This is a genomic window from Vibrio sp. PNB23_22_6 (assembly GCF_052877535.1).
The window spans coordinates 230,687-288,357 of record NZ_JBNFXP010000002.1 but is presented as its reverse complement, the minus strand read 5'-3'; the positions used below and the strand labels follow the sequence as shown (position 1 = coordinate 288,357).

52 protein-coding genes and 5 pseudogenes (1 of these 57 cut by a window edge) are annotated in these 57,671 nt (G+C 44.8%); 35 read left to right on the top strand and 22 right to left on the bottom strand.

Going from position 1 to position 57,671, the window contains the following annotated elements; translation table 11 throughout:
* From ACVA54_RS03040 to ACVA54_RS03025, 4 genes are all read left to right on the top strand, one after another.
* Positions 1 to 362, top strand: partial view of a BCCT family transporter gene (locus tag ACVA54_RS03040; protein ID WP_182852653.1) — the 3' portion only. The gene continues 1,222 nt to the left of window position 1, outside the view; only the last 362 of its 1,584 coding nucleotides appear in the window; the start codon falls outside the window, past its left edge; the stop codon is at positions 360 to 362.
* 320 nt (positions 363 to 682) lie between these two features.
* Entirely contained in the window at positions 683 to 1,339 is a 657-nt protein-coding gene (locus ACVA54_RS03035) for a TetR/AcrR family transcriptional regulator (protein ID WP_099079674.1), read from the top strand.
* Positions 1,326 to 2,654: an efflux RND transporter periplasmic adaptor subunit gene (locus ACVA54_RS03030; protein WP_446649393.1), complete on the top strand. Its 1,329-nt coding sequence runs from the start codon at positions 1,326 to 1,328 to the stop codon at positions 2,652 to 2,654. The genes ACVA54_RS03035 and ACVA54_RS03030 overlap by 14 nt, the downstream gene beginning before the upstream one ends.
* Positions 2,651 to 5,752 carry an efflux RND transporter permease subunit gene (locus tag ACVA54_RS03025; protein ID WP_099079672.1) on the top strand — a complete coding sequence of 1,034 codons (3,102 nt, stop codon included), beginning with the start codon at positions 2,651 to 2,653 and terminating at the stop codon, positions 5,750 to 5,752. The genes ACVA54_RS03030 and ACVA54_RS03025 overlap by 4 nt, the downstream gene beginning before the upstream one ends.
* A gap of 445 nt (positions 5,753 to 6,197) precedes the next feature.
* Here ACVA54_RS03025 and ACVA54_RS03020 read toward each other — a convergent pair whose 3' ends face one another.
* The 3 genes from ACVA54_RS03020 to ACVA54_RS03010 all read right to left on the bottom strand — a co-directional run bounded on the left by ACVA54_RS03020 (position 6,198) and on the right by ACVA54_RS03010 (position 11,088).
* Complete coding sequence (locus ACVA54_RS03020) at positions 6,198 to 6,464, bottom strand: hypothetical protein (protein ID WP_099079671.1); 267 nt, start codon at positions 6,462 to 6,464, stop codon at positions 6,198 to 6,200.
* Between the two features lie 294 nt (positions 6,465 to 6,758).
* On the bottom strand, positions 6,759 to 9,917 hold the full coding sequence (locus ACVA54_RS03015; protein WP_446649392.1) for an efflux RND transporter permease subunit: 3,159 nt from the start codon (positions 9,915 to 9,917) through the stop codon (positions 6,759 to 6,761).
* A gap of 13 nt (positions 9,918 to 9,930) precedes the next feature.
* Entirely contained in the window at positions 9,931 to 11,088 is a 1,158-nt protein-coding gene (locus ACVA54_RS03010) for an efflux RND transporter periplasmic adaptor subunit (protein WP_099079669.1), read from the bottom strand.
* Positions 11,089 to 11,696: 608 nt separating this feature from the next.
* On the opposite strand from ACVA54_RS03010, the gene ACVA54_RS03005 reads away from it, so the two are divergent.
* The 4 genes from ACVA54_RS03005 (at position 11,697) to ACVA54_RS02990 (ending at position 15,428) form a co-directional block, all read left to right on the top strand.
* Positions 11,697 to 13,214, top strand: coding sequence for a phospholipase D-like domain-containing protein (locus tag ACVA54_RS03005; protein ID WP_446619120.1), 1,518 nt, complete (start codon positions 11,697 to 11,699; stop codon positions 13,212 to 13,214).
* Between the two features lie 113 nt (positions 13,215 to 13,327).
* Positions 13,328 to 13,915, top strand: coding sequence for a class I SAM-dependent methyltransferase (locus ACVA54_RS03000; protein WP_099079667.1), 588 nt, complete (start codon positions 13,328 to 13,330; stop codon positions 13,913 to 13,915).
* 256 nt (positions 13,916 to 14,171) lie between these two features.
* On the top strand, positions 14,172 to 15,023 hold the full coding sequence (locus ACVA54_RS02995; RefSeq protein WP_446619119.1) for a tetratricopeptide repeat protein: 852 nt from the start codon (positions 14,172 to 14,174) through the stop codon (positions 15,021 to 15,023).
* A 9-nt stretch (positions 15,024 to 15,032) separates the two neighbouring features.
* A complete protein-coding gene (locus ACVA54_RS02990) occupies positions 15,033 to 15,428 on the top strand; it encodes a DUF2391 family protein (RefSeq protein WP_099079665.1) in 396 nt (131 codons plus the stop codon).
* 5 nt (positions 15,429 to 15,433) lie between these two features.
* On the opposite strand, the gene soxR is transcribed toward ACVA54_RS02990, so the two are convergent.
* Positions 15,434 to 15,862 carry a redox-sensitive transcriptional activator SoxR gene (gene soxR, locus ACVA54_RS02985; protein ID WP_099079664.1) on the bottom strand — a complete coding sequence of 143 codons (429 nt, stop codon included), beginning with the start codon at positions 15,860 to 15,862 and terminating at the stop codon, positions 15,434 to 15,436.
* 550 nt (positions 15,863 to 16,412) lie between these two features.
* Here soxR and fusA point away from each other — a divergent pair.
* Positions 16,413 to 18,437 (top strand): elongation factor G, encoded by a 2,025-nt coding sequence (fusA, locus tag ACVA54_RS02980; protein ID WP_099079663.1) that lies wholly within the window; start codon positions 16,413 to 16,415, stop codon positions 18,435 to 18,437.
* An 83-nt stretch (positions 18,438 to 18,520) separates the two neighbouring features.
* Here fusA and ACVA54_RS02975 read toward each other — a convergent pair whose 3' ends face one another.
* A complete protein-coding gene (locus tag ACVA54_RS02975) occupies positions 18,521 to 18,715 on the bottom strand; it encodes a hypothetical protein (RefSeq protein ID WP_099079662.1) in 195 nt (64 codons plus the stop codon).
* A gap of 422 nt (positions 18,716 to 19,137) precedes the next feature.
* Here ACVA54_RS02975 and ACVA54_RS02970 point away from each other — a divergent pair, with 422 nt between their 5' ends.
* From ACVA54_RS02970 to ACVA54_RS02950, 5 genes are all read left to right on the top strand, one after another.
* Positions 19,138 to 20,127, top strand: a complete 990-nt coding sequence (locus ACVA54_RS02970; protein ID WP_099079661.1) for an ABC transporter substrate-binding protein — start codon at positions 19,138 to 19,140, stop codon at positions 20,125 to 20,127.
* Positions 20,128 to 20,215: 88 nt separating this feature from the next.
* The gene (locus ACVA54_RS02965; protein ID WP_099079660.1) at positions 20,216 to 21,115 is read left to right on the top strand and encodes an ABC transporter permease; all 900 of its coding nucleotides are present in this window, start codon (positions 20,216 to 20,218) and stop codon (positions 21,113 to 21,115) included.
* Positions 21,108 to 22,349, top strand: a complete 1,242-nt coding sequence (locus ACVA54_RS02960; protein WP_099079659.1) for a quaternary amine ABC transporter ATP-binding protein — start codon at positions 21,108 to 21,110, stop codon at positions 22,347 to 22,349. The genes ACVA54_RS02965 and ACVA54_RS02960 overlap by 8 nt, the downstream gene beginning before the upstream one ends.
* Before the next feature lie 211 nt (positions 22,350 to 22,560).
* Positions 22,561 to 23,070, top strand: coding sequence for a copper resistance protein NlpE (locus ACVA54_RS02955; RefSeq protein WP_446649391.1), 510 nt, complete (start codon positions 22,561 to 22,563; stop codon positions 23,068 to 23,070).
* Between the two features lie 182 nt (positions 23,071 to 23,252).
* A complete protein-coding gene (locus ACVA54_RS02950; protein WP_446649390.1) occupies positions 23,253 to 24,071 on the top strand; it encodes a 5'-methylthioadenosine/S-adenosylhomocysteine nucleosidase in 819 nt (272 codons plus the stop codon).
* A 62-nt stretch (positions 24,072 to 24,133) separates the two neighbouring features.
* Here ACVA54_RS02950 and ACVA54_RS02945 read toward each other — a convergent pair whose 3' ends face one another.
* Together ACVA54_RS02945 and ACVA54_RS02940 are read right to left on the bottom strand one after the other, a co-directional pair.
* Entirely contained in the window at positions 24,134 to 24,520 is a 387-nt protein-coding gene (locus ACVA54_RS02945) for a universal stress protein (RefSeq protein ID WP_446579236.1), read from the bottom strand.
* Between the two features lie 73 nt (positions 24,521 to 24,593).
* Positions 24,594 to 25,478, bottom strand: a complete 885-nt coding sequence (locus ACVA54_RS02940; protein WP_446596843.1) for a LysR family transcriptional regulator — start codon at positions 25,476 to 25,478, stop codon at positions 24,594 to 24,596.
* A gap of 94 nt (positions 25,479 to 25,572) precedes the next feature.
* Between ACVA54_RS02940 and ACVA54_RS02935 the strand changes: the two genes are divergently transcribed.
* Both ACVA54_RS02935 and ACVA54_RS02930 read left to right on the top strand, forming a co-directional pair.
* On the top strand, positions 25,573 to 26,475 hold the full coding sequence (locus tag ACVA54_RS02935; RefSeq protein ID WP_446596844.1) for a DMT family transporter: 903 nt from the start codon (positions 25,573 to 25,575) through the stop codon (positions 26,473 to 26,475).
* Positions 26,476 to 26,669: 194 nt separating this feature from the next.
* Positions 26,670 to 27,761: a transporter substrate-binding domain-containing protein gene (locus tag ACVA54_RS02930; RefSeq protein WP_099079683.1), complete on the top strand. Its 1,092-nt coding sequence runs from the start codon at positions 26,670 to 26,672 to the stop codon at positions 27,759 to 27,761.
* Positions 27,762 to 27,829: 68 nt separating this feature from the next.
* Here ACVA54_RS02930 and ACVA54_RS02925 read toward each other — a convergent pair whose 3' ends face one another.
* The 4 genes from ACVA54_RS02925 to pncB form a co-directional block, all read right to left on the bottom strand.
* A complete protein-coding gene (locus tag ACVA54_RS02925) occupies positions 27,830 to 28,348 on the bottom strand; it encodes a glycine zipper 2TM domain-containing protein (RefSeq protein ID WP_446579233.1) in 519 nt (172 codons plus the stop codon).
* Positions 28,349 to 28,571: 223 nt separating this feature from the next.
* A complete protein-coding gene (locus ACVA54_RS02920; protein ID WP_099079682.1) occupies positions 28,572 to 28,919 on the bottom strand; it encodes a GlpM family protein in 348 nt (115 codons plus the stop codon).
* A 4-nt stretch (positions 28,920 to 28,923) separates the two neighbouring features.
* A complete protein-coding gene (locus tag ACVA54_RS02915; RefSeq protein WP_446579248.1) occupies positions 28,924 to 29,283 on the bottom strand; it encodes an acyl-CoA synthetase in 360 nt (119 codons plus the stop codon).
* A gap of 123 nt (positions 29,284 to 29,406) precedes the next feature.
* Complete coding sequence (pncB, locus tag ACVA54_RS02910; RefSeq protein ID WP_446649389.1) at positions 29,407 to 30,717, bottom strand: nicotinate phosphoribosyltransferase; 1,311 nt, start codon at positions 30,715 to 30,717, stop codon at positions 29,407 to 29,409.
* Positions 30,718 to 31,107: 390 nt separating this feature from the next.
* Between pncB and ACVA54_RS02905 the strand changes: the two genes are divergently transcribed.
* A complete protein-coding gene (locus ACVA54_RS02905) occupies positions 31,108 to 31,833 on the top strand; it encodes an NUDIX domain-containing protein (protein ID WP_099079650.1) in 726 nt (241 codons plus the stop codon).
* Between the two features lie 31 nt (positions 31,834 to 31,864).
* The gene (locus tag ACVA54_RS02900; RefSeq protein WP_099079649.1) at positions 31,865 to 32,518 is read left to right on the top strand and encodes a nicotinamidase; all 654 of its coding nucleotides are present in this window, start codon (positions 31,865 to 31,867) and stop codon (positions 32,516 to 32,518) included.
* A 90-nt stretch (positions 32,519 to 32,608) separates the two neighbouring features.
* Here the strand turns inward: ACVA54_RS02900 and sodC are convergent, their stop codons facing one another.
* The 3 genes and pseudogenes from sodC to ACVA54_RS02885 all read right to left on the bottom strand — a co-directional run bounded on the left by sodC (position 32,609) and on the right by ACVA54_RS02885 (position 33,843).
* Positions 32,609 to 33,121, bottom strand: coding sequence for a superoxide dismutase [Cu-Zn] SodC (gene sodC, locus ACVA54_RS02895; RefSeq protein WP_446649388.1), 513 nt, complete (start codon positions 33,119 to 33,121; stop codon positions 32,609 to 32,611).
* Between the two features lie 158 nt (positions 33,122 to 33,279).
* Positions 33,280 to 33,467 (bottom strand): annotated as a pseudogene (locus ACVA54_RS02890) (DNA-binding transcriptional regulator YciT); the annotation flags it as partial.
* Positions 33,463 to 33,843 (bottom strand): VOC family protein, encoded by a 381-nt coding sequence (locus ACVA54_RS02885; protein ID WP_446596846.1) that lies wholly within the window; start codon positions 33,841 to 33,843, stop codon positions 33,463 to 33,465. The gene ACVA54_RS02885 and the pseudogene ACVA54_RS02890, both read right to left, overlap by 5 nt.
* Before the next feature lie 193 nt (positions 33,844 to 34,036).
* Between ACVA54_RS02885 and ACVA54_RS02880 the strand changes: the two genes are divergently transcribed.
* From ACVA54_RS02880 to ACVA54_RS02850, 7 genes and pseudogenes are all read left to right on the top strand, one after another.
* Complete coding sequence (locus ACVA54_RS02880) at positions 34,037 to 34,516, top strand: peptide-methionine (S)-S-oxide reductase (protein ID WP_099079646.1); 480 nt, start codon at positions 34,037 to 34,039, stop codon at positions 34,514 to 34,516.
* Between the two features lie 338 nt (positions 34,517 to 34,854).
* Positions 34,855 to 35,082, top strand: a pseudogene (locus ACVA54_RS02875) (PTS fructose transporter subunit IIB); the annotation flags it as partial.
* 130 nt (positions 35,083 to 35,212) lie between these two features.
* A complete protein-coding gene (locus ACVA54_RS02870; protein WP_172438127.1) occupies positions 35,213 to 35,374 on the top strand; it encodes a hypothetical protein in 162 nt (53 codons plus the stop codon).
* 68 nt (positions 35,375 to 35,442) lie between these two features.
* Positions 35,443 to 35,793, top strand: a complete 351-nt coding sequence (locus ACVA54_RS02865) for a rhodanese-like domain-containing protein (protein WP_099079645.1) — start codon at positions 35,443 to 35,445, stop codon at positions 35,791 to 35,793.
* A 673-nt stretch (positions 35,794 to 36,466) separates the two neighbouring features.
* Positions 36,467 to 37,525 carry a hypothetical protein gene (locus tag ACVA54_RS02860; protein ID WP_446649387.1) on the top strand — a complete coding sequence of 353 codons (1,059 nt, stop codon included), beginning with the start codon at positions 36,467 to 36,469 and terminating at the stop codon, positions 37,523 to 37,525.
* A gap of 419 nt (positions 37,526 to 37,944) precedes the next feature.
* Complete coding sequence (locus ACVA54_RS02855; protein WP_119464105.1) at positions 37,945 to 39,549, top strand: ABC-F family ATPase; 1,605 nt, start codon at positions 37,945 to 37,947, stop codon at positions 39,547 to 39,549.
* A 177-nt stretch (positions 39,550 to 39,726) separates the two neighbouring features.
* Positions 39,727 to 40,155 carry a VF530 family protein gene (locus tag ACVA54_RS02850; RefSeq protein ID WP_119464197.1) on the top strand — a complete coding sequence of 143 codons (429 nt, stop codon included), beginning with the start codon at positions 39,727 to 39,729 and terminating at the stop codon, positions 40,153 to 40,155.
* Positions 40,156 to 40,295: 140 nt separating this feature from the next.
* Here ACVA54_RS02850 and ACVA54_RS02845 read toward each other — a convergent pair whose 3' ends face one another.
* Positions 40,296 to 40,754, bottom strand: coding sequence for a GNAT family N-acetyltransferase (locus ACVA54_RS02845; RefSeq protein WP_099079642.1), 459 nt, complete (start codon positions 40,752 to 40,754; stop codon positions 40,296 to 40,298).
* Positions 40,755 to 41,317: 563 nt separating this feature from the next.
* On the opposite strand from ACVA54_RS02845, the gene ACVA54_RS02840 reads away from it, so the two are divergent.
* From ACVA54_RS02840 to ACVA54_RS02810, 7 genes are all read left to right on the top strand, one after another.
* Complete coding sequence (locus tag ACVA54_RS02840; protein ID WP_446649386.1) at positions 41,318 to 43,483, top strand: FUSC family protein; 2,166 nt, start codon at positions 41,318 to 41,320, stop codon at positions 43,481 to 43,483.
* A 13-nt stretch (positions 43,484 to 43,496) separates the two neighbouring features.
* A complete protein-coding gene (locus tag ACVA54_RS02835) occupies positions 43,497 to 45,146 on the top strand; it encodes a TolC family protein (RefSeq protein WP_446641698.1) in 1,650 nt (549 codons plus the stop codon).
* On the top strand, positions 45,146 to 45,349 hold the full coding sequence (locus ACVA54_RS02830) for a DUF1656 domain-containing protein (RefSeq protein WP_119464108.1): 204 nt from the start codon (positions 45,146 to 45,148) through the stop codon (positions 45,347 to 45,349). Before ACVA54_RS02835 ends, ACVA54_RS02830 begins: the two co-directional genes overlap by 1 nt.
* A gap of 12 nt (positions 45,350 to 45,361) precedes the next feature.
* The gene (locus tag ACVA54_RS02825; RefSeq protein ID WP_446641699.1) at positions 45,362 to 46,249 is read left to right on the top strand and encodes an HlyD family secretion protein; all 888 of its coding nucleotides are present in this window, start codon (positions 45,362 to 45,364) and stop codon (positions 46,247 to 46,249) included.
* Between the two features lie 19 nt (positions 46,250 to 46,268).
* Positions 46,269 to 46,955: a potassium channel family protein gene (locus tag ACVA54_RS02820; RefSeq protein WP_119464110.1), complete on the top strand. Its 687-nt coding sequence runs from the start codon at positions 46,269 to 46,271 to the stop codon at positions 46,953 to 46,955.
* The gene (locus ACVA54_RS02815; protein ID WP_099079636.1) at positions 46,948 to 48,096 is read left to right on the top strand and encodes an AI-2E family transporter; all 1,149 of its coding nucleotides are present in this window, start codon (positions 46,948 to 46,950) and stop codon (positions 48,094 to 48,096) included. The genes ACVA54_RS02820 and ACVA54_RS02815 overlap by 8 nt, the downstream gene beginning before the upstream one ends.
* A 198-nt stretch (positions 48,097 to 48,294) precedes the next feature.
* Positions 48,295 to 48,945 (top strand): DUF2057 domain-containing protein, encoded by a 651-nt coding sequence (locus tag ACVA54_RS02810; protein ID WP_119464111.1) that lies wholly within the window; start codon positions 48,295 to 48,297, stop codon positions 48,943 to 48,945.
* 63 nt (positions 48,946 to 49,008) lie between these two features.
* Here the strand turns inward: ACVA54_RS02810 and ACVA54_RS02805 are convergent, their stop codons facing one another.
* Together ACVA54_RS02805 and ACVA54_RS02800 are read right to left on the bottom strand one after the other, a co-directional pair.
* On the bottom strand, positions 49,009 to 49,845 hold the full coding sequence (locus ACVA54_RS02805; RefSeq protein WP_446643582.1) for a DUF481 domain-containing protein: 837 nt from the start codon (positions 49,843 to 49,845) through the stop codon (positions 49,009 to 49,011).
* 163 nt (positions 49,846 to 50,008) lie between these two features.
* Positions 50,009 to 50,773 (bottom strand): ferredoxin--NADP reductase, encoded by a 765-nt coding sequence (locus ACVA54_RS02800; RefSeq protein ID WP_099079633.1) that lies wholly within the window; start codon positions 50,771 to 50,773, stop codon positions 50,009 to 50,011.
* 197 nt (positions 50,774 to 50,970) lie between these two features.
* Between ACVA54_RS02800 and ACVA54_RS02795 the strand changes: the two genes are divergently transcribed.
* Complete coding sequence (locus tag ACVA54_RS02795; RefSeq protein ID WP_119464113.1) at positions 50,971 to 51,420, top strand: acyl-CoA thioesterase; 450 nt, start codon at positions 50,971 to 50,973, stop codon at positions 51,418 to 51,420.
* Between the two features lie 51 nt (positions 51,421 to 51,471).
* On the opposite strand, the gene ACVA54_RS02790 is transcribed toward ACVA54_RS02795, so the two are convergent.
* Positions 51,472 to 51,690, bottom strand: coding sequence for a VF530 family protein (locus ACVA54_RS02790; RefSeq protein WP_099079631.1), 219 nt, complete (start codon positions 51,688 to 51,690; stop codon positions 51,472 to 51,474).
* A 129-nt stretch (positions 51,691 to 51,819) separates the two neighbouring features.
* Between ACVA54_RS02790 and ACVA54_RS02785 the strand changes: the two are divergent.
* Positions 51,820 to 52,735, top strand: a pseudogene (locus tag ACVA54_RS02785) (LysR substrate-binding domain-containing protein).
* 65 nt (positions 52,736 to 52,800) lie between these two features.
* On the opposite strand, the gene ACVA54_RS02780 reads toward ACVA54_RS02785, so the two are convergent.
* A complete protein-coding gene (locus ACVA54_RS02780; RefSeq protein ID WP_099079630.1) occupies positions 52,801 to 53,958 on the bottom strand; it encodes a D-alanyl-D-alanine carboxypeptidase family protein in 1,158 nt (385 codons plus the stop codon).
* 325 nt (positions 53,959 to 54,283) lie between these two features.
* Here ACVA54_RS02780 and ACVA54_RS02775 point away from each other — a divergent pair, with 325 nt between their 5' ends.
* Positions 54,284 to 55,579: an alpha/beta fold hydrolase gene (locus ACVA54_RS02775; protein WP_099079629.1), complete on the top strand. Its 1,296-nt coding sequence runs from the start codon at positions 54,284 to 54,286 to the stop codon at positions 55,577 to 55,579.
* An 80-nt stretch (positions 55,580 to 55,659) separates the two neighbouring features.
* Here the strand turns inward: ACVA54_RS02775 and ACVA54_RS02770 are convergent.
* The 3 genes and pseudogenes from ACVA54_RS02770 to ACVA54_RS02760 form a co-directional block, all read right to left on the bottom strand.
* Positions 55,660 to 55,827 (bottom strand): annotated as a pseudogene (locus tag ACVA54_RS02770) (GNAT family N-acetyltransferase); the annotation flags it as partial.
* Positions 55,828 to 55,876: 49 nt separating this feature from the next.
* Positions 55,877 to 56,765 (bottom strand): annotated as a pseudogene (locus tag ACVA54_RS02765) (patatin-like phospholipase family protein).
* Between the two features lie 180 nt (positions 56,766 to 56,945).
* Positions 56,946 to 57,587, bottom strand: coding sequence for a MarC family protein (locus ACVA54_RS02760; RefSeq protein WP_119464115.1), 642 nt, complete (start codon positions 57,585 to 57,587; stop codon positions 56,946 to 56,948).
* Between the last annotated feature and the right edge of the window lie 84 nt (positions 57,588 to 57,671).

Here is a 57,671-nt window from a genome sequence, read left to right as displayed (position 1 = left end):
GCTTTAACCTACCTGCGGTTCTGCTCGCCATTACCTCTGAGCTACCATTCCCAATGATCATCTCTATCTTGTTCTTGGTCCTAACCACCACGTTCATCGTCACCACCGGTGACTCAATGACCTACACTATCAGTGTGGTGATGACGGGTTCAACAGAGCCAGATGCGGTGATTCGCTCCTTCTGGGGAATCATGATGGGGGTTGTCGCTATTGCTCTGATTTCAATGGGTTCTGGCGGTATATCTGCGTTGCAATCTTTCATCGTGATTACCGCAGTTCCGGTGTCTTTCATTTTGCTGCCTAGCATCTGGAAAGCGCCGAGCATCGCAAATCACATGGCGAAAGAGCAAGGTTTGATTTAACCCACTCAAACGAACAAGAGCCCTTGATTGGGCTCTTGTTATATCCCCTCAAACATCCCCAAAATGCCTATTTGAACGATCTCTGACACTATTGGTACCATTCGTGGTCACGACGAAAGCGTGCGATCGGGAATCTTTGGTTACTCCAACCAAAGTGGGTTACAACGCATAAATTCAAAATAAAGTGCGTGACTTCACTACGCTTTTCATTGGTGTCACAAAATTAATCACTTGATTAAATAATGATTAATTTTTCGCATGTCGTATAGAAAATCAGCGTCTTATAATTAATCATACGTTTAATATCTTGAGGATCAGCAGTGACACAAGCGTATCGGCGGGCAGGTAGACCCACCAACCAAATCGATGCACGTGAGAAGCTCATTTATCACGCCAGGGAACTGTTCACTATCATGGCTTATGATAAGGTCTCCACGCGACTTGTCGCGAAAAAAGCCGGAGTCAATGTCGCTATGATTCGATATTACTTTGGCAACAAAGAAGGGCTGTTCGAAACCATGTTGCGTGAGACGCTATCGCCGATGCAAAAGCAAATGCAGGCTTTGGTATCCGATAGCAGCGAAAAAAACTTCCTCGACTTGATGCGCACCTACTATCGCGAAATGATCAAGGTGCCACAGTTCCCACGCTTGATTTCTCAAGTCATGCATATGCCTCCTTCAGACACTCAACGTAAGCTATTAGAGAAAGTGTTTGCTGACATTAGCCAGCCGATGCAAGGGATCCTGTTCGACAAATTGGTTGATAGTGGCGTACTGCGTAAAGACGCCGATCCAAAACTCTGTCGTGTCTCTTACATTAGCTTAATGGTGTTCCCATTTATGGCACCACCCGCACTGCTTGCTATCCACGGTATTGAACTTAACGAGGACTTTCTCAACCGATTGTTTGAGCACAACATACAACTGATGAAACACGGATTTCTAGACTCGGGCGACCGCTATGAAAATGAATAAAAAGCTGCTGTTCTTTCCTGCTCTTGGGGTCGGGATCATCATTCTGTTTCTCGCTATTAACCTCAAGCCAGATCTGCCAGTAAAACCTACTAGAGACAGAGCAAGGTTGGTGGAAACCATTCCGTTGGAACTCCAAGCCATTGCCCCCGTTGCGATCGGATTTGGCAAAGTAGCACCAAAAGTCGAATGGAAAGCCATCGCGGAAGTCACGGGAAAAGTGGTTTACCGTCACCCACGCTTAGAAAAAGGTCAAGTACTGCAATCTGGTACTGAAATCCTTCGTATCGACCCTCTTGATTACGAACTCAAGCTAGTTCAAGCGCAAGCCGATCTCAAATCGGCGCAAACCTCCCTCGCAAAGTTGAATCAGGAAGAAGCCAACCTTAAAGCAACATTAAAGATTGAAGCTAATCGACTCAAAATCGCAAATAAGGAACTCGAGCGTAAGCAGAATTTACGTAAGAAAGGGCTAACATCTCAATCGGATGTCGATCAACAACAGCAAAACGCACTATCACAACGCAAGTTGGTTTTGGATATTGAGAATCAAATTGGCCTAATGCCAGATGAGAAAAAAGTCGCCCAAGCCCTCGTAAAAGTAAACGCATCCAAAGTCGATGAAGCAAAGCGCTCGTTGGATAAAACCCTCATTCAGTTGCCATACGATTTGCGTATCGCAGAAGTCGATATCGAGCAAAATCAAGTTGTTAATTTACAACAGATTATGGTGATAGCTCATGGCATCGATATCATGGAAGTGGAAGCACAGCTTTCGATCCATGATATGCAAACTCTGGCCGCTAGCATTGGCGAGTTTACCCGTGATGAATCAGGCATACCACAACCGGATACCGAATCTATCCATGCGTTTATTGAACTCAACAGCGGTAATCTCTCCGCTCACTGGCCAGCCAAAGTGGCACGAATCAGTGAAACCGTCGATCCCAGTCAAGCCACTGCAGGCGTCATCTTAGAAATCCAGCAAGATTATCGATCGCTGACCCCGACTTCTGCACCGCCTCTCGTCAATGGCATGTTTGTTCAAGCGCGTATTGAAGGTCAGGAAAACCCAAGTTGGGTGATCCCAGAGCGTGCGCTTCATGGTGATAAGATTTATCTCATGGGCGAAGATAACCGACTGCAAGTCGTTACCGTTGAAGTACTTTATCGTCGTGACAACCAAGTCGTGATTGATGGTGAACTAGAGCAAGGGCAAAAGTTGATCATTAATGACTTATTGCCTGCGATCAACGGCATGTTATTGAAAGAAGCGCCACAGCAGCCTGAAACGGTTATCGAGGAGTCTGATTTATGATTCGATTCTTCGTCAAACACCCTACTGCCGCAAACTTGTTGATGTTGACGCTGCTGGTTTTGGGTATCTCTTCTCTCTCTACCATCAAGCGAGAAACCTTTCCGGAATTTGATCCACCTTATATCATGGCTGGCGTGGTCTACCCTGGCGCATCCCCGCAAGAAGTAGAAGAAAGTATCTGTGTGCGCATGGAAGATGCCGTCGACGGGTTGGCCAATATTGAAGAAACGCAATGTGAGGCCATTGAAGGCTCCGCTCGTTTGATCTTAAAGTTAAATGAGAAAGCCGATATCGGACGCATGCTGGTCGATGTGCAAACTCAAATCAATTCAATTAATGACTTTCCTCAGGAGATTGAATCCCCCATGGTGCAGGAGTTGGATTGGAATGAGCCTGTCGTTGATGTCGCGATTACCGCAAATACCACTTGGCCGGAGCTGAAAGACTACGCCGAGCAGCTTAAACGGACGTTAAAGCGTGATTATGACGTTTCCCTTGTTGACGTTGCAGGCTTTTCCGATCACCAATATCGCATAGAACTGGATACACAAGCCATTCGTCAACTAGGGCTAAGTGTGGGTGATATTGCGACGCAAATTGGGCGTCAAAACGTCAAACTCCCTAGTGGTAATGTTGAAACGCCGGACAAGAACTTTCTGATCCGTTTTGATGAACGGCGTATTACCCCCGAAGCACTGGAAACGATTGTCGTCGGCTCTGGGCCAAATGGTTCCATCATTCGCCTACGAGATATCGCAACCATTACTGACCGTTTTGAGTTAGATGAACAAAAGATCCTCTTTGATGGTCATCCTTCCGCACTACTTAAAGTGAGTAAAAACAAAGAAGATGACGCGCTTAGAATCAAAGCGCGCGTGGTTCAATTTGTCGAGGAACAACAAGCCATTGCCCCTGATGGTGTTACGCTACAACTCACCAACGATCTCTCTTCCGTTCTTTGGGATCGCCTAACCATGATGGTGAAGAATGGTTGGCAGGGTATTGTATTAGTGTTTGCCACTATGTGGCTATTCTTCAGCTTTCGCTATTCCTTCTGGGTTGCCGCAGGATTACCCGTTGCCTTTTTGGGAGGCTTATTCTTAATGGCGCAGCTAGGACTATCCATTAATATTATGTCCTTGGTCGGTCTTCTTATGGCGATCGGTATTATGATGGATGACGCCATTGTGATAGCGGAATCCATTGCCTCCCACCTTGACCGTGGGGATGACATAGACAATGCGGTCATTAACGGGGTGAAAAAGGTACTCCCCGGTGTAATGTCCTCTTTTTTAACCACGGTATGTATCTTTGGCAGTTTACTGTTCTTAGACGGCGAGATGGGCGCCGTACTCAAGGCTGTGCCGCAAGTGTTGATATTGGTATTAACGCTTAGCTTGATTGAAGCGTTTTTGATTCTGCCAAATCACCTTTCACACTCACTACACAAACAAAAGCAAGACAAATCGACCGCTAAATTTAAGCAAAAACTGCTGGAACGTTTTGAGAACTTCCGTAATACAACCTTAGTAAATGCTGTCGACAAAGTAATTGTATATCGCTATGGCTTTATGGGCGGTGTCATCACTTTATTATTGATTTCAGCCTCAACGTTAATTGGTGGCATGCTCAAGTTCCAACCGTTTCCTGAGCTTGATGGTGATATCGCAGAGGCGCGTATTATTCTTCCCCCGGGCTCCTCACTATCTCAAACCGAGGCTGTGGTAGATAAGATAGTCGCATCCGCGCAAAAACTGGACAAAGAGTGGACGCAGAACGTCGAAAATGGCACTCCACTGGTTTTACACATTACCCGTCAGTTTAACACCAATGCCGACGCCAATGAGTCAGGCCCACACATTGCGACAGTACGCCTCGACTTGTTAGGAGCAGAAAGCCGTAACACTCTCATCGATGATTTCATTACGGCATGGCGCGAAGACATCGGTGAACTTGCCGATCCTATTTCTCTGGTATTCAAGCAACCCACAATGGGGCCTGGAGGAAGAGCAATAGAGATCCGCGCGAAACATGATGATCTAGAATCGCTGAAAGCCGCGTCCATTGATATTCAACAATACCTGAATGAGTTTGAAGGTGTGCACGGCATTTTGGATGACATGCGTATGGGTAAAGAAGAAGTATTAGTTAAATTACGCCCGGGAGCAGAAACATATGGGATCAATGGCCAATTGATTGCCAACCAACTTCGGGCAGCGTTCTTTGGCCAAACCGCAGATGAAATACAAGTTGGGGTCGAAAATATATCAATCGAGGTCCGTCTTGATAAGATTCAAGCCGGCGATTTACAGCAATTGGCAAACTTCCCCATTTTCTTATCAGATGGGAGCCAGATTCCATTAGCGACCATCGCCACGCTAGATTTCCAGCGTAATTATGTTCGTATTCAACGCATTGATGGCCTTCGTACCATCAGCGTTTTTGGGGATACCGACAATACTAAAGTCAACTCTACCGCCATCATTCGCCAATTCCAGCAACAAGAAGCACCGAAGTTAATGCAAAAATACCCTGGGTTACGTTTTGATTTCGAGGGTGAAGCAAAAGATACTGCAGAAACTGGGACCTCGATGGGTAAAGGTTTTTTGCTCGGTTTGTTTGGTGTCTTCGCGATACTAAGTTATCAGTTCCGTAGCTACCTCGAACCTTTTGTTGTCATGCTTGCGATCCCATTGGCTTTCATTGGCGTGGTGTGGGGGCACATACTACTCGGACACTCGCTCAGTATGCCAAGCATGATGGGCTTTGTCTCCCTAGCAGGTATTGTGGTTAATGATTCTATTCTGTTGGTGCAGTACATTCGGCACCACATAGATGAAGGCGATAGCGTTCATGACTCCGTAGTAAAAGCGAGCCGTGAACGTTTTAGAGCCGTATTTCTAACCTCAATGACAACGGCGGCAGGCTTGTTACCTCTGCTGACGGAAACTAGCTTACAAGCACAAGTGATCCAGCCCCTAGTTATATCGATCGTATTTGGTATTTTTGCATCAACACTACTTGTATTATTTATGATCCCGGCCGCTTACGCCATCCTGGCGGATTTTGGATTAGTTCATAAGCACGAAGAAATCTAGCCGTAGCACAAGCGCCCTTATCTAAACAGCGTCGTTTCCGTCGCTCTATGTTGTTTAGAGTTAAGGTTAAACACGATTAATTAACCATTAGGCAAGGGCAGTGTTGGCCTATACAGAAATATGAAAAATGCAGGTGTTAAAAGTTATATAACCAATGCATTTATGCCAACAGAATCATTAGCGATTGCATTATAAAAATAAGAACGAACACCACCAAAAATGAATAGACACCGGATATGGTGCCCTTTTTCGCCCGTGAAGGTTGTGCTTCACGGGCTTTTTCTGGCTACACCCCAAGTGGCGCACAAAAAAGCCAGCCCCAATTCGGCTGGCAAACAGAGCAACAAGGTCAACGTTTACTGCTATCTAAAGTTGAACTCGTATCGGATACGTCCTCATTGGTCACTCTTCCTTGCAACCAAATCAGAAACGCATTCTTCAGAGGTTACGACTTACTCGCCTCTGCCTCTTGGCACTTGATCTTTGCCAATTGTGCTTGCTGTTCTTTAATATGCTTAACAATACGCTCGTCACGCTCATCGATAGCATCCATGTTCATTTGTTGAATGTCCGCAACGGCCTCATGCTTCATCGTTTTGAATTCTTGACGCAAATCTGCACTCCACTCATCTCTGTCTAGAGTGTTAGCAGTAGCGATTGGTGATGACATTACAGCAATAAGACCTAGAGTAGAAAGAAATACGCTTTGCATAGTAAGCTCCTTAAGGGTTAGCAGTTCATTGGGTTGCACTTTATACTTTGCACATAGAGTGCCAACTTTTTATCCCTTAAATATCAATAATTTAACTTTATCAGTGATTTTTACCAACATCCTTGATGGCGAATTTCACACTATAGGCGTTAAATTAACCAGCGAAATTCATGAATAACTATCCATTCATACCGCTTATAGTATAGACCGTCTTTACTGACTCGCTTACCACCCATAAAAAAGCAGCCTAAAGGCTGCTTTGGAAAACTGGGTAACTCTGTAAGGAGCTAGCGGCTAGTTTTGTATGCTTTCTTTGCCAATAGCATCCGATTCTTCTTTCCCAAGCTTTTTGATAATTCGCGAAAAGAAGCGCTTGGTCGCGCGGAAAATATTTTTTATGTCTTCCAACATCAAATACAAACACGGTACCAAAATCAAAGTAAGTACGGTTGCAAACAACACCGCGAAGCCTAGTGCAACCGCCATCGGGATAACAAAGCGAGCTTGCAAACTGGTTTCGAACATAATAGGCAATACACCAGCAAAAGTGGTAATAGACGTTAGTGTGATCGCACGAAAACGCGCACAGCCCGCTTCTACGACTGCTTGTTTGATGCTCATGCCCTTTTCTCGAACTTGATTGACGTAATCAGTCATGACCAATGAATCATTAATAACAACGCCTGCGGCGGCTATCAGGCCAAAAGTCGACATCATACTGATATCCATGTCCAACCAGAAGTGCCCCCAAATCGCACCCGTTAAACTAAATGGAATGACGGACATGACAATCAACGGTTGGGTGTAACTCTTCAATGGTACCGCTAACAAGATGTACACAATGATCATGCCGGCGATAAAGAATATGATCTGTTCATTACGCTGGGCGGCCTGCTCTTCAATATCACCACCTAATTCCGTTTTTACGTTTGGGTACACTTTCTGAAGGTCTGGCAAGATATTCTTATCGATGATCTTAACCACTTCTTGCGGTTCAACCAACGCTTCATCAATCGAGCCATAAACATAAACTGTCTGATAACCGCCTTCACGACGAATGGTACTCACACCGGGTTGTTCACTGATGTTAACCACATCACCAAGCATTACTTTCTTGCCTGCGGGTGTGGTGATCACCGCATAACGCAACGATGAATATGCTTCTCGAGTCAGTTGTGGATAACGAACCATCACTTTGACCTCTTCGCCGTCACGAATAATTCGCTGCGCTTCGCCACCATAGAAGCTCCCACCTACTTGCTCTGCAATTATTGTGAGATCCAAACCAAGATCGTACGCGACGGGCGCAAGGGAAAGTAGAACTTCTTTGCTGCCAGAATCAATAGAAGAGGAGACATCGTACAGACCTTCTTCTTGCTGTAAGCGATCAATCAAATAGCGACCCGCTTCGTTGAGCTCACTAATATCTGAGCCAAACAACAAGTAACCAAATTCATCACGATCACCGCCACCACCACTTTGCTCACGGATTTTGAAGCTCTTCATCCCCGGGATCACTGGCATTGCTTCTCGCCAGCGCCTTGCAAGTTCAAAGGTATTGAATGGACGCAGTTCCTCATCGACTAACGGGACAAGAATTCGACCTTCAGTGCGACTACGATTGTAAGAAAGCACATCCCGAATCATCCCCTGGCCGTGTTCATTGATGGTCTGAGCCTCAATATCTTGCATCACTCCCTCAATGGTTTTTAGCGCACTGATGGTCTGTTCACTTGATACCGTATCGTTCATTTCGATCGTTATCGCCGGGAAATCCGTTGGTACTTTTGGATTTGGGATAACACGAACATGGTTAGAATTTACCAACGCGGCACTGACGAGCAACAAACCACAAAAGACCGCAAATACCGTCCAACGCCAGTGCGTACAAAGCGTCACAAAACGACGATAAGGACCATTGACGAAACCAAAGAAACGCTGGTTGAAGCGCTCACGCCAACTGCCAGGTTGAATGGGTTGAAAGTTGGTATGTGCTAGGTGGGCAGGCAGAATCAATTTCGATTCAATTAAGCTGAAGATCAAACACAGAATCACGACGCCAGCGATGCCGTAAAAGAAGGCGCCATCAATGCCGCTTGAAAGCAAAAATGGTGCGAATACCGCAATAGTGGTTAAAACACCAAACGTCGCCGGGGTTGCCACTCGTTTAACGCCGCGAACCACATTATCAACACCACCACCTTTTTCCTCAATTTCACTGTAAGCACTTTCACCAGTAACGATCGCATCATCAACGACAATGCCAAGCACCATAATAAAAGCAAACAACGAAATGATGTTCACCGTAATTCCGAGCGTAGGCATCAGCATAACCGCACCAAGGAAACACACAGGGAGACCGACCATGACCCACATCGCCAAACGGAAACGCAAGAAGATAGACAGCATGATCGCTACCAATGCCGCACCTTGCAATAGGTTCTTCAACATCATGTCGAGGCGACCATTAAGGTAATAGGTCATATCAACAAGAATTTTGAGCTGCATGTCATCTGGGAGTGTTTTATTCTTCGCCTCAATATAGTGATGAACCGATTCCGCCACTGGGATAATATTTTGATCTCGGGTCGCTTTCACTGCCATGTAAACCGCGTTTTGCCCGGAATACTCAAAGTAACGCTGCTCTTCAGTAAAACCGTCCTTGATCGTTGCAATATCTTGCAGCAACACCTTCGCACCATTCGCGCCTAACTTAACGGGAATGTTACGGAACTCATCGCCACGGTAGTACTGGTTTTCAATACGAACCGCGATCATACCTGAATTCGTTTTTACCTCACCCGCAGAAAAGTTAGCCGAATAGCGACGAATCGCATTACTGATGTCATTTAGCGTGAGGTCATACTTACGTAAGATCAAAGGATCGACCTCAATAGCAATCTCTTCTTCCGGTGCGCTTAACTCCACTAGCATGACGTTGTTCAGTTGCAATAGCTCATCTTCAACTTGCTTAGCGATCGGCTTGAGTTCTTCAAGTGGTCTATCTCCCACCAAACTCATTTCTATCACTTCCTGACGCCATTCCGCTTGGTAGACGTTCATCGGTTCCATGCCTGCTGGCAAGTTAGAAATGGTGTCGATACGTTGTTTTATGTCATCAAGAACGTCTTTAATGTCTGCATTCACGTCAACTTCAATCGACACATGAGCACTACCTCGAGAAGCACGCGCAACGGTCTTTTTGATACCCGTAACATCTTTAATCGACTCCTCGACTTTAACCAAAATGCTCTCTTCGATCTCTTGAGGAGAAGCCCCCGGATAAGCCGCACGCACGTTGATGTAGTTAATTTCGATATTCGGAAACATCTGGCGCTGGATGAATATGAAACTCACAATGCCCATAATGATAATGAACATCATCAACAAGTTCGCTGCCACAGAGTTATTGGCAAAGTAGGCAATGATGCCCTTTTGTTTAGTCTCTTCCATGATTGACTCCTACTTACTGCACGACGGTTTCGGAGTCGTTATTCTTTTTTGCGACTTGGACAACCATACCTTTCTGTGGGTACTCTGGCAGTGTCAGAACCAACTTATCAGATTGCTCTAAACCTTCACCAACGAGCAGAAACTCCCCTTCAGCACGAAGTACATTGACCACACGAGGCTGAAGCTCATTTTCACCGTTAACCACCCACACCGTGCGGTTTTTCACCAACTCTTGAGGAAGGCGATAGATATGTTTGAGCTCTTTACCCGTAAACCTAACCTCGACGTAAGAGCCAAATTTAATCGGTGCTTGGCTGTTATTCAAACCGTAAGGATCTTGAACTTGAATCACCATATTGATCATACGCGTTGCGCTGTCGATCATGCCCAAATCACGAACAACTTTACCTTCACGTGTCGTGGATAAAATCCCTTGCTGAGTAACCGTAGCATCAAGATCATCGATGGCTTCTGGCAGAAAGGCGCTATCGAAACCCGCAATCGGCACATGAATTTCCGCCACTTCGATATTATTCAGCGTTGCGACGCGCGTTCCTGAAGACACATATTGACCAACACCAATTTCACGCTCTACGACTAACGCATCGTATGGAGCGATCACTTCACAATTGTCTAAGTCACGATTAGCACGCTTAAGTGCTGCTTGTGCTGATTTGACCTGAGCTTGTGCACTCAGCACTTGGGGCTCACGTAAATAAAGGTCCGTCACCTGTTTGTCGCTGAGTTTTTTTGCTTGTCGCTTAGCAACTTCAGCTTTCGCTTGCTCTTCAATTAACTTCGCACGAGCACTTGCTAACCCGGCTTCAGCTTGTAATACCGCAGCCTCATAATTGTCACTTTCTATCGTGAACAACACTTCGCCGCGTTTAACGATTCCGCCCGTGACAAAGTTGGGGTGCCAACTGACCACCTCACCGCTGACTTGCGCTGCAAGGTGCGTTTTTTCGAAAGGAACCATCTCGCCGTGACTCGTGATGACAACCTTATGGTCAGTTGGGAAAAGAGAAGAAGTTTGCACCATTGGCTCAGTGACTGGGGTTTTCATCGACTCTTTTTCTGGGGCCGTCGCCGCGATCGCCGCGTAACCCGCATAAGAGCCACCAACGACGACGAGGGGTAAAAGCCAACGTAATACTGGTTTTGTTAACATCAAAAATCCTTTTTTATTGTTGTATTCACCTACCTGTCCCTCATTGTGATTAAGCGTTCAACCTTGTCAAAGAGCGTTCCGCTCAAAAACTTGACCACTCATCCCCGTGAACAATCGGTGAGATAGCTGCATCTGAAATAGACAATTTTATAAGAGAGCCGCACTGACACTTAGTTTGTGAACTTCAATCACAAAACGATGAACAGTAGATAACCTGTAAAATTAACAAATAATTAACCAACTACGCAAGTAACTCTCAATTACACTCCGACTTTATAGGCAAGGGGCATGCCAATAGCTTATTTATTTAAATTCAGCGACTTAGAACGACAACTGAATTTATTGCAGTTCACTATTAGTAATTACCGCCAATTATTAGTGATATTGACCACTCCTATGTGATACATAACTAAAAAAAATGATATTGTCCGTCTGAAAATAAACCAATACTCGATCCAAAGACCACTTTTGGGCTCTTGCTCACTCACGTCAAAACTCCAATTCAGTCACACCTCCGCTTATTACCAAAATGACATCTTGATATCTCACCAAGTGACTTTAAGTATATAATCAAAAGGTAAGACTGCATTTAAACAAGGAATTGTGCATTGCTACGTTCTCTCTCGAAAGCGCTATTTGGTTCTATGCTGATACTGATCTCCGCTTGCTCATCCATTCAACCGAGAGATCCAAGTGAAAAATCCACCAGCTTTCAATACGGCTATCAAGAAGACTCATCTCTCGCTAAGTTTTTCGGAAGCGACAATAGAGAACCAAAGACAGATACGGGATTTTACCCACTCAATCAAGGTCATGATGCCTTACTTGCTCGAATTGCATTAATTGAATCCGCCGGGAAAAGTTTGGATTTGCAGTACTACATCTACCGCAATGACGAAACGAGCCAACTGATCACATGGCGCCTGTACGAAGCCGCCCAACGTGGCGTACGTATTCGCCTTTTATTAGATGATATGCAAAAACGCAATGATGCTGGTATGGCCGAACTTAACGCGCACCCAAATATAGAAATCAGGCTGTTCAACCCGCACCAATATCGTGACGCTCGTCTGTTTGCCTTTGCCAATGACTTCGAACGCTTAAACCGCCGGATGCACAATAAGGCTCTGATTGCCGACAGCGTGTCAGCCATCGTTGGAGGCAGAAACATTGGTAATGAGTACTTTTCTTTTGAGTCCAACGTTGAATTTGGTGACTTTGATTTAATGCTTTATGGAGAGACCGTTCAGCAAACAGCTGATCAGTTCGATTTATACTGGAACAGCCTCTATGCCATACCAATGGAGTGGATTGTCCCTGGGTCAGAAAAAGTCAGCGATGAAATAATCCAAGCACAAGTAAAAAAACTGCAATTAAAAGAAAAGTTCTCAACCGGTACCTATAACTTTAAAGAATTAACGCTCTACCAAAAATTGCAACAAGGCACACTAAAGCTGTACTGGGGACGTGGCCGAGTCTGGTTTGATCTACCAGATAAAATCGCAACCCAAGAGAGCCAATTGGTGGACAATCTCAGCGAGCTTTTGGCAAGCATTGAGCACTCCTTTGTGCTGATTTCCCCTTACTTTGTCCCGACCGAATCCGGCACTAAAGCGCTAGCTGAAGCCGCGAAACGAGGTGTCAATATCACGATTATAACCAACAGCCTCGCTTCGAATGATGTTTTTGCGGTGCATGGGTGGTACGCAAAATACCGTAAAGATTTGGTTGAAGCTGGTATTCAGCTGTGGGAAGTCAAAGCCAGCGCAAGCATAAAAAACAAATGGAGTCTTACAGGCAGTAGCCGATCAAGTTTGCACGCCAAAGCCATGCTCATCGATGAGCATACCTTGTTTGTCGGTTCAATGAACTGGGATCCCCGCTCAGCAGAACTGAACACCGAAATGGCCGTAGTGATTGAACAACCTGAGTACGTGCAAGAGTCATTACATCAACTGCCACAGCAACTTAGAGCAAACGCTTATCAGATAATACTTAGGGATGGTGACATTGCTTGGCTAGATGTCACAACGGGTGAAACACTTCATTCCGAGCCTGAAGCGAGTGTTTGGCGAAAAATGGGCGCATGGTTTTCTGGCATATTACCCATTGAGGATCAGCTTTAACTCGGTCACATTGTGATTAAAACACCAGACATTCAAATCCAAAATTGTTTAGGCTAACGACAAACAGCGACTCACACATCCGTCGTACTCGCCGTAACAAGAAAGGAAACGCAATGTCCGCCGAATGGAATGAATACTACAAAAAAATCGCGACCCAACCACACCGACCGCAAGTTGAGCAAGCTCTAAAGCATCATTCACTATCGGACAAAATCGCCATTGACGCAGGCTGTGGCATTGGCAGAGATTCCCATTTTTTACTTAGCCAAGGTTTCGATGTCTTCGCCTTCGATCCCCACCCGAATGCCGTTGAAGCTTGCTTAAAACGCTTCGAAGGCATAAGGAAATACACGTTTAAGCAGGTGGAGTTTGCTGAATTTGACTACCCATCCTGCACGCTATTTATCGCCAGTGCGAGCCTATTCTTCTGCCCACAAGAACACTTCACACAGGTCTGGAAAAAAATAGACGCCTCATTACAACCCGGAGGGGTATTTTGTGGTGATTTTCTTGGCATCAAAGACTCTTGGGTCGATTCACAGCAGCATCCCAATTTAACGGCCCTGAGTAGACAACAAATCGAAACCTTGTTTGAGAACTATGACGTTGCCACGTTTCATGAACGAGATGAAGACGGCACCACTGCCGTAGGAAGCAACAAGCATTGGCATGTCTTTAGCGTTACTGCTGTCAAACGCTGATTATCGACCTCAGTAAAGGCATTGGGTATCCATGATACCGATGCTTTTATACCCTGAACTCCGGGTAAGGAAGTCTATGCTCGCTGAACCATGCATCTTGAGGTAAATAGAGCATATTCACATAACTAAGAACAAGGCATGGATAAGTCACAATACTTTATAACACAATAATTTTTGAGAGATTTTTGCTAAACCACATCTCGATTTGCTATGGTTTCAAGGATTCATCCTCAAATCCGACGCAAAAGGACGTTTTATGCGTACAGCTATCGCCATTTTTTTCGCCGCCCTCCTATCTTTCCAAACTTTCGCGTCAGAAGAGAAATATTCCGAGTCTGAATTATTAGACCGACCGCTTATGGAGCGTTACATACTCGATGAACTCAAATCGTTGCGTCAGGAGCAACAAGATTTAGAGCGGAGAATGATTGTCGAAATCACTGACCGCGAGTTAACCGTCGCCGACAAGTCATTAAACTATGCGAATGTGACCGTGACGTATTTCTTTTACATCATTGCCGGTGTCGCCTCTTTAATTGCGTTTGTCGGTTGGCAATCGCTCCGTGAATTCAAAAACAATACCACTGAAATGGCCGATAAGCGCTTAGAAAAGATCGCCCAAGAATACGAGAAAAAATTCTTGGCACTTGAACGTGATTTAAAACGTAAGACTCGTATCATCAGTGAAAATAATAAAGAGATTGAAAAAATTAATGAAATCCACAACTTATGGCTACGAGCACAAAGCTCTCAAACTCCAGAGCAGCGCATTGATATTTACGATGATATCTTACTGATTCGCCCTGGCGATTTAGAAGCGCTAACCTATAAAGCCGATGCTGCGATGGAAATTAAAGAATACCGCTGGGCATTAAGCTTATGTAACCGAGTTCTTGAAGTGGACAACACCAATGGGCCAGCGCTTTACCAACGAGCCTGTGCGTATTCCCGTCTCGGTATTGAAGAGCAGGCAATAGAAGATCTGGAACGTGCGATAGAAGCGAGCCCATCAATCCGAGATCTATTACCTGATGAACAAGATCTTGAACTACTTCACGGTAATGATCGCTTCGACCAGCTATTAAATAACAATCTACCCGAGCAGTGAAAATCCAGCATGAGTAGCCATTTCAATCTAGAAGACGCCAGCCAAGTACTTGTTGGTGCTTTTACTCTCGCCGTACCAATCTCATTCTCAGAAGAAGCATGGCGACTGGGCGAAAACCTGCCGATGTTTAACCTACTCATGCTGTTTAGCCTTTCGGTGCTATTTCTAGGATTTTTTGCCTACCAAAGTGTATTTCAAAGTAACATCAGAACTCGCATTTCAGTATTCATTTTCCGTGTCGTCATCGCTTATGTCATCGCAGCGGTCGTCGTCGCACTAGTGCTATTTTGCATCAACAAATTGCCGTTTATCACTGATCCATTCACTGCATTTAAACGTGTGATAGTCATCACTATGCCCGCATCGATGGGGGCAATAGTGGTCGATAGTTTTGATAAAGAGTAACGACCTCAGGTTAAATTGAGACTCGACCCAGACTGCTCGTTCCCCAGTACATCTTCCGGATTTCGTAACGCGCAAGTCTCCAGTGACAAGCAACCGCATCCAATGCAACTGCCCAAATCATTTTGTAACGCCTTCAACTTTTGAATTTTTTGTTCCAGTTGAGCGTGCCATTGGCTTGCCATGGTTTCCCATTGCGCCTTGTTCGGAGCTTGGTGCTTAGGTAGTTCTTCCAACGCTTGCTTGATCTCTTCCAACGACAAGCCTACTTGTTGCGCCGCTTTGATCACCGCCACGCGCCGTAACACACTGCGATGATAACGACGCTGGTTACCTTGATTGCGCCAACTTGAAATCAGCCCTCTTTGCTCATAAAAGTGCAGTGCCGATACCTTCACTCCTGATCGCTTAGCTACCTCGCCCACACTGATGTCCATCGCTCACTCCTTGCTTATTAGACAAATACCCTCAAATTGCCTTAAGGGTGAAAGAAAAATCAACTTAACATATTTTCGTACAATAAAAATTCGCTAATCCGTTCAAAGGAAAGCTTCATCGAAAGTTGCAATACTTAGCAACGAAAATAAGATCAGGGTGCGCAGCCTGTTCATGCAGAGTCACTTTGGCTTACACGCCTTCTAATCGATTGATGATAAAATCAATCTCCCTTCTTCCACGTTCAAGACTCTTTCGATAGCTCAAAGGCACAAATCGACGTGACATCAACAATTTCATGACCTAGATTAAAAAACGATCGCTTTCAGCATGAAATAAATCACACAATTTCTGTGGTTATTGCGACATACTAATAGTCAAGAAACCTCTCAATGCTATTTTCAGCAAGGTGGTGGTATGCACAGAGTCATTCGCAAAATGACGTGGAAGACGAACAGGCGGTAAACCCGCCTACTCCAATGCAGTTCGTGACCTGCTCACAGGTTAATCTTTGAATCGCTCGGTTCTGTACGTTATTTGCAAGGAGGCTCTATGCCTATCAATAAAATCCGCAACATCGCCTTTGTCGGTCAAACCGGTACCGGTAAAACGACACTGATCGAAAAACTACTCTATACCTGTCAAGCCACCAATCACCTCGGGAGCGTGGAAAACGGCGACACAGTCACCGACTTCGACCCACAGTCTATCCAATATCAACACAGTATCGAAGCCACTCCCGTCAGCCTAAGTTGGAATAAACACCGTCTCAATATTATCGATACTCCAGGACAGAGTGAATTACTTGGACGAACGATCAGTATTTACCCGGCCGTTGAAACCTCCGCATTGATCATCGATCCACAAGCGCCTATCAACCAAACCTCTGACCGTTTATTTGCTTTCGCCAAAGAGCAGAAAAAGTGTCAAATGATCATCATCAACAAGCTTGATAATCATGGCAACCAACTTGAAGCCCTGATGGATAGTATCCTTGGCCATTTTGGTGATAATTGCCTACCAATTAACTTACCTTCCGCTGATGGCCAGTCCGTCGTCGATTGCTACTTTGAACCAGAAGTTGAACGTGAAACGCTGCTTGCGAGTGTGGCAGACACGCACGAGACGTTGATAGACCAAGTTATCGAAGTCGATGAAGAATTGATGGAATTGTACCTTGAGCAAGGATCCGAACTCACGCCAGAACAGCTACACGATCCCTTTGAAGAAGCACTCAGAACGGGACACGTAGTACCGATTTGTTTTGTATCGGCTGAGACAGGCGCAGGCGTAGAGCTTTTGTTAAGAACCTTAGCCGAAATCATGCCAATGCCAAATGAAGGTAACCCGCCACTATTAGAAAAAAATGGTCAGAAGGTCAAGGTAAACTGCGACACTCTCGAGCATAGCGTGGCACACGTCTACAAGATCACCGTTGACCCATACATGGGTAAACTCGCCTATCTGCGCGTTTACCAAGGGGAGATTAATACAGGCAGCCAACTGTACATAGGTGAAAACAACAAAGCGTTTAAAGTTGGCCATTTGTACCAATTGCAAGGCAAAGACCGTACAGAAATTCCTAGGGCTCTCGCGGGGGACTTTTGCGTACTCGCAAAAGTGGATGAACTTGAGTTCGATGCCATTGTACATGACTCCCATGAAGAAGACGGTGTCAAGCTTAAGACATTAAATTTCCCAGATTCGATGTACTCATTGTGCCTTAAACCGGTGAAACGTGGTGATGAACAGAAACTCGGTGACGTGCTGAATAAAATCGCCAGTGAAGACCCATCATTGCGTATCGAACATCGTGCACGTACTAATGAAACCATCATCAGTGGACAAGGTGAATTCCACCTCAAAGTAGCGCTTGAGAAAATGTCCAGCGTCTATAAGTTGGAAGTCGAAACCAGTCAGCCAAGCGTAGAATACTTCGAAACCATCACCAAGCCCGCTGAAGGCCATTACCGACACAAGAAACAGAGTGGCGGCGCTGGTCAGTTTGGTGAGGTTCAATTACGAGTTCGTCCGTTAGAGCGTGGGGCAGGCTTTCAGTTCATCAATAAAGTCGTTGGAGGGTCGATTCCAACCTCTCTGATCCCTGCGGTTGAAAAAGGCATTGTCCAAGCTCTAGAAGAGGGAGCGATCTCAGGAAATCCTATCAAAGATGTAGAGGTCACCGTTTATGATGGTAAGTACCATTCCGTTGACTCCAAAGAGATTGCATTTGTCATCGCAGGCAAAAAAGCGTTTTTAGATGCCATCAATAATGCCGCTCCTATCGTGCTTGAGCCTATTGTTCAGATGGAACTGCATATTCCAACCTCCAATGTTGGTGACGTATCCGGTGACCTATCTGGCAATCGAGGACTCATTGAAGGAACAGAGCCGATTGATAATAACTTCACCATGTTAAGGGCTAAATCTCCGGCCAATGAGCTTCAAGATTACGCTCGCCGCTTGCGTTCGATTACTGGTGGGGAAGGCAGTTTCAATATGATACTGAGTCATTACGAACCGGCTCCTCCGGCAATACAAAAGCAAGTTTGTCAGGGAACCACTCAACAAAACTAGAACGTCTTGATAAACCTAAAAAATGCGCCCTCGACATGAGGGCGTTTGGTTTCTACTGAGTCCAAAAGACATCATATTGAGTGTTACTTATCTAGCGATAATCCAATCTGACTGACCTTATTTTCAAATGCTTCAATACTATCCGCTTGGTAAGTCGGTGAACCATTAAAGTAACGCGGCTTTTCAGGTAGCATCGCATTCTTTAGCTCAATTTCTTGCTCTGCATTATCATGATAAACCGTTACTCGATTTGGGATGTCCTGTTTCAATACAGCCATTTTGGCTCTCCTTTGCTAAAACGAATTTAAAGCGTAGAAGTCGTCCAAGAATATGCAAAACGTTGTTATTCATAATTAGAGATTATCGACAGTTTTCATCTCACTTGAGCTCTCACGTCGAATAGCACATACACATCTTTCTATCTGAGTCTCATGCCAATAACTTAGCTTGCAAAAAAAGCGAACCAACCACACATTGATTAGACTTCAAACCATGCCAACCACACTAACATCAAATTGCCATGCTATGAGTCAAAACAAAAACATGAGAAATTCCATTTTCATTAGTAATTAATGTCGCAATTTTACACTACTGTTCATATTACCTAACAAAATCAGATCTCTTACGTAGAGGTTATTAATTTGAACACTAATAATTAATTCGTTAATATTATTAAGACAATTAGAGAAGGAAACTCAAAATGAATTACAAAACACCCTTACTATTAGCGGTTGGTGCACTGGCGACCAACGCAAATGCAAGCGAGTGTGGAACGGTCACAATTGCAGATATGAACTGGAACTCGGCAACTCTGATTGCCAATGTAGACCGCTTTATTCTAGAACACGGCTACGGCTGTGATGCTGAACTTATCCCAGGCGACACCATGCCAACCGGCACTTCAATGATTGAAAAGGGTCAGCCCGATGTCGCTCCAGAACTGTGGAGTAATAGTCTCAAAGACGCGCTCGACAAAGGTGTTGCAGAAAAACGCCTTCGCTACGCTGGTAAAGCGTTGGTTGATGGCGGCGAAGAAGGTTTTTGGGTACCAGCCTATCTAGTAAAACAATACCCAGAAATCAAAACCATTGAGGGCGTAAAAAAACACGCGAAACTATTTTCTCATCCAGAAGACAAAGACAAATCTGCGTTTTACAGCTGCCCTGCTGGTTGGAACTGTCAAATCAGTGCAGGCAACCTATTCAAAGCAATGGATCTGGAAAAATCGGGCTTTGACATCATTGATCCAGGCTCAAGTGCGGGGCTTTCTGGTTCGATAGCGAAAGCTTACGAGCGTGAGCAAGCTTGGTTTGGTTACTACTGGGCACCGACAGCGGTTCTCGGCAAATACAACATGGTGAAAGTCGACTTTGGTAGCGGTGTTAACTTAGATGAGTTCGTAAACTGCACCACTCAAGCGGAATGTGACTCCCCAAAACCAACCATGTACCCACCTTCACCAGTTCATACGATCACAACTGAAGAGTTTGCTTCACGCTCTCCAGCTGCTTACAACTACTTCACTAAACGAGGTTTCACTAACGCGGACATGAACGAGCTATTGGCTTGGATGGAAGACAATCAAGCAGACGGTGAAGAAACCATGTTCCATTTCCTAGAAAATTACCCACAAATCTGGACGGCATGGGTACCACAAGATGTCGCGAAACAAGTGCAAAGCGCACTGTAAGACTTAGACGTTACGTAAACGGTACTGGAATACCGTATTTGTTGTATACCGAGGTTCAGGTGAACCTCGGTAAGAAAAGGAAGTAAACATGTCTGACTCGAATTGGCTTAGCGAATTTCCAGAAATGGAACGCTCAGATCTCAGAGCCATCCGTAAAACTTTAGATGGTGCCTACCGCGATTTTTCTCGCGAATACGGCGACCTAATTGAATCACTCTTCGACCCTCTTCTCTCATTTCTTGTTTGGTTCGAAAAACTCCTGATTTCCACACCATGGGTTATCACTCTTGGCGTCTGCGTAGCGTTAGTGTATGCCGCAAGTCGTTCTTGGAAGCTCGCTGTCGCCTGTTTTGGTTCATTACTACTGATTGGCTATTTCGGCATGTGGGAAGACACCATGCGAACCCTTAGTATCATTACCGTCTGTACCATGCTCGCCATTGTACTCGGAATACCGATCGGCATCGCGATGGCACGCTCGAATCGAATTCAATCTATTGTCACGCCGCTATTGGACGTAATGCAAACCATGCCTGCTTTCGTATACCTGATTCCTGTGGTTATGCTGCTAGGCATCGGGAAAATTCCAGGCTTGATTGCTGTGGTTATTTATGCAATTCCACCCGTAATTCGATTAACCAATCTAGGTATTCGCCTAGTTGATAAAGAAGTACTCGAAGCCGCGACCGCTTTTGGTGCAAGTAAAAAGCAGCGCCTTATGGGCGTACAACTCCCATTGGCAATGCCAACCATCATGGCCGGTATCAACCAGACTATCATGATGGCGCTTTCTATGGTTGTGATTGCATCTATGATCGGTGTAAAAGGCTTAGGGCAACCAGTATTGAAGTCCATCACTAATCAGTACTTCACTCTCGGTCTACTTAACGGTTTGGCCATCGTAGCATTGGCGATCTTGTTTGATCGCGCCTCTCAAGCCTATGCTAAAAGAACTCAAGCTCACTTAGGAGATCTCAAACATGACTAAGCCACTTATTGAAATCAGCGGCCTGTACAAGATCTTCGGTCCAAAACCAAACTCTGTCGTGGAGAGAGTAAAATCTGGTCAAAGTAAAGATCAAATATTAGCAGAAACAGGGCACACCGTTGGCTTAAAAGACATCAATCTGAAAATCAACAAAGGCGAAATTTTCGTCATTATGGGATTATCAGGTTCTGGAAAATCCACCATGATTCGTCACTTCAACCGTCTGATTGACCCGACTATGGGGCAAATTTTAGTTGAAGGCGTCGATGTAATGCAGCTTTCCACCGCTGAGCTTGAAGAGTTCCGCCGCAATAAAATGTCGATGGTATTTCAGCGTTTTGGGCTGCTTCCGCATCGTACCGTCATTGATAACGTTGCCTACGGTCTTGAAATTCAAGGTTTTAAAAAGGAAGAGCGCTTAGCAAAAGCCAATGAATGGCTAGAAACGGTTGGTTTGACGGGTTACGGAAATCAATACCCTGCACAGCTTTCTGGTGGTCAACAGCAACGTGTGGGCTTAGCTCGAGCACTGGCAACTGATGCTGAAATTCTGTTAATGGATGAAGCGTTCTCAGCGCTCGATCCGTTAATCCGTAGTGAAATGCAAGATCAATTGATTGAACTCCAGGAAAAGCTGCACAAAACCATCATCTTCATTACGCATGACCTTGATGAAGCACTGCGTCTAGGCGACCAAATCGCCATCCTGAAAGATGGTGAGCTTGTTCAGCAAGGCTCTCCTGATGAGATTCTGCTCCATCCTGCTGACGAGTACGTAGAGGCATTCGTTAAAGATGTAAACCGCGCCCGTGCTCTTACTGTTGAGACCGTCATGCAGCCTCCTGCCTACCGCATTACTGCAACAACGATTGAAGAAGCGTTAGTCGAAATGAAGCGTGTGAAGCAAGATTATGCTTACCATGTCACTGACGATGGCTATCAAGGTGTTGTGACCAAAGAGAGCTTATTGGACGCTGCGAAGGACAGCACAACTCAAGAAATTGATAAAGAGATTTACGAACACGTACCCGTGATCTCACCGGACTCCGTTATAGAGCACGTGTTACCAGAGACCATGTCTTGTGACTACTCACTGCCTGTGGTCGATAATGAGGGTAACCTACAAGGTGAGCTAGAACGAAGTGCCGTCGCGGAAATCTTTACTGATGACGTAAGTCAACATGCACAGAAAAAAGAAGCAAAAAAGCCACCAAGAATGGATAAAGCATCCTAACCCCTGACGAAAGGCTCATCATTGATGAGCCTTTTTCGATTGACTTACACGTTCTCATCATCCACCAGCGGCCTCATCTATTTTGTTGCATTTTTACGACTGATGCTCTGCTTTGACATAATTGGATCAATAGCTTGCGTAATTCTGACGCAGGTTTCTTATACCGTTCTATTATTAAAATCATGCCCTAATTGATTCATAGAGGATTAAAATGAAAAAGACATTGTTAGCATTAAGCTGTGCGGTATTTATTTTGGCCGGTTGTCAGGACGAAAAACCAGCAGACACCACTACCGTTGATGTCCCTCAAGCAACAGAAACTGAAACCACCCTTAACGCAACACCGATCGAAGAAGAGCAAGTGATCGCCGAAGAAACATTGGTAGATTCGGCACACAATGCACAAAACGCCTTAGATTGGGATGGCACTTACCAAGGAATACTGCCTTGTGCCGATTGCGAAGGCATTGAAACGACCTTGACCCTAAATCCAGATGGCAGCTACACGCTAGTACAAGTATATAAAGGCAAAGAAGGCAATCAATTTAACTCTGATGGTCAATTTACTTGGAATCAAGCCGGTAATACCGTCACTCTAATCGACGAAGAGGCGCCAAACCAATATTTCGTTGGCGAGAACATACTAATGAAATTAGATATGAATGGGGAAAAAGCCACGGGCGATCTTGCGTCGTCCTATAACCTAAGCAAGCAACAATAAGACGTTCACTTTTCTTCACGTCTTAACCACACAATCCGAGCCTTGCGCTCGGATTTCTGTCTCCCACCTCTGAATAGTGTTCAAGATTTTTCATCGTTTAAGAAAATGAATGGGTTTGCCAATTGACGCAAACGTTTGCCGTTGGTAGATTGCGCCCACTTTTTCTGTCGTAAGTATGTTCTATGCAAATCATTAAACATTTTACAGCACTTATTCCTGCTGTTCTTTCCTTCTCTATTTTCGCACAAACCCAACCTATTCTTGTTCAAGGCGCTATGGATATCGAAACAAGCACCTTAGTGGAAGCACTTGATGAAAAAAAAGAAACCATCGTTGGCTCTTGGACATTCTGGGAAGGTAAAATCGATGGCTATCCAGTCGTCGTATCTCGTACTGAAGTTGGCCTCGCTAACGCTGCCGCATCAACAACCATTGGTATCGAATACTTCAAACCAAAGTACATCATCAACCAAGGCACGTCCGGTGGCCATGACCCTAAACTTTACCGTGGTGACATCGTGGTAGGCGAAGCGAGCTTCAACATGGGCGCTTACAAGTCACAGTTCACCGAGAAAGACAAAGGCATCGACCCAACCAAATGGCAGAACTTTGACGTAACCATGCGTCTGCGTGAAAACGGGGATTTTGTTGAATACAAACAGTTCAAGGCGGACCCTGAGCTTGTAGAAACGTCGTTCTTACTCTCTGAGCAATATAAAAAAGGTAAAGTGGTTAAAGGGTTGATTGGCTCCGCTGACGAATGGAACCGCGAAGTAGACCGTATCAACTGGTTCCACGAGACTTTTGGTACGTCCGTAGAAGAGATGGAAACCTCCTCTGCCGCACTGGTTGCTCAAGCTTACCAAGTGCCATTTGTTGGGATTCGTATCTTGTCAAACACTGACCAACACAAGCAAGACTTCGATCCGCTAACGGCGGTTGATTGTCAACTATATGCCATTGACGTAATCAAAGCGCTGATCAAAAAACAATCATTCTAACTAAGCATCAAGAAGGGAGGCTCAGCAGAGTCTCCCATTGCGTTTGTTCGTTGAGTGGCAATTCAGTCCAAATACACAACCAACAAATCTGCCTCAATCGCATTGGCTAAAGTTGGTATTGAGGAAAACAGACGACTCATGAACTTATGATGGTGCCCACAAACCACTAGGTCGATGTTATTTTCCTTCGCGATACCGGCAAGCTTGATATGCAAATCCCCGATGACAACCATGGTCTCGGCAACCGGATAGTCACTTTGCTCGGCTAAAGATTGAAGCTCTTGCATTAGCTTCCGTTCGTCCTTCGATTCCAACGCGACTCTGTCGTGATCGACAAAAACAAAAGAAAGTTTACTGTTTGCATCTTTTGCAATCGAGATAGCTTTATCTATCACCGCTCGACTTGAATCCGATAAATCTACTGCCACCAATATGTGCGCATAGCTCATGATATTCTCCCACTGATTTATCTAAGTTAAGTCTAGCACCACAGGGGAAGCTAACAGCCACCCCCCCCATACGCTACAAACACTGCTGCTTGAGCCAATTGGTTAACTTCATGATTTCTGGCTGACGAGCACGATTCTTTTTATGCACAAAGTAAAAGCTGTCTCCCGTGTCCAAACCATGGGAAGGGATGTACACCAAGTCCTGAGCCTTATCTCGCTCATTCAACATGAAGTCATTGGCGAACGTGATGCCTTGGTCATAACGCGCGGCCTCGATAGCAAGTAGCATGTGACTAAAATGTTGTATATCCACATCCTTCGGCAACTCATACCCACCAACTTTGCACCACTCTGTCCAATCTTTGCCACGCTCACGATAGATTGAATCGGTAGACAGAATAGGATATTGCCAAAGCGCTTCTGGCAATGGTTGATCTTGGATTTCCTTCCAAAGGTTGAGACTGCAAACCGGATATAAAGTCTCATCATACAAACGCACTGCCATGTAGTTACGCTTTGGCTTTTGTACCGTAATAAAACAATCGCCCACACTGTCGGTTTGCTCTGGATCGCCTGCTACCATATTCAAAGTAAGCTCGATATCAGGATGTAATCGTTTAAAGTCAGCAAGGCGTGGTATCAACCATTTCACGGCCAATGAACTATAGATCGCCAATCGCAGACTGCCTTTGTCGCCTTCACGCACCTTTTGGCTTGCCATTGCGATTGAATTGATGGCAGGACTAATGTCTTCAAGGTAACAAGCCCCCGTTTCCGAGAGTGATAACTTACGCCCCTGGCGTATGAACAAGGCCTCCCCGAGATAATCTTCAAGCAATCGAATCTGATGACTCACTGCACTTTGGGTCACGTTGAGTTCTTCTGCGGCGAGAGAAAAGCTCAGATGACGAGCAGCCGATTCAAAACAATGTACCGCTCTTAAAGGTGGCAACTTCATTATCTAAAAATCTCATACTTAATATAATAAATATCATTTCACTTCATCCTATGACATCCCCTACTCTTTGGCAAAGAAACCGGAGAAGAATAAAGTGAAAGTCACATCTGTCGGCGTAGCGATGCTGCTATTAATTGTTGGTAACCTAGTTGCGGTACTCTCAGACGCTTTGATCAAAAGTGTCGGTAATGAGGTGCCGGTTTTTCAGTTCGTGTTTTACCGACAGCTATCTGCTGTAATGATGTTATTGCCAGTGTATCTACTGACCAAGCAAACACCATTAATGGAAGGCTTTAAGTGGCATGCGGTACGGGCACATGTCTGGTTATCGGGGGCGATTTTCATGGTTTTAGCCATCTCGTCGATGCCACTCGCAACCGCTAATGCGATCTTCTATACCGCGCCGTTGATCATGCTGCCACTGGCTGCAATATTCTTTGGGGAAAAGCTTTCCGCGCAATCTATTGCTGCGGCTGTGATGGGCTTTGCCGGAGTGATTGTGATTATTCGTCCAGACCAAATTGATTGGGCAGCGCTGTCTGCATTAGTCGTTGCGGTCACACTCGCTATCAACAACCTACTGATCCGTAAGCTACCACAAAATCAATCGGTGCCACATACGCTACTGATGACCAACCTAGCCGGCATACCTGTGTCACTGTTATTAGTGTTTATTGAAGGCGAAACGTGGGATTGGCACTCCTTTCCTGTTGCGGCGGGCTCAAGCTTGTTCATTATGATTTATGCCGCAACTTGTGTACTGGCTTATCGCTCTATCGACAGTAACAAGGTTGCTAGCGCAGAATACAGCGGTTTGATTGGCGCCGTGATTGTGGGATTGATTTGGTTTGGTGAAGTACCTGATGCCTTTATGGCAATTGGTACAGTAATGATTGTCGTGCCTCTGATTTGGCTATCCAAACGCGAGCGCAGAAAACAAAAACAAACCGCAAAACTTGCAGAAGAGCAACAGCACCATCAAGCGCCTATGGCGTAGTCGAAACCGAAACAAGGGGCAATTCACTGTCCCTTGCTGTTTGGTCTCAACTGCTATAGTTAATTCTGTAAAAAGTAAAACTAGGGCAGCATGAATTCGTCATCATCTCATCAATCTTTGTTCTTCTAATGCTTATTGGGCGTTCGTTCGCCCTTGATGCAGTTCATTTCCTGCCTCTTATCGAGGTCTTGTGCATGCAAAACGTATTTAAATCTACACTTCAACACACAGTCATTTCAGTACTTTTTCTTCTTTCCTTATTCAGTAGCGTTTCTTTGGCCTCTCCTATTAAAGTAGGTACTTATCCCTGCCCTCCCTTTGTACTTGCTTCTTCCGATACCCAACTGAGTGGACTGAGTATTGAACTGTGGGAACGCATTGCGAAAAGCATGGAGGTTGAATTCAGTTTCGAAATCCTTCAACTCGATGAACTCCTTCATGCGATCGAAAACAAGCAAGTCGACATCGGCGTTTCGTGCATTTCGATCACACCAGAGCGTGAGTTATTCGCCGACTTTTCTCACTCCTTTTATGAAACCCACCTTGCTATCGCCGTGAAGAAGCAAAGCTACCTGCATACCTTGCAATCGATTTTTTTAAACCCCGCGTTGTGGTTAATCATCGGAGCCATTGTCATCACCGCAGGGGTGGTTGGCGCATTTTTCTACCTATTGGAGAAAGGAAAGAACGAAAAACTGTATTCGATGAAGAGTAGAGTAGGCCGTTGGATAGAGAGTTTTATTTTGGGCTTGCTCTTCATCACGCGTGGACCATTCAATTACTTTGAATTTAAGAGCTTAACCGGACGTATTGTTACCGTGCTCATTGGCGTATTTAGTATGCTCTTTATCGCCAGCATTACTGCCGTATTAGCCAGTAAACTCACCCTCAGCCAGGGGTATTCACAAATAAAAGGAATAAACGACCTCGCCAACGTGCAAGTTGGGGCTAAAGATGCAACCACCTCTTCACTGTTACTTACTAGCTTTGGCATTCGCCATAAGCGCTACGATGATATGCCAGAATTGCTTCAAGCCTTAGAAAGGGGAGAAGTTGAAGCCATTGTCGGGGATGATGTGATACTTAAATACATGATCGGCAATGGAAGAGTAAGTGGACAGTTCGAAAAACTAGAAGTATTACCTTATCAATTAGAAAAACAAAACTATGGCTTCATCATCACCGAAAACAATCAACATGAAGAAGAAATTAATCGCGCATTATTACAGATTAGAGAATCGAGAGAGTGGCGAAAAACCTTAGTCGATTACTTTATTGAGAAGTAGATCATAGATATCAAAAAGCCCTTTGTTAATCAAAACAAAAAGCTTTTTGAATTCAATTATGTCAGCAATTATTGTGGGAGAATCACTTTGCCATCTTGGATTGGGAAGGTTTTCCCCGCAGGCTTACTTTGCAAACGCACTGTCGTTGGCGTACCAGCCACCTCATACGTTACATTGTAACCCACAACCTTTTCAGATGCGGTGTATTCTGTGTGACATTTCTTTTCGGTGGTCGTAACGACATCACCTTTTTGTACATTATCTTGGATCTCACGACCAGCTAATGCGCCAGCAATCGTACCGGCAGCTGTCGCAATCACTTTACCTGAACCACCGCCAATCTGATTACCAAGCGCCGCTCCTGCTGCTGCACCCCCTACGGTACCCAGTAACTTGTTTTCATCTTTTGGTTGAACCTGATGCGTCACCACCACGTCTTTACACACTTGGCGCGGTTTTTTTACCGTTTCCGTCACTGCATCAACCATCGTGATATTTGCTTCCGTCGGCATTGGTGGCATTTTGTCTTTACAACCTACTAAGACAGCAACAACCACCGCTGCAATTGCAATAGATTTAATATTCATGATTCCCATCCAATATGGTTTTCTCTATTTTTCAGTATGGTAAATCGAAAATTTAAATCCGCATCAGGAGACGACAAGGCCTATGTCATTAACAAGTAAAAAACCGCATGTTATAAAAAATTGGTCAGAAGTTGATACGAAGACTGTCAGCCTATCTGCCTTCGTATCACTGAGTTCAATAGCTGTACTAAGAGGAAAGTCACCCACTAATGAATAATGCTAACTACGCAGGCACCATCCAACGAGTCCAAAACGCCAACAACATCGATGCACACAAAACCCAAACTAAAGTGGCCGAGGTTAACGTACCAACTAAGCTCAAGCGATAGCTAAAGTAGAACACCGAAATCAAATAAGCACTATATGGAATCAATGAATAGATCCCAAACAGTGCCGTTTCGCGTAGCGCTTCCATGTCACGCTCTGTCCCTACAATAAAATGTGCAATTAAAGCAAACGTAGGGAAAAGCGGAATCAAGCCCGCGATATAGAAGCTTTTTGATTTTGAAAGCAGCGCAATCAGCATTACTGCCGCTGCGCCTAGCAAAGATTTAAGAAATAAACTGGTCATCATTTTACGCCAAACTTAAAAACAGCTCATCGTCTGTTAGGTACTTATGACGGTGGCTCAAATTACGCAGATGCATAAACATAAAGTCAGGAAAGCCTGGCGCGATGATTTTATTTGGTTCCCAAAAGATGCCACCGACAAACACATAGCGTCCCTGATTATCATCATCGTGCAAAGGATTATTAAGCGGGGTAGACAACTCTGCTCGGCAACCTTCAACCACACAAACGATTTGCCCTTTGAAGATACCCACAACACGTTTGACAAGATTCGCTTTGATACCACACTTCCACGCTTGACGCGTTGCCAGTTCGTAACCGTGTTTTCTTATCGTTTTTTTCTGCAAGTGTACAACCAAGTTCATCATTCTTTCCTGATTCGTCTTTGTCTGTACTATAACCAAATTACCCTCTAAGGTTGCCGATATAAATTTATCGAAACCATAGAGGGTGATGATTAAATTCGAACTGAATTAGAAACTTTTTATCTATGCATCAATCAGATAGTTATCACCTTCTTTTTCAAGCCGGTCAAGTAAAGTTCGGCACTCATCAAGGTCAAGTGACAGATCAAAACGACGCTTTAGGTTCATTAAAAAGAAGATGTCTTCACACATCGCTTTTTCTGGCTCATCACTGATCTTCGCCACAGGAGAACCATTGCATGACACCATTTTGATCACGATCGACAGCGGTTTGTAGGGAATTCTCTGGGCATTCACATAATCACCCATGTCATTGGCAAGCGATGTACCAATACCGAAGCTTACTTGCACACGGTCTTGAAAGTACTCGCAGATATCGAGGGCTTGTTCGAAGTTAAGGCCATCCGTAAACACTAAAGTTTTGGTCATCGGGTCGATACCAAGAGACTGGTAGTGCTCAATCATCTTCTCACCCCACGTGTACGGACAACCACTGTCATGGCGTACACCAACGTAAGCCTTACTCAGTTCTTCATCGAAGTCCTTCAAAAAGGCATTAATACCAATGGTATCAGTAAGAGCAATACCTAACGCGCCCTTAAACATCTCTTGCCAGCGTTGCAACGCCACTTTCTGAGAGTCACGTACATTCACTAACGCTTGGTGTCCCATGAACCATTCGTGTGCCACCGTGCCAATCGGCGTGAGATCGAGCTCTTTAGCCAAGTGGTAATTACTGGTTCCAGTTAGGCAATTAGGCAACTCTTTGCTCAAGTACGCTAACATCAAACGCTGAGCTTGAAATGAAAAGCGACGACGCGTCGACATATCCGCAAATTTGAAATTAGTGATATTACGACGTTTCAGTTCAGTTTTGAGATGACTAACTTTCTCTGCAAGAACGGCTTGGAACTGCTCGACTGGAATGTCTGACCAACGTACACGGCTGCGCACTTCAGAAACAATACTCATGATGATGGTTTCGTAGAGAATGGTTTCTCTCCATAGACCATTGATGGTGATACGTAATTGGCTTGAGCCATCGGCCATGCTCTTGATATTGAAAGCAACATCACGCTGAGGATTAAAACGAAATGCATGCAGACCATCGAGAAATTCTGGAGAAAGGTAAGGCGCGATGCGCTTCATGTACTGAATTTCTTCGCTGGTAAAGCAGACGTCTTGCAGCTTAAGTACTTCCGCTTTTACTTCTGGCAATAATTCAGATAGCTCCTCATTACTGCGCACAATGAACTTGTAGGACACCATCGCATCTGGATATAACACCGCTACGGCGCTCATCATATTCACTTTGTATACGTCGAAATCTAACGCACTTTGAATGATACGAGACGAAAATAAATTGGTGGTCATTCTGAGCCCTTCTACACGCCCTTTTTCGTTTATACCCAAGTACCATCAGCATGGTGCAAGCCGTATCTTATTGTTTTCCCAATTAAGTTCTAAAAACGTTCTCAACAAGGCACACTTAGGTATATAACTTATTGTTACTAACTGAATTGCGTAAACAATAAACACCCACTTAAGGTTTGTCAACCTTTGTTACTAACCACTTATTTTTATGGTTTTTTTATGCGCAACCATCCTTCAGTTACTGTGGATAACTTAACCATTCAAATATCGTTATGTTTGATAATGATAATAAATGCTTGCAAAAAACGTTTCTAACAATAAGTTACTTACCCATTGATCGACTGCTTGTTATGCGCTAGATTACTCACAAATCAATCTCAGGACACCATCATGATAGTCACCGTCGATATCATTCCATTTAGGTTATCAGGCCGCGCTGATAAAGGACTGGAAGTATTGCTTATCAAGCGTTCGAACCCTGATCGCCCTTACCATGGCGTATGGGCTTTGCCTGGTGGATTCGTTTTTGATAAAGATATGACCCAAGCAGGTGGCCGCCCAGCAGATGAAAACTTCGAAGCGGCTCGCCGTCGTATCTGCCGCGAGAAAATTCACACCTATCCACGTCACTTCAGCGAAGCCTTCATTGACGGGGACCCAAAACGCGATCCAGAAGACTGGAGTTTGAATATCACCCACTATGCGCTAGTCGACGGCAATAATATCGAACAGATCAGCAACGCTGGCGTAGCAGAATGTCACCTCAAGTGGTTTTCACTACGAGCAATTCTCGATGGAGAGGAAAGCCTTGCATTTGACCACCAGAACATGATTGAGAAAGCATGGCAGAAGTTACGGGCCTCTATCGAGTACACCTCTGTCTTATTGTTTGCACTCGACAAAGAGTTTTTGGTCGCCGATATCATTGCCGCTTACCAAGAGTTTGGTATTGATATCAGTCGAATGACGATCAAACGCCGCTTGGTTGACTCTGGCGTACTCAAACCAACCAACAAAGTCGCGTCCACCAACAAAGGGAAAGGCGGTAAGCCTGCCATGGTGTACACCCTTGCAAGCGACGAAGTGACTTTTTTCCAAAACTGCTTGCGTGGCTAACGCAAACATAGAGACAGACAAGGAGTCTGCCATGACAGTTCGAGTAAACTACCAAACCACCGCTGTGATCGACGTGGATCCTGAGAAAGGGTTCACCGAACTTTGCCCTGACGAACTGCCAGTAACAGGCGCATTAGAAATCGTTCCAGAACTGCAAAAGAACCACACGAAGGGGCGCTTAAAATTAGTCAGCCGAGACTTACACCCGCCCAAAGCAGCGTGGGATGCAGAAACGCCAGCCAATATGCTTGAGCCTGTAGGCCTACCAAACGTGGACATTAAGTGGAACCGCCACTGTGTGCTTGGCACAACAGGTGTAGAACTGCTTGATGGTTTACCACCCGTGCTTGAATACGATTTCCAAGTGAACAAAGGCATGGAGCCAGACGCACACCCTTACGGGATTTTCTTCCATGATGCGGCCGACACCAAAACGACCGGAGCGAATGAGTACCTTAAGTTTCACAACATCGACACGCTCGTAGTCGGCGGCTTGGCGTTAGACTTCTGTGTCAAGACATCGGTTATTCAAGCGCTCAACTTAGGCTTTAGCGTGATTGTCAATCTAGCGTCAACTCGTGCAGTACTGCCAGACACAGTAGATTCGGTCATTGCTGAGTTGAAAGAAAAAGGGACGATATTCGTCGACAACGCTGACGAAATCCTTGTGGAAAAACTTGCGTAGTTCTCCTCTCTACAATTTGCCCTGTGGCGATTAAAAAACGGCCCAACTTATCTGGACCGTTTTTATATTTAAGGAAAGCTCAGCGAGAAATCACTGAATCACACCACATACAATGCGTGCTCCACCACCGCCAAGTTTAGCCGGATGATCAGAGTGATTATCACCACCCGCATGAATCATTAAGGCTCGCCCTTTGACATCCGCCTGTTTTACACGAGGCGCCAATACTGGCTGATCCGCCACACCATCGGCATTAACATATAACGCTGGTAAGTCACCTAGATGGTTACCATTCGTCCACGGGAACCCATGCTTGCCTGTTTCTTCTGGATCATAGTGACCACCAGTACCACCCCCCAATACGGTTTTGCCATCTTTGGTGCTGCTTTCACATGAACCGGTCGCATGCAAATGAAAACCGTGCACACCGGCAGGCAAACCTTTTAAATCGGGGGTAAATACCGTGCCGTATTCACTCGAACTGATCGTGACCATACCAGCCGATTTCCCCGAACCTAGATCGGTCATTTCCACAGAGAGAGGCTCCGCCAATACAGAGGTCGAGAGAAACATAAATGCCGCAAGTAAAGTGTTTGTTCTCATATCTTGAACGTCCTATTCCGTTGTAATTATTGGTACCAAACGATAAGTGACACGTAAGGAGTGCTGTGTGGGCTCCAACACGCTATATTCGCCATGAATTGCGGCAAATTGCTTCAAGTTTAGACCTACCTCTCCGAAAGTTCAGACGAAATGTCGCCCAATGTTTCGTTTGGTGACTCCAAATCCGCAGCTTGCTGGCTAAGGCTTGCTTGATGTCGAAACGCACTTCAAGTCGCGTATCGTTATCATCACTTTGCAAGGCGATGGTCGCGCCATGTATGCGCTTTGGGTAGCCTTGCTGCTCAAGGAAGTTCAAATCTTGCCTGATACTCGTTATACCGTTAACTCAGACGGTTACCATCCGGATCTAATACGCCGCTTTCGTAGTAACCATCGCCTGTTTGTCTCGGATCGTCGATCCATTGATAGCCATCACCCACCAAGGTTTTGGTTAATTGATCCACAGCCTGTTCTGAACCTAATGCAAAAGCAAAGTGCGCTAACCCTGTGACCTGCATCACCTGAAGTTTCTCACAGGCGGTCACACCTTCCATCGACATCAACTCCAATCGTACGCCACTTTCAAACGAAAGAAGGCAAGACGAAAACTGCTTGTTTGGGTAGTGATGTTTATCGTTAGAAACCGCATTAAAGTATTTCTCATAGAAAGCTGTTAGCTCTTCCAAACGTTCTGTCCAAATAGCGATAGGTTCAATTTTCATTAGGATTCCCCTTAGCTCTTAACTGCGCTCAATCTAACGAGGAAAGGCAGCACAAAAAAGAGAGCAAATCACAACGAGTTGTTCCTATTTTATGTCTGAGCTGCTCATTCGATAGGTTATTAACGCTATGGTTGGAGTTGTGTTTGAGCGAAAGTGATGCCCATAATGGCGCAAAGTTTTTCAGGACAGAATGATGGAAGAAATTTACTTCGCAGGCGGCTGCCTTTGGGGCGTTCAAGAATTTATGCGCCACCTGCCGGGCGTAATCAGCACCGAAGCTGGACGCGCAAACGGAACAACGGATAATACCCAATCCGAATACGATGGCTACGCAGAGTGCGTAAGAACGCAGTTCGATCCTGAGCAAGTTTCAGTAGAAACCTTAATGGGGTATCTGTTTGAGATCATCGATCCTTACAGCATTAACAAGCAAGGTGAAGACGTAGGTGAGAAATACCGCACTGGTGTTTATAGCCAAAATGAACAACACCTAACCATCGCGAAAGCATTTATCGCAGCAAGACCAGATACCAATAAGATCGCTGTAGAAGTACTGCCACTCACGAATTACTTGCCAAGTGATGATGAGCACCAAAACCGACTTACGCGCTTCCCAAATGACTACTGTCATATCCCGTTAGATTTGCTGCATAAGTACAAGAATCAGTCTTAATGGATCAGCTCAATCTACCGCGTGACAACCCCTCCTAATCTCCCCTTGGCTTCAAATTCGGAGCTTAAATTAGCCAATGTGTATCAAGGGGAGGAACTGTCCGAGATCACTCGTCGGCTTGCGCAATCCATCAATCATTAACCAAATGAAAACCGCAACATTAATTACATTTACCTCAATACTTCAGTACCTATGAGTCAAAAATGATTACAGAACTAACAAACGTCAATTTAATTAAAGGCAACCTTTAAGCAAATAATAAAAAATAAGTCTTTCAACAGCAGGCACAAATGCTATTAGAAAATAACCGAATCAGCAGCAAAGAGGCTTTTTTAACCGACATCGATGCCGTAACATGTTGTCCATCAGGCGTAGCACACACATTTATGACAACGAGAGCATTAGGAAAAGCAGGTGCAGCTGCAAGTCTGAAAATCAAAGTCGAAACACAAGGTGAAAACGGTATCCAGAACCGCATCACTGACCTAAATGTAGCAAACGCGAACGTTATTGAGTGTTCAACCAAAGAAGCGATGCGTAACGCAGCGACTCTTATTGAAGCTTAAACCTTAAGCATCTCTCCTAAGAGCCCTTTCCCCTAAAGGGCTCTATTTAATCATGCGGTTCCCCGTCACAAGTCTCCGGTCACCTGATACAGGTCTATACTTAAAATATGCTGTATAAGGGGAGCAGGTCATGGACTTTACAGAAAAACTCCGTTTGCGTGGCAAAGCTGAGGAAGACCGATTCTTCGCTGAGTTAGATCGCCAACTTATCGAAGCAATGCACGAAAAGCAGAAGCGTGAAAACGCCCCGCCGCAAGAATCGACCGACAACTCACACTTTCAAGAAAAGTAGTTAGTCTCTAAATTCGCCTCTATATGATATAGAAGAGAAGCATTCCCCATTAACTCAAGGATTACTTAATGAGGCTCCTCCCTCTCGCTTTATCCATTCTCTGCACCGCATTATTTCCGCCTACTACAGCACTGGCCTCTGAACGCGCAGAGCAAGGCTGGCAACTGATAGAACAAGGTGCGATGATTGTCGATGTGCGAACCCCACAAGAGTTTTCCGATGGGCACCTGGACAACGCAGTAAATTACCCACTTTCGGAGTTGGACAAACACTTTGCTAATGTCGATAAAGACACGCAGATCGTGCTTTACTGCCGAAGTGGTGCTCGCTCAGGCAAAGCATATCAACACCTAAAGTCACGAGGTTTCAGCAATCTTCATAACGCTGGTGGCTTCGCTGAAATGCAAGAAGCAAAATAGCGCAATTGCTCTCATTGAACAAAAAATAGCACACTACAATGTGTGCTTTTTATGCCTGTGTATTGATACCAAACCACCTGCGTGCTCTTCTCTTAAAAAGTATCAACAAACCCTGAACAGTTTGAGTTTTAAAAGAGAGAAATTCTCAGCTTTTTTCAAACATCCCCACGGCTTTCATCACTCCAGACATGAGCGAAGTGGAATCCGCTTTCTTTGATGAGCTTTGCATGACCTGTGGTTTTGGCGTAAGCGCTCGCGCAACTCTTCCAGCGCTTATTGGGTAGAGGATAATTCGGCTTGTTGGTTATTACTCATATTCAGTCTCTATATCACCATCACGATGAGTGATTGGATTATCAGCTAACCTTCTTACTGGATACCGTTACTTACCATCTAAAAACCAGATACATCGTTAAGATCGGAAAAATGCAATAAGACTAAACAAAAGTTGTATATTTGCGGCTCACCTCATATCCACATCCCTCTAAACCACATTCTCACGTCAATACGATCAACCAAATACAGTGAAAACACTGATATTACAACTGGTTATACAGGCACCCTTACAATATTCGTATTGCCTTCTGCTTTTATCAAGCGATACATTTCATCAAAATCACACCTGCAAACGCACAGCAATCGGTTAGATAAAGGACTAAAAATGAAAATAAAAATGACCAACTTACTCCTAGCCTCACTCACCCTCACAGGATGTGGTGGAGGATCCAGCTCAAGCAGCAGCAACACAGGCGGAAATAACGGAAATGAGACCGACAAAACACTCATAAACTCACTCGAGTTTGCCGACCAAAACCTGCATAAATGCGTAATGGCGGAAGCCGAGAATCGGGATCTCACCTACGCCGAGGAGATCTACACACTTAACTGTTCAGAACTTGGTATCAATACTATTGATGGCATTGAGCAACTCACAGAACTCAGCTCTCTCGATCTTATTAACAATAACCTACAACAGCTTGATCTAAGTAAAAACTCTGAGTTGTGGTACGTTGATGCACAGCAAAATGAAATCTACAGTGTCACGCTACCACACTCAAATCAGTTGCAGTTCCTAACACTGACAGAAAACGCATTGCAAACGATCGATATATCAAGCTCACCAAATCTAGAGCGGCTAACATTAGCAAACAATAAGCTGAGTAGTATCACATGGGGTAATGATCATAGTGCAATGACTCATCTCGACATTGATATGACTCTGATCCGAACGCTTGACCTATCATTAACACCAAACCTATTCGATTTATCTGCAGATTCAATACCGTTAAACGATCTCCAAACCGTGCCATTAAATAAACTGGATACTTTAGATTTGTTTAATACCGATATTGATGTGGAATTAAGTCATTTCCCAAATGCGCGAGCCTTCACCTTAACACCGCTGACCGACACCATCGATTTAAGTGGCAATTCCGAGCTGATATCTCTCGGGGTGTATGGTGAAGCATTAACCTCCATCGATATTGCCCACTTAACTAAGCTTGAGCGCTTGGTCATATGGACCGAAAATGTGACCGATATCAATCTCAGTAGCAATGTCGAACTTACCAACCTAACTATCGGTCCGCTTAGCCTAAACGATCTTCATATCGACAACTTAAACAAGCTTGAAGAGGTCGACGTTTCCTCGGCCACGCTTTCACAAAGTACTATCGATTACCTACAAGCTCAAAGCGTATCGAAAGGATTTAGCCTAACGCTTTTACCATAACGTCTCACTGTCATGGTTTCGTCATCGCAGGGCAGCGAGGCATGATTCACTTGTGCCACAGTTAAAACATAGCGATGCCTACAATTCTTGTGTTAACTCGTCTTAGAGACATGTTCACTCACCATTTGATAGGAAGCAAGCTTGCAGCATTGAACGATATTTCACCACCAATGTATAGATTGAACGCTTTGGCTGAATCTTCGTAGATAAAGGGCTATTTTTGCCGCCTAGCGCCTATAAAGCTCAACCATTTCCTCCCTTTTTGTTGTAAAAATCCCTGCGATATTAACGTGAGCTATATCACCTTATGAATGAATGAGCTAGAATGGCGGCCACATTCAATATGACCTTTTTTAACAGTATCTCGAAAGTGAATTAAGATCTTGTTATTAAAAGAAATTTACTTCGAGGGCACTGCTATGATAAGTACAAATAACATCACCATGCAATTTGGCGCTGAGCCACTGTTTGAAAATATTTCAGCCAAGTTCGGTAACGGCAATCGCTACGGCCTTATCGGCGCGAATGGCTGTGGTAAATCAACATTCATGAAAATCCTAAGCGGAGCATTAACACCAAGTTCAGGTAACGTTTCTATTACCCCGGGATTAAAGCTCGGCGTATTGAGCCAAGATCAGTTTGCCTTTGAACAGTACAGTGTGATTGACGCCGTGATCATGGGAGATCGTAAACTATGGGAAGTAAAGCAGGAGCGTGACCGCATCTATTCATTACCAGAGATGAGCGAAGAAGACGGCATGAAAGTGGCAGAGCTTGAAAGCGAATTTGCCGAAATGGATGGCTACACCGCAGAGAGCCGCGCCGGTGATATTTTGCTGCAAGCGGGTATTGAAGAAGAGTTGCATTTTGGCCTGATGCAGCAAGTTGCACCTGGTTGGAAACTGCGTGTGTTATTGGCACAGGCACTGTTTGCAAACCCAGACATTTTGCTACTTGACGAACCAACCAACAACTTGGACATTCATACCATCAACTGGTTGGCAGAAGAGTTAAACCAGCGAAAGTGCACGATGATCATCATCTCACACGATCGCCACTTCCTAAACTCGGTATGTACTCACATGGCGGATATCGATTACGGCGAGCTGCGCATTTATCCAGGAAACTATGAGTACTTCCTTGAAGCGTCAGGCTTACGTCGTGAACAACTCCTTGCTTCTAACGCAAAGAAAACAGCAGAAATTAATGAACTGCAAGAGTTCGTAAACCGATTTGGCGCAAACGCTTCAAAAGCAAAGCAAGCCAGTTCTCGAGCAAAAAGAATGGATAAAATCCAACTGGACGAAGTGAAATCAAGCAGTCGAGTCAGCCCATCCATTGATTTTGGTGAAGGTAAAAAACTGCATCGCTTAGCGCTTGAGCTGCAAGATCTTGGTCATGCCTTTGGCGACGAACTGCTGTTTGAAAAAGGTAATTTACTGCTGGAAGCAGGTACGCGCCTGGCGATTATCGGTGAAAACGGTGTCGGTAAAACGACCTTACTACGCTGCCTCGTCAACGAATTAGAGCAAACCCAAGGCGTGGTGAAATGGTCTGAAAACGCATCAATTGGCTACTGCCCGCAAGATAGCAGCGCAGACTTTGATAATGACCTGACGATTTTTGAGTGGATCTCCCAATGGCGAACGGTAAAGCACAATGATTTAATGGTGCGTGGTATTTTAGGTCGCTTATTGTTCACCGCAGATGATGCCAATAAAAAAGCCAGAAACTGCTCTGGTGGTGAGAAGAACCGCTTACTATTTGGTAAGCTGATGATGCAGGATATCAATGTACTGGTAATGGATGAGCCAACCAACCACATGGATATGGAAGCAATCGAAGCACTAAACAGTGCATTAAAAACTTATACAGGCACGTTGATCTTTGTCAGCCATGACCGCGAGTTTGTCTCATCACTTGCCACTTCGGTTATTGATGTGAAAGATAAAAAATTGGTGAGCTTCCAAGGTACGTTCGATGAGTACATGGCCCATCAGCAAAAGGTGCTTAACGCTGCGTAATGAAACGCAACGACGCCAAAGAACAGCGAATAACCAGACGGGAATTAAACGTCGAATTGCATAAAATAGATGCTGGCTATTCGCCGTAATGAATTAATCTATACCTTAGAAAGGTATGGTGGTAAGCCGAAGAGCACCACTGATAAAACTGAGGAGCTGCTCATGAACCATGAGTTTATGACTGAAGAAGAACGTATCGAATTACAGCAGAATAACCCACTGCACGGTCTTAAATTAGAAGATATGTTGAAGCAACTGGTTGACCATTATGGCTGGGAAATTCTTGATACAGCAATGCGTATGAACTGTTTCAATACCAACCCAAGTATTACTAGTAGCGTCAAATATCTGAAGAAAACTGAGTGGGCTCGCGAGCGTGTAGAGAACTTTTATCTATACCGCTTTAAACGCATGCCTAAAGCATCAGAGTATGAATACAACCTTCCACCGCGTGCTCGTACTTTCCCACATGGTTTAGAGCCACGTGAGCCAATGGAACTAACGGTAGAATCGATTTTAGCTTCGCAGGCCAAGGCGGCTTCAGCACATAAAGAACGTGCGTCAAAGCAGCGTGCTGAACGCGCCCGTTTTCATCGTCGCCGATAGTTTTTTAGTCATTCTTACAGAAAAAAGCTCTGATAACGTGCTCTCGAGAGTGATTTAATTGATTGAATTAGAAAGTCAAACATTGCTGTTTGGCTTTTTTTCAGCATCACAAATGGTGCATTACATACATCAGTACTACCTTAGCTCAACTCTAACGTCATAAATTGGCTATTGGGGTCGAATTCATAATCCGCAAACGGCTCACAGTAAATAAAGCCATGTTTTTCATACAAGGTACGAGCTGGCCTGAAAAATGCCATCGAACCGGTTTCTAAACTCAGGCGTGTTACTCCTTTTAGCTTTGCTTGCTCGATAACGTGAATCAGCAACTGGGACCCCACGCCTTGGTTTCTCGCCGCAGGCGTGGTACGCATGGATTTAAGTTCAGCATGTTGTTCGTCCAGCTTTTTAATCGCCACACAACCAAGTAACTCTTCATCTTTCCATCCGGTCCAAAACGTGACTTCTGCCGTTTTGAGTTTGTCCAAATCTAACGCGTGCACACTTTCTGGTGGCGAGGTGGCATACATATCTTGCAAATGTTCTTCTAGCAGCGCGATAACTTCTGATCTTTCTAAATTGTCGACTTCAATCTTCACATAGCCTCCTTAGGTTGCGCTTATTAATCATTCAACTGCACTGAATTCATTCCATAACCTAAGCTGAAACAACCTATTACTAAGCCCTAGTTAGATCACTTGTCGCATGATGTGCTGAAGTCCAACATGGCCACCGTGATAAACAGCGCTTGTTATGACAGAGGGCCGCAAACCAATAAAAAATAAAACTTTCCTCTCAACTTCTCTCCCATCATCTATGCTTTTGTTAGGCACTTGTTTTCACAACACTTTGGACGTGAACCATACCGAACAAACTGGCGACTTATATTGATGAGAAATTTAGATTGGTAATTTCTGTAAAACTGAATCCGTAACGAGGTTTTCTAGTTTAGCGTTTTTGTCATTTATCCCCCACGCCATAAGTAACGAGGATAGAGTGAATAATTGGGCGCATTTACTCGATTTGGTTTGGGCAAAGGACTTACAAGCCAACTCTTTTCAATCGCAATATCCGCCTCAATGATTTTTTCAGAACGAAATCCTGATTATTGATTGTTTACATTCATCTACTACAACCATACCCCAGAGCTAACTTTGACACGATGAACGATAAAAGCAAATTCGCCACAAAAGTAGCGCTTAGCCTGACTCTGGCTTATTTGATCCCGTTTGCTCTGGGTTGGCCGCAAGCCTCTACTGCCGCCACCACCGTGATGCTGATAGCTTGTACCGGCAGTCGCAGAGAATCTCTGGCAAAAGGGACACTGCGTGTGATCGGGACTTTAGTCGGCGCTGTCATCGGTTTGCTGTTAGTAGGCATGTTTGCCCAAGAGCGCCTGATGTACATGCTCAGCGTTTCTGTCGTGGTCTCCTTTATTTTCTATTTCCGCAATGCGTACCAGAAAGACCCTACGTTGCTCATGCTGACCGGTGTGATGACACTAATGATGTCTAATGGCGGGGACGCTGAAGGCGCGTTCCTTTACGGGGTTGATCGTGCCTACATGACGATATTTGGCGTTGTGATGTACACCTTAGTCGGAACCTTCTTATGGCCAACAAAGACTGAACAGAATCTACGCCAGATGATGGAGCAACTCAACCACGCTCAACATGCCCTATTTTCAGCGATTCTGCACAGTGTTGACGGAGATAAAGAATCAGCCTCTTCAGAACCGAATCAAAACGAAAAAGATCAAGAACCCAAGCCCACCATCGAAGCGCTTCTAGACCAAGTGTTCACTGCACAAAATGCACTGGAATTGCGGTTTGCAACCGTCAGTGCTGAATGCAGTGATGTCTCGGCTTATATTAAAGAGTGGCAACTCGCCGTTCATTTCAATAAACAAATCACTCAAGAACTAAGCGTTGCCGCACACCGCCATTTCAGCCATCAACAAGATCGACATTTTATCAATAACTTCGATGACGGCATCGAAGAAATTCAAGCTCTGTTTAAACGATGCCAAGAAATGTGGGACAACGATGGACCGGCTTATCGCACACAAGCCTTTAACGTCGACTACAACGAAGAAGCACTAGCAAGAGCGTCGCACCTAGAAAAAGGGTCAGCCCTAACACTTGGCCATTTAATTAAGCTGATGCACCAAAGCTTGTCACGATTAGCGGAAAGCATCAGTTGTATTGATTCTGTCACCAACAACATCTCGTTCCAACAAACGCTACCAATACAAAAAAGCAAATTTCTTTGGTGGGATGCGGAAAACTTTAAAACCGCGGTCAAAACATTGACCACCTATTGGATTGCCGGTCTCATTTGGATCTATTTCAATCCTCCCGGTGGCTACTCATTTGTCACCTTCTCCACCATTTTTATGTCGCTGCTGTCATTCGTACCCGTTCACCCAGTGGTGCTATTGATATTATTTACGTTTGGCTTCCTATTTGCGGTGCCTTCGTATGTCTTCATTTTACCGGGATTAGAGCTGGGAGCAGAATTAGGGGTGTTCATCTTCCTCTACACCTTTGTCGGCTTCTACCTATTTAAAGGTCCCGTCACCATCTTCTATATGATTGGTCTGTTTGTACTCGGACTCGATAACAACATGACCTATCACTTCGGTATTTTAATGACGATTATGACCTTGTTCTATATGGTGGTGTTCATGATCATTTTCGCTCACTACTTCCCGTTTAACTCTCGTCCAGAGCATCTATTCTTAACCTTAAAGGAACGCTATTTCCGGCACGTGAGGGAGTTGTTTATCTGTTATCACGAGCAATCTGAATCGACCTATAAAGAAAGCAAACGAGCACTGCATCTGATAACGCTCAATGTGTCTTCAAAAAAGCTCAAAGCGTGGGGATCTAAAATAAACCACAAGTTATTCAATAAAACACCACCAGAAGCGATTGGTGCTTTCAGTAAATCGTGTGATGCATTGAGCAACCACATCAACATTCTGGTTGCGGCAGAACAGAAGCTAACAAGTAACCGACTCATCAAACAATTACGTAATCAACACCGAGATACCATATTACCTTTGATGGCAAACGCGCTTGCGAGCCCCAAGACAACCACTGAACTCGATTCTGTGTTTGAACAATACAGTGAAGCTTACCAATCCTTTGAAAATAAACTGGAAGATTTCTTTAGTGAGTTGGATTTATCTGACTACGCTTATTCAGAGATAGCCGGTTTTTATATCTTACTGAATCTAAAACGGAACGTATTCGAAGCAATGACACAGTGCAAACAAACCTATGAGGGCATTGATTGGGTGAACTTACGTCAAAAACGGTTCTAACAGTGAGGATTTGATGCCAGAAATAACTAAACCAACCCTCGCGATACTCACTTTACTTGGGCTCAGTGCATGTACCACGGTGGGGCCGGATTACGTCCCCCCCAAACAACCCACTCTGCCTAATAATTGGTCACTAGAAACCTCCATTCAAAGCACTCAACCGTCAGAGCGAGAGCTACAACAATGGTGGCAACAGTTTAATGATCCGACACTCAATCAGTTAGTAGAGATAGCGAATCAACAAAACCTCGACCTAGAAGCTGCCGGGCTACGTATCGTACAAGCTCGTTCGCTTTTAGGCATTTCAACCGGATTGCAATACCCACAGGTGCAGACAATTTCCGGCAACTTAGCTCGGGCATACATCAACGACCAAGGGGTAAACAATGCCGCTTTTTCGTTCGATGCTGGGTGGGAAATAGACGTTTGGGGAAAGTATGCACGTGGGATTGAATCCGCTGAAGCAGGCTACTATGCATCTATCGCTTCCTACCAAGACATCATGATAACCATCACGGCTGAAGTGGCGAGAAATTACATCAACTATCGTACGTACCAAGAGCGTATTCTACTTTCTCGCCGCAACATTGAGATTCAAGAGCGGGTAACCCGTATTACTCAAATACAGTTTGATTCCGGCAACGTCACCGAACTTGACGTTCAACAAGCAAAAAACCAGCTGTACAACACCAAGGCGGCACAACCGGCTTTGGAAATCGCCATGAAGCAAGCCCGTACCGCATTAGCATTATTACTCGGTGTATTGCCAGAAGAGGTCGAGGCGTTACTGACGTCGGATAATTTTAACCAACGCATGGCGGAATACGAAAAACAATTTAAATCATCAGGAAGAAAGCCTGCGCAATACGATAATGATGCCTACTCTATTGTACCTCGCCCGCCGTATTTAGATAACAAAGTTAATGCCAATTTGGTTATGCGCCGCCCAGATCTACAAGTATCTGAAATGCAAGCTCGCGCTCAAAGTGCGAAAATTGGCGTTGCTGAATCAGCACTATATCCCAGCTTTTCGCTATTTGGGTCCATTGGAATTGATAGTACGGTCCCTGATGGAAACAGCTTTAGCTTCAGTGACTCACTGACTATGGTGGTTGGCCCAAGTTTCAGTTGGAATATATTCCAATATGGCCGGGTGAAAAATAACATTCGTTTTGAAGATGCACGCTTTCAAGAAACCCTCACCAACTACAACAAGAAAGTCCTACAAGCCGTTAATGAAGTGACTAATGCGCTAGAAGCATACGATTTGTATCTCGAGCAAAAATCATTGCGCCTGCAATCGGTAAACGCCTCAATTCGCGCATTTAATATCTCCATGATGCTGTATGAAAACGGCCAAATCTCCTTTGAGCGCTTACTTAAGTCCTTAGAAAGCATGACGCGAGCAGAAGACAGTTACGCAACCATCAAAGGTAATGTGGCTAACCAAGTGATCGCGCTTTACAAAGCGCTAGGTGGTGGCTGGGAAACAGAAACTGGCAAACCTTTCTTATCAGAAACCATCGCGAAACAAATGCAAGACCGCAGCGATTGGGATGATTTGCTAGACGAAGAAGAACGCCTCCTTCCGCCGCTTCTTCTCAATACACCATCAGACAAAGCGAAAACGGATAGCGCCCAACAACATAGGGAGGAGCCATAATGCCACATGAACTCTCTTGGGGTGACGTGTATTTCTCTCCTTTGTTATTGGCCCTATTTTTAGCGGTCACGGCAACATGGATAACGGTGATCATTTTAAACAAAACACGTCTGTCTCGCTTCATTGCGTTTCCGTCCCTGACATTTATTGCCATCATGGTGTTGTACGTGGTGGCCATCGACCATTTATATATACAGTTTTAGGTGCCCAGCAAGATGAAAAAACTACTCGTTATTGCACTCAATTTGGTCATTCTTGGTGGCGCGGCATGGCTGGGCTATCAAAAATTCGAAGAGTATTTTAATAACCCGTGGACGCGAGATGGACAAGTGCGCGCTAATGTCATCAAGGTCGCGCCACGTGTCTCTGGCCCTATCGTTCAGGTTGCGGTACAAGATAACCAATCTGTACAAAAGGGGGATTTGCTGTTCGAAATCGATCCAACGACCTATGAAGTCGCCCTATCCCAAGCCAATGTGTCGTTAGAAAAATCGATTGTTAGCTCTCGCGGGAAAAAGATTGAGTACGACCGTTTGAAGGACATTCGAGCCAAAGATCATGGTGCGGTTTCTCATAAAGATCTGATTCGCCGTGAAATTGCTTATCAAGAATCGTTATTACAAATTGAATTGGCCAAGGAGAAACTGAAGGCTGCGCGTCTCAATCTAAACTACACCAAGGTCTACGCATCCGTAGATGGTTTCATTTCCAATCTCGACATTCGTGACGGCACTCAAGCGGTCGCAAACCAACCGCTCGTCGCCCTTGTAGATAAAAATAGCTTCTGGGTATTTGGTTTCTTTCGCGAGAATCAACTCGCTCAAATTCAGCCTGGTAACGACGCGCGCGTCACTCTAATGTCACATCCAGATACCCCGATTGATGCCACGGTGGAGTCTATTGGGTGGGGGATCGCCCCCAAAGATGGCACCGTCGGATACAACCTTTTGCCAAACGTGAACCCGGTATTCCAATGGATTCGTTTGGCACAACGTATTCCCGTGCGAATTTCACTTCGAGAACTTCCTGAAGACATTGATCTTCGATTCGGGCTTTCTGCGTCCATCATGGTGATGAAAGAGTCATCACAAGAGCAAGAATAAGGATTGAACAGGAATAACCATGGCTATTGGCAAAAAACTCAAAAATATCAACGAAGAAAACAACTTCTTCTACCTGACCTTAGCGCTCATAGCGCTGTTAATTGGCGGTGCATTTGTCCAAGTTGTCGGCGAAGGAACGATGGAATATCTACTTCAAGGATTTACCATTTTAACCTTCATTGTCTGTATGGCCAGTTTGCGCTTCGATAAGAACTGGTCGCGTTTTCTTTATAGTTTGCTCGGCACTTGGGTAGTTGTCATCATCATACAAGCGCTTTTAGGCATCAAAGAGATGGATGTAATAATGCTCGCTCTCACCTTTGCGTTCTTCTTTGGCACATTCAAATCCATCGCAAGGCAGATTCTCTTCACAGGACACATCAACACCAACAAAGTGATTGGTTCTGTTGCTCTATTTTTGCTTCTTGGCTTGATGTGGGCAATTGCCTACCTCATTTTACTTGAGTTCTCCCCTAACTCTTTTACAGGAATGGAAGCCATCTCCTGGGGGCAGAACTTCTCCAACGCAGCATATTTTAGTTTCGTCACTCTAACCACGCTTGGTTATGGCGATATCAGTCCTACTACACCTCTAGCGCAAGTCATCGTCTATCTAGAGGCGATTGTAGGCGTATTTTATATGGCGATTGTTGTTTCAAGTCTCGTCAGTTCCAACATCGAACAGCAGGTAAGCAAAAATGGATAAACAATCGGAAAAAAATGAAAGTAAGGTTTTCATCAGCAACATGGTGGAATCCGCAATACGCATTGGTTTGATATTGATCTTACTGATGTTTACCTATGACATTATTAAACCCTTCATCTTACCCGTCATTTGGGGGGCTATCATCGCAGTCGCATTGATGCCCATTACCCAAAAACTTGAACGTGTCTACGGCGGAAAGCGAGGACTGGCTGCCACCACGATTGCGCTGCTCGGTATCGCCCTTTTAGTTACTCCTTTGGTGATGGTGTCGGGTTCTATTGTCGATGGCGCCACTCACACACTCGACGTGCTGCAAAATGGCGAAATTAACATTCCGGGACCGAAACCTTCCGTGGCGGAATGGCCGCTAATCGGTGACAAGCTTTATGACGTATGGAGCTTGTTCGCCACCAACCTAGAAAAAGCCATCCAAACGTTTATGCCGCAGATCAAATCAGGTTTAACGTCACTTCTGGGCATGGTAGGGAGCGCTCTGGGCAGTTTGTTACTTTCTATTTTGTCCCTTGCGATTGCTGCCGGTTTTATGGCGTATTCTGAGCCTCTTGCTTCTGGGCTAAAAACCATCGCAGTGCGTACCGCTGGTGAGAATGCCAAAAGTTGGACCACGCTTATCGCTGCCACCATAAAAAGCGTATTACTCGGCGTTGTCGGAGTGGCAGCAATTCAAGCACTGTTAATTGGTGCAGGTTTTTTCTTCTTCGACGTACCAGCAGCTGGCCTACTCACGTTGATCTTGATGATTCTTTGTATTGCTCAGATCCCAGCACTACTGCCACTCCTTCCTGTCATTGGCTATATGTACATGACCAACGACACGACCACAGCAACGCTGTTCACCGTATGGGTTGTAGTGGCGGCACTGTCCGAAAATCTGTTCAAACCTATGCTGATGGGACGTGGCGTCGACGTGCCAATGCCCGTGATTTTGCTCGGTGCAATCGGTGGTATGTTGATCTATGGTATTGTCGGATTGTTCTTAGGCGCTGTTATTCTCGCGATCTGGTATGAACTATTTGTCTGGTGGCTAGACATTGAAAAAGCACAACAGCAAGAGGGTCAGAGCAAACCCAAAGAAAAACCATCAGAAGAAGCTGATTCTGGTCACGGTGCCGGTATTTAATCGTTAAGCAACTTGCAACAAACCGCTGTGAACCAGCGGTTTGCGCTATTTAGTTTACCGTTTTGCCTGGTCAAATAAGATTAAAATGACATTCTTGTTAAATTTTCATTCTTCTTACATTCAAGAGTTGCAATCAGTCACTTATCGATGCAACCTCAATGGCCACTAATACTAATGACTGTGCTTAGGATAAAAACAATGAAATTGATCAAGCCTTTAACTTGTGCGCTTGCTCTTGCAATGAGTAGTATGGCCTTTGCGGACGTGACGATAAATGTTCCTGATAACGTTTCAATTTTGGCGGCAAATGGAGAGAAAGTAAAAGTATCAGGTGGCTTCTTTGCGTCTGAAAAAACGGTCACTTTACCAGATGGCATAAATCAAGTGGTCTTCCGCTACTCTCCATTCTTTAGTCAAGGTAATGACCGTGTTAGCGTTGAAAGTGACGCAATCATCACTCGATTCAACGCAACTGACGCAACGCTTACGTTCCAACTTCCTAAGTACCGTGACCTTCGTGAAGCAGAAAGCAAAATCAAAGACCTAGATTGGAAACTGATTGATGCATCTGGTAACGCGATTGCTGTTGAGCAAGACAAACTCATCAAACCTGGCATGCAAATCGGCCGTGACTACGTTCGTGAAGTAGAAGACTACAATCGTACGGGTGGCGTAGCGGCAATCGCCGTTGCAGGCGCGGTTCAGCCGGCAAAGATTCCGACACAAGCGAACCAAGCCGCTGTAGCAGTAAAAGCGGACTCAACCGCAGAAGAGATGCTTCACTTTTGGTACCAAAAAGCGGACGCCGAGACCAAAGCGCGTTTTAAAGAATACGTAAACAAGCAATAATCCTGTGTTTACTCATTCCTTTCTTAGGAAAATCGAAGCCACGCATGTGTGTGGCTTTGTTGATCAGAACTTGTACGCTAGAGTCAACATCGGCCCATAAAAGCGGAATGTAACGTCAATATCAGAGCGGCTACTGTCGTAATCCACGCCAACTTCATAATAATTAAACGATCCCGTGGCACTAAACTGATCAGTGATAAAGTACTTTGCACCAATATCGACCTCAGCAAGGTAACCTTCAATATCCTCTATTGATAAATAAAACAGCTGCGCATGACTTCTCAAGAGCCACTCTTCACTCAAAGCATATTCAACTCGAATCCCGAGATCAGGTAAAGGCGCTGTCACTTCATTAATCACCTTTTCATCAATGAGCAACGTCGGGATTTTAACTTCATCACCGACTTTAACACCAAACTTGCCATCAAAGCCTAGCGACAGCCACATCACGTGCAAGCCAGCTAAAACATCTAAAGACCACTTCTCATTGGTGTAAAACTGGTAGCCATAGCCAATCCGTGCGATATCGATATCTAACTCTGTGATTAGTTTTGATCCCGCTTGTACGACGTAGGCTACACCGCCAGAGGTGAACTCGAACGGCTTAGTCACCGCCGTTCTGGTTGCTTCCCTATGTAAACTACGCCAATCAAAATAGACACTATGCTTGTCGTTAAAGTAATACTCGAGATCTAGATAGGGCAGTAACGCCACTTCTTTTAGATCGAGATCCGATTCAAAGTCAATCGAGCGAATCTTATCTAAATAGGGATCGTACGCGTTAAGTTTCGTGTCAGTTCGCGAGAAAAATCCGCCTACTTCTATCTCCCACTCCGCGGCTTGCGCAGAGAAAGGCATTAATGTAGCAAGGTAAACTGACCACAATGCGCTCTTGGTCATCCTTGATCCTCAATGCAATGTAAGTTAATGATGGGTTCGTTACGAAAATTGTAACTGGCCGTTGATAAATTGCGACCGTCAAATGGGTAGTAACGATGCAAGAGAAAGATTGAATCACATAAATGCGATCAGCATTAAACTTAGCGTGGCAGATAACACAGGATCACCAATATCTTTCATAAATGATATTTCCTCCGGTACGAGTTCGATATTTATCTAAGCCTAGCGTTTGCAAGACCTGAGAGGTATCTTTGATCATCTCTGGGTTGCCACACATCATCACAAAACTGCTCTGCTGAGAGAAAGAGACATCTGCCATATTCGAAAGCTCGCCAGAGGCAATAAGCTCCGGCATTCGCCCCTGTAATTTTCCTTCAATACTTTCTCGACTGACAATTGGAACGTATTTCAAACGTCCTTCATAACGCTGTTGAAGTTGCTCAATTAAATACTGATATACCCGGTCTTTTCCATATCTCACCCCATGCACCAACACGATATTATCACTGTGAGGTAGCAAATTGATGTCATCTAAGAGGGAAAGAAAAGGACCAATGCCGGTGCCTGTAGAGAGTAACCATAAGTCATTGGCGTGCTTTGGAATCGTATCGTGTACCAAGTCACCATGTGCCACTTCACCAACGAAAATGCGGTCACCGGGTTTGAGCTTCTGAAGCTTAGGGGTTAACCGCCCTTGTGGATTAGCTACGATAAGAAACTCTAACCAGTCGAATTGCTCACTGGGTGCATTCACTACCGAATACGCGCGGCTGATCGGTTCTCCTCGTTCATCGAGTAAAGCGAGCTTAGTAAATTGCCCTGCTTTAAAAACCAAAGGGGCGCCAGAAACCCGCAAGCTAAACAGTTCATCAGTCCAATCGACTCGCTTCTCTACCTTGCCTAGGTTAAAACCTTTCAGTTCTGTCATTGCTCATCTCCTCTGGTGGTTCATATTTAAAGCAGTGCTGTATAAAACGTTATATGGTTACACGATGTGATTTACCATTAAATTTCACACTTTTAGCACAAACTTATTACATTCTAGACAGCCCCATCTAGAATGTTTACTCAAATTAGTAAGCCGCTTCGCAAAATGCAGTCATGTAGAGATAAGGGAACACAAAGATGGATACGCTATTGAATGACTTTCCAGTCATTACGGAGATAAAAGTCGCTTGGGGCGAGATGGATGCCCTACAACACGTCAACAATGCCGTTTATTTCCGCTACTTTGAAACGGCAAGATTGGATTACTTTAATAAAATCAATATATTGGTTGATCTAAAAACAACACAGGTCGGCCCAGTACTGAGTGAAACACAATGCCGCTACAAACTTCCTGTGACTTTCCCTGATACGCTTCTTATTGGCTCTCGTGTCGTTGACATACAAGAAGACCGACTCACGATGGAATACCAAGTGTTTAGCAAGAAGTGGGGCAAAATTGCGACGATCGCGACCGCAACTGGTGTGATGTTTGACTTCAAAAACAACGTGAAAACAGCGATACCAAAACACGTGCGTGACTCCATTCTTGAATTAGAAAGCAGTGGCGGCACGCACCATTTAAAATAATCGAACCAATAAAAAAGGTGGCCTATTGCCACCTTCTCATGGTTGTTGAGCTTAGCAAAACGTCTCAATATACAAAGATTCGATTTTGTCTCTCGCCCACTGAGTCTTACGCAAAAATTTCAGAGATGATTTGATCGACGGATCTTTCTTAAAACAGTTCACACTTACGCGCTCATGCATTCCGTTCCACCCAAAGTGCTCCACTAAACGGGTAAGGATTTTTTCTAAACTCAACCCATGCAGAGGGTTATTCGGCTGTTGGTGGCTCATAATGTTGATCCGATAATAGTTTCGCTTATGCATTATCGCCTAATCTAACCCAAAGTTTACCTGCCACCTAATATTTTAAGCTTGTATTAGCCTACTCATCCCCCCCCCTATAGTCGCTCAAATAGTTTAATGGCCCTCCGCTACGAAAGCCCTCAATGACCTAAATATTTTTGTCGCAACGGCCCGGCAAGGGAGTTTTTCCAAAGCCGCTAACAGCATAGATATGACGTCTGCGGCAATCTCCGCCTCAATTAAACGCCTTGAAGGACAGATTGGGGTTCCACTGTTTGTACGCTCAACACGAAGTCTGCGTTTAACCTCTGAAGGTGAGTTATTTCTCGACAAAACTACGCAGGCCTTAGCTACACGGCAAGAGAGCCTAGATAAAATCGCCAGTGCGCGTGGTGAGCTATCGGGCCAACTGCACATCACCGCTCCCTCGGAACTGGGTCGAAATATGCTCCTCGGCTGGGTAGATGAATTCATCAATGTTTACCCCAATGTTTCTATTAAGCTTGACCTTGCTGATAGCCTCACCGACATGTACACCTAGCCGGTAGACATCGCGATTCGTTATGGTGAACCTTGTGATTTTGCTTGGTGTGGTGCAAACGAACAAACCTTATGTGCCTCACCTGAGTACGTATCTCGCCATCCATTGTTAACAAAACCAGAAGATCTCAATCAGCATAACTGCCTGTGTTACATAGTCACTGATTCGGCTTACAACAAATGGACGCTAACTCGAAATGGCGAAACCGAACAAGTCGTTGTAAGAGGAAATCTACTGAGCAACAACAGCGATTTATCACATCGCTTAGCGATTAAGGGGAAGGGCATTACCAACAAATCATTAATGGACATTAGCCAAGATTTAATTGAGGGTAGACTTGTGCGCGTATGACTAGGCTGGGATTGCGGTCCAGTGCCACTCTACATGATGTGTGCTGACCGTCATTTGCTGACGCCAACCATTCGCTCGTTCCGCAATTTCATACAAGAAAAATGCCGTCAGAAACGGGCGAAAGTACTGGCAACATTTTGAGTAATTAGTATGACGACTCCATATACCCACGCACCTTGATGGTATTGGGTATATGGGATTTTTGTTTAATTAAATAATGATTTAACCCAAAGCATGAAGCTGTCCCAAAGCTGACCAATCCATGATCCCTCATCTACAGTTTGGTTGCTGACAAGCGGATAGCTTGCGACCGTTTCGTCGTCATTTTTCCATATCACTTTACCAACGACGTCCCCCTTCTTGATTGGAGCAATCAAAGGCTCATTCACAATGACCACTTTGTCTAACTTCGCTCGCATGGTACGTGGAAGAGTAAGGAATACATCTTGAGCAAAACTTAAGTCGATTTCGCTGACATCACCTTTCCAAATCCTCACTTTAGATTCAACTTCGCCCTGTTTCGCAATTTGCTTGGTATCATAAAAACGGAAACCATAACTCAACAAATTCTTAGATTGGCTTATTCTCGAGCGCTTGCTTGGCGTTCCCATCACCACAGATATCAATCGCATCTTCCCCTCTTTTGCCGAGCTGACCAAACTGTACCCGGCGTTACTGGTGTAACCAGTTTTCCCACCATCTACATCAATCGAGTTATCCCACAGCAACTTATTGCGGTTGTACTGAGTGATGTCATTCCACTTAAACACTTTTTCACTATAAAGAGCATAAACGTCTGGTACATCTTTGATAATTGACTGCATTAGCCTTGCCATATCTGCTGGAGAAGTTTGAATGCCCTCACTATCTAAACCATGAGAGTTAACAAAATAGGTATCTTGTAAACCCAACTTCTCAGCCCAACCGTTCATCAAAGACACAAATGCACTCTCACTGCCCGCGACATGTTCTGCGAGCGCCACACATGCATCATTTCCGGACTGAATGATCACACCGCGCATCAAGTTCCCGACGCTGATTTCGTCTTTGGGCTTAATAAACATTTTGGAAGAGTCAGGAAATTTTGCTGACCATGCATTTTCACTCACTGTCACCTTATCTTCCCAACTCAAACGGCCAGCTTTGATCTCCTGCCCTATCACATATGCCGTCATCAATTTGGTTAAACTGGCAGGCGCTAATCCTGCTCTTGCATTTTGCTCGGCAATAATGGCGCCAGATTGATAATCCATTAATACATAGCCTTTTGCTTGCAGTTCCGGGGGCTCTGGCGTGATCACCGCCAACACTGGCGCGCTAATTAAGTAGACGACTAATATCCATCGGGGTAAAGAACGTTTCATCTGGCTTCCTCCATGATCAGCACAGCGATACAGCTAACGGCAACGCACACCTCTATTGCCGAACATATTGTGGGTTTCTGTCACAGCCCATGCATTTAAGCGTGTGATTTCATTGCTAAAGCAATAAGCTGTAATGTGATCATAGTCCACTACACACATAGCACCACTTCAAAGGAACACTTTCTGTCGCGAGAGACGCGCACTACTGCACTACGGCTATCGAATTATTAGTCTGTCGCCATTGGTTAAAGCGCTAAACCGAAGTAAAGTGATGATACTAAAGCGAGTCGCACAAACCGTTCTCAATAAGGAAATACCAATAACAATGAACGCTCAAGCATTTATCGACGCAGGATTGCATTACATTCCCCATACCTTCACCGTTCCACTCAACTATCAAGACGCTAGCAAAGGGACGCTTAACGTCTTCGCACGCAGCGTATCTTTGGTCGGTGATGAAGAGTCAGACAAGCCATGGTTAGTGTATTTACAAGGCGGCCCTGGCTTTCCTTCTCCGCGTCAAAATGGCAACAGCGGTTGGATCAAGCGTGCACTGCAAGAGTATCGCGTTCTGCTTTTAGACCAACGCGGTACAGGTAACAGCAGCGTAATCAACCACCAAACCTTGGCGCATTTAGATCCAGAGCAGCAAGCTGAGTATCTAAGCCACTTCCGTGCAGATAACATCATTAGAGACGCTGAATTTGTTCGTCGCCAATTTGGCATCGAAAAGTGGGCCACTTTAGGACAAAGTTTTGGTGGCTTCTGCACTCTGACGTACCTATCAATGTTCCCAGATAGCTTGCTACAAAGCTACATTACAGGAGGCGTACCTTCCGTTTCTCGTCATGCTGATGATGTTTATCAAGCAACATTTAAGCGTACAATGGAGAAAAACCGAGCCTTCTTCCAGCAATTTCCACAGGCACAAGCACTTTGCCAAAATATCGCCAATCATCTGCTAGAAAACGAAGCGTTTTTGCCGAACGGCCAACGTTTTACCGTTGAGCAATTCCAACAAATCGGCATTAACTTTGGTGTTAGCGATACCTTTCTACCAACCTACTATTGGTTGGAAAGTGCCTTCATAGAAGTCAATGGCAAGCCTCAGCTACGCTACGAGTTCTTAAATGACATGTTGGCGCAACAGAATTTCCAGACCAACCCAATTTATGCCATTTTACATGAATCAATCTACTGCCAGGATTTCGCTTCCAACTGGAGTGCCCATCGAGTTCGCCAATCGTACGATGCGTTCAACTATGAGCCAGGTAAACCGTTCTACTTCACCGGAGAAATGGTTTTTCCATGGATGTTCGACCAATACGCGAACCTAAAACCACTTAAAGCCGCGGCAGAGTTATTAGCAACGAAAAAAGATTGGACGCCACTTTACAATGCAGAGCAACTGGCGCAAAACAAAGTGCCAGTTAGCTGTGCGGTCTACGCTGACGATATGTTTGTAGAAATGGACATCAGCCGTGAAACACTGGCTATCATGCCAAATGCGAAAGCATGGATCACTAACGAATATGAACATAACGGACTGCGAGCAGACGGCGAACGCATTCTGGATAAGCTAATCGCCATGGGTAAACAAACCGCTGCGACTCTGATATAAGGGGTAAAAAACGCCTCTTCACTCATGATGAAGAGGCGCTTCTGTATACGAACTCTCACTCATTCTAAGTTCAGATTAACTTAATCTTTCACTCGTTTTCTCATGGCTTTGGTGACCACTCTATAGCCCATTTTATGGTAGAAATCTTCACCTTCATGATTAAATGACGCGACGGTCAATCGAATTTCTTCAATATCTTGACTACACAAATCACTCTCGATTTTATCCATCAATGACAGACCAATACCTCAGCTTTATTAATAGCCTCCCGCATGATGCGGGGAGGCTATTAAGCAATCATGAATGAAGTGTTGCGATAATATCAATGTGACCGTTTGCTCTACCTAAGCCCCGTAAAAGAGCGTTGCATTAAATGTTCACGGCCTGCCAATAACCCCATTTCATAACCCTCTAATAATACCGACTGGCGCATAGAAAGGCGCTGAACATGAAACTCATCAGGTGGAGCAATAACACGCACTCGAGTCCCTTCAGGCGGATTACGAATGAACGCTAGTGACTCATTGTAATTCTCTGAGCGATTCAACATGGCCTCTGCCATTTTTGGGTGTTCTGCGAACAGTTTTTTCATTAACCAAGGGGTTTTGACTGGCTTCTTCTCATAATTTAAAGGGTGTGAAAGCAATACCGTGATGTCTCGCGCGCCACGGCGATGGGCTTCACGCACCGGAATAGAGTCTGCGACGCCGCCATCGGTATAACAACCACCAGAGAAACATGGGGTATGTTTATAAGCAATCGGCAGCGCAGTGGTTGCCTCAATTGCGTGATTAAAATTATCTCGATTCACTCGGTAGTAATCTGCTTTGCCTGTATCCACGTTAGTAGTCGCCGCTAAGAAAGGGATACCATCAAAGAGTTTTGCTTCATCGACCGGGTACAAACGATTGGATTCTTCAAACAACCATTTAACATCGATTAGATCACCACCTTTTAGAAAGCGCGTGGGATCGAAGAAGCGCTTGCTGGTTGCAAGTTTGGTGATCACATTAATGCTGCGGTGCGGGTAATCGGTCAAATAACCAATTAAGTTTGATGCCCCAGCCGACACACCAATCGCAAAATCAAATGGCTTGTAGTCCTGTTCTAAAAATGCATCTAACACGCCGCTGGCAAAAACGCCACGCATTGCACCACCTTCGACGACGATTGCTCTTGTTGCCATATGTCCCCCCCAATAAATACGTTAAAAGACTACTGAAATTCGTGCTATAGCAACAATCGGTTATTCTTATCATTGAGATAGATGAAGTCTATGTTTATCTGACGCTTAAAATGAAAACTTAGGTTCATAAAATTCACAAAGTCCAAGCCCAAAAGCAAATGTGGGTTAAACTCGATGGAATTATGAAAAGACGGTTTTATACGCTTCTGCTGCACCATCAATGAACATTTGAGTACCGATCACGGCAAGGATGAGTCCCATCATTTTGGTGATAACATTTAGCGCACTTGGACCAACCGCTTTGACTAGACGATCACCAAATAAAAATAATACATAGGTGATCACACATAACACGGCGAATGACACGATAGTTATGATGGTTTGATCAAGCCCGCCTGATGTCGCAAAGTTCATCGCGGTAGCAATCGTACCTGGCCCTGCTAATATCGGCATTGCCAGGGGAGAGACAGCAATACTCAATGCCGCTTGCTGCTGAGCTGGTGAATACGCCTTCTCTTTGGTTTTTTGGTGAGTCGAATCGCCCTGAAGCATATGGAATCCGATGACAAAGACCAAGATTCCCCCTGTTATACGCAGCGCATACAGTGTAATGCCAAACAGGTCAAAGATGAGCTTTCCGGCAACGGCAAACACCGTGACGATGACAAAAGCAAATAACACCGAGCGGAACGCTATCGAATGCACGGTCTCTTTGTCCTCATCTGCCGTCAGGCTCAAAAAGATCGGAATATTGGCGAGCGGATTCATGATGGCAAAAAAGCCCATAAACACCGTAACGGTATGCAGGATTAGATCTTTCATGCAATTCACTTCTGTAAGCTATTGATTCTAACCCTCAGTATATACCCAAGTTATTACATCACTTACGGACTAATTATTAACCCT

Excerpts from the sequence above, each read along its gene's own strand:
- ACVA54_RS03030 (WP_446649393.1), top strand. The coding sequence starts at position 1,326 with ATGAAAATGAATAAAAAGCTGCTGTTCTTTCCTGCTCTTGGGGTCGGG.
- ACVA54_RS03025 (WP_099079672.1), top strand. The coding sequence starts at position 2,651 with ATGATTCGATTCTTCGTCAAACACCCTACTGCCGCAAACTTGTTGATG.
- ACVA54_RS03020 (WP_099079671.1), bottom strand. The coding sequence starts at position 6,464 with ATGCAAAGCGTATTTCTTTCTACTCTAGGTCTTATTGCTGTAATGTCA.
- ACVA54_RS03015 (WP_446649392.1), bottom strand. The coding sequence starts at position 9,917 with ATGGAAGAGACTAAACAAAAGGGCATCATTGCCTACTTTGCCAATAAC.
- ACVA54_RS03010 (WP_099079669.1), bottom strand. The coding sequence starts at position 11,088 with ATGTTAACAAAACCAGTATTACGTTGGCTTTTACCCCTCGTCGTCGTT.
- ACVA54_RS03000 (WP_099079667.1), top strand. The coding sequence starts at position 13,328 with ATGTCCGCCGAATGGAATGAATACTACAAAAAAATCGCGACCCAACCA.
- ACVA54_RS02995 (WP_446619119.1), top strand. The coding sequence starts at position 14,172 with ATGCGTACAGCTATCGCCATTTTTTTCGCCGCCCTCCTATCTTTCCAA.
- ACVA54_RS02990 (WP_099079665.1), top strand. The coding sequence starts at position 15,033 with ATGAGTAGCCATTTCAATCTAGAAGACGCCAGCCAAGTACTTGTTGGT.
- soxR (WP_099079664.1), bottom strand. The coding sequence starts at position 15,862 with ATGGACATCAGTGTGGGCGAGGTAGCTAAGCGATCAGGAGTGAAGGTA.
- fusA (WP_099079663.1), top strand. The coding sequence starts at position 16,413 with ATGCCTATCAATAAAATCCGCAACATCGCCTTTGTCGGTCAAACCGGT.
- ACVA54_RS02975 (WP_099079662.1), bottom strand. The coding sequence starts at position 18,715 with ATGGCTGTATTGAAACAGGACATCCCAAATCGAGTAACGGTTTATCAT.
- ACVA54_RS02970 (WP_099079661.1), top strand. The coding sequence starts at position 19,138 with ATGAATTACAAAACACCCTTACTATTAGCGGTTGGTGCACTGGCGACC.
- ACVA54_RS02965 (WP_099079660.1), top strand. The coding sequence starts at position 20,216 with ATGTCTGACTCGAATTGGCTTAGCGAATTTCCAGAAATGGAACGCTCA.
- ACVA54_RS02960 (WP_099079659.1), top strand. The coding sequence starts at position 21,108 with ATGACTAAGCCACTTATTGAAATCAGCGGCCTGTACAAGATCTTCGGT.
- ACVA54_RS02955 (WP_446649391.1), top strand. The coding sequence starts at position 22,561 with ATGAAAAAGACATTGTTAGCATTAAGCTGTGCGGTATTTATTTTGGCC.
- ACVA54_RS02950 (WP_446649390.1), top strand. The coding sequence starts at position 23,253 with ATGCAAATCATTAAACATTTTACAGCACTTATTCCTGCTGTTCTTTCC.
- ACVA54_RS02945 (WP_446579236.1), bottom strand. The coding sequence starts at position 24,520 with ATGAGCTATGCGCACATATTGGTGGCAGTAGATTTATCGGATTCAAGT.
- ACVA54_RS02940 (WP_446596843.1), bottom strand. The coding sequence starts at position 25,478 with ATGAAGTTGCCACCTTTAAGAGCGGTACATTGTTTTGAATCGGCTGCT.
- ACVA54_RS02930 (WP_099079683.1), top strand. The coding sequence starts at position 26,670 with ATGCAAAACGTATTTAAATCTACACTTCAACACACAGTCATTTCAGTA.
- ACVA54_RS02925 (WP_446579233.1), bottom strand. The coding sequence starts at position 28,348 with ATGAATATTAAATCTATTGCAATTGCAGCGGTGGTTGTTGCTGTCTTA.
- ACVA54_RS02920 (WP_099079682.1), bottom strand. The coding sequence starts at position 28,919 with ATGACCAGTTTATTTCTTAAATCTTTGCTAGGCGCAGCGGCAGTAATG.
- ACVA54_RS02915 (WP_446579248.1), bottom strand. The coding sequence starts at position 29,283 with ATGAACTTGGTTGTACACTTGCAGAAAAAAACGATAAGAAAACACGGT.
- pncB (WP_446649389.1), bottom strand. The coding sequence starts at position 30,717 with ATGACCACCAATTTATTTTCGTCTCGTATCATTCAAAGTGCGTTAGAT.
- ACVA54_RS02905 (WP_099079650.1), top strand. The coding sequence starts at position 31,108 with ATGATAGTCACCGTCGATATCATTCCATTTAGGTTATCAGGCCGCGCT.
- ACVA54_RS02900 (WP_099079649.1), top strand. The coding sequence starts at position 31,865 with ATGACAGTTCGAGTAAACTACCAAACCACCGCTGTGATCGACGTGGAT.
- sodC (WP_446649388.1), bottom strand. The coding sequence starts at position 33,121 with ATGAGAACAAACACTTTACTTGCGGCATTTATGTTTCTCTCGACCTCT.
- ACVA54_RS02885 (WP_446596846.1), bottom strand. The coding sequence starts at position 33,843 with ATGAAAATTGAACCTATCGCTATTTGGACAGAACGTTTGGAAGAGCTA.
- ACVA54_RS02880 (WP_099079646.1), top strand. The coding sequence starts at position 34,037 with ATGGAAGAAATTTACTTCGCAGGCGGCTGCCTTTGGGGCGTTCAAGAA.
- ACVA54_RS02870 (WP_172438127.1), top strand. The coding sequence starts at position 35,213 with ATGGACTTTACAGAAAAACTCCGTTTGCGTGGCAAAGCTGAGGAAGAC.
- ACVA54_RS02865 (WP_099079645.1), top strand. The coding sequence starts at position 35,443 with ATGAGGCTCCTCCCTCTCGCTTTATCCATTCTCTGCACCGCATTATTT.
- ACVA54_RS02860 (WP_446649387.1), top strand. The coding sequence starts at position 36,467 with ATGACCAACTTACTCCTAGCCTCACTCACCCTCACAGGATGTGGTGGA.
- ACVA54_RS02855 (WP_119464105.1), top strand. The coding sequence starts at position 37,945 with ATGATAAGTACAAATAACATCACCATGCAATTTGGCGCTGAGCCACTG.
- ACVA54_RS02850 (WP_119464197.1), top strand. The coding sequence starts at position 39,727 with ATGACTGAAGAAGAACGTATCGAATTACAGCAGAATAACCCACTGCAC.
- ACVA54_RS02840 (WP_446649386.1), top strand. The coding sequence starts at position 41,318 with ATGAACGATAAAAGCAAATTCGCCACAAAAGTAGCGCTTAGCCTGACT.
- ACVA54_RS02835 (WP_446641698.1), top strand. The coding sequence starts at position 43,497 with ATGCCAGAAATAACTAAACCAACCCTCGCGATACTCACTTTACTTGGG.
- ACVA54_RS02830 (WP_119464108.1), top strand. The coding sequence starts at position 45,146 with ATGCCACATGAACTCTCTTGGGGTGACGTGTATTTCTCTCCTTTGTTA.
- ACVA54_RS02825 (WP_446641699.1), top strand. The coding sequence starts at position 45,362 with ATGAAAAAACTACTCGTTATTGCACTCAATTTGGTCATTCTTGGTGGC.
- ACVA54_RS02820 (WP_119464110.1), top strand. The coding sequence starts at position 46,269 with ATGGCTATTGGCAAAAAACTCAAAAATATCAACGAAGAAAACAACTTC.
- ACVA54_RS02815 (WP_099079636.1), top strand. The coding sequence starts at position 46,948 with ATGGATAAACAATCGGAAAAAAATGAAAGTAAGGTTTTCATCAGCAAC.
- ACVA54_RS02810 (WP_119464111.1), top strand. The coding sequence starts at position 48,295 with ATGAAATTGATCAAGCCTTTAACTTGTGCGCTTGCTCTTGCAATGAGT.
- ACVA54_RS02805 (WP_446643582.1), bottom strand. The coding sequence starts at position 49,845 with ATGACCAAGAGCGCATTGTGGTCAGTTTACCTTGCTACATTAATGCCT.
- ACVA54_RS02800 (WP_099079633.1), bottom strand. The coding sequence starts at position 50,773 with ATGACAGAACTGAAAGGTTTTAACCTAGGCAAGGTAGAGAAGCGAGTC.
- ACVA54_RS02795 (WP_119464113.1), top strand. The coding sequence starts at position 50,971 with ATGGATACGCTATTGAATGACTTTCCAGTCATTACGGAGATAAAAGTC.
- ACVA54_RS02790 (WP_099079631.1), bottom strand. The coding sequence starts at position 51,690 with ATGAGCCACCAACAGCCGAATAACCCTCTGCATGGGTTGAGTTTAGAA.
- ACVA54_RS02780 (WP_099079630.1), bottom strand. The coding sequence starts at position 53,958 with ATGAAACGTTCTTTACCCCGATGGATATTAGTCGTCTACTTAATTAGC.
- ACVA54_RS02775 (WP_099079629.1), top strand. The coding sequence starts at position 54,284 with ATGAACGCTCAAGCATTTATCGACGCAGGATTGCATTACATTCCCCAT.
- ACVA54_RS02760 (WP_119464115.1), bottom strand. The coding sequence starts at position 57,587 with ATGAAAGATCTAATCCTGCATACCGTTACGGTGTTTATGGGCTTTTTT.